We start from the raw sequence: 57,671 nt of genomic DNA, 5'->3' as shown, positions 1-57,671 counted from the left end.
GGCAATGACGCCGGTACCTTCGGAAGCCGGCTGCATGAACACGCGCGCTGCGCCGTGACCATCCTTGATGGTGTGCCACAGGGTGCCGTTGTTCAGATCGACGGTGACCTGGTTCTTGCGAGCCTGCTCCATCGACTTCTGGATGGCGACCGGCACTTCGCGGGCCTTGCCATAACCGAAACCGACCTTGCCTTCGCCGTCGCCGACAACAGTCAGGGCGGTGAAGGTGAACTGACGGCCACCCTTGACGGTCTTGCTGACGCGGTTGACCGCGACCAGCTTTTCGATCATGCCGTCGTCGACTTTCTCTTCGCGGTTACGGTCGCGATCGCGACCCCGCTGCTGACGTTCTTCTGCCATGTTTATTCCTTGGTTGTTGGGTTATGTACGGCTCGAGGCCGCTTATGGTTGTGGAGTGGTGCGTTGTTGCGGTGGGCCGCTGCAGAAGAGCGGCGCCGCCCAGCCTCACTCAGGCTGGCGAGCAGGCGGACATGGGGGCCGAAGCCCCCTGCCCTGATCCCTTAGAACTGCAGGCCGGCTTCGCGGGCAGCGTCAGCCAGGGCCTTGATGCGGCCGTGGTAACGGTAACCCGAACGATCGAAGGCAACCTTCTCGACGCCGGCGGCCTTGGCGCGCTCAGCGACGATGCGGCCAACCTTGGCGGCGGCATCAGCGTTCTTGCCGTTCTTCAGGCCTTCCTTGACGTCGGCCTGGGTGGTGTTGGCAGCAGCCAGCACCTTCGAGCCGTCAGCGGTGAAGACCTGTGCGTACAGGTGCTGGCCGGTGCGCAGCACCGACAGGCGGGCAACACCGAGCACACGGATGTGGGCACGGGTCGACTTGGCGCGACGCAGGCGGGCGATGTTCTTGTTCATGATGTGTTTTCCTTGAAAGCTGAAGGTTGGGCTTTTCCCTGGAAAGTCCGCACATGGATGTGCGGGCTCTTGCGAGGGACTCGCGCTTATGCCTTCTTGGCTTCCTTACGGATGATGACTTCGTCGGAGTACTTCACGCCCTTGCCCTTGTACGGCTCCGGCTTGCGGAACGCACGGATCTTGGCGGCAGCTTCACCGACGGCCTGCTTGTCAGCGCCCTGCACCAGGATTTCGGTCTGGGTCGGGGTGGTGATGGTGATGCCTTCCGGCGCCACGAACACGATCGGGTGCGAGTAGCCCAGCGACAGGCTGAGGTCCTTGCCCTGCATCGCAGCACGGTAACCCACGCCGACCAGCTCAAGCTTGCGCTCGAAGCCTTCGGAAACACCCTTGACCATGTTGGACAGGATGGCGCGGACGGTACCGGTCAGCGGGATCAGGTCCACGTTGTCGGTGCTCAGGGTGGCAACGCCGTTTTCGACATTGATGTTGATACCAGCCGGCTTGGCCAGCGACAGGGTGCCCTTCGGGCCCTTGGCGATGACGTTGTCGTTCTGGATGTTCAGTTCAACCTTACCCAGGTCGATCGGCTTCTTGGCTACACGGGACATGGTCTACTCCTTTCGCCTTAGGCCACGAAGCACAGGACTTCGCCGCCGACGCCCAACTGGCGCGCCTGCGCATCAGTCATGATGCCCTTGGAAGTGGAAATGATGGAAATGCCCAGGCCGTTCATGACCTTCGGCAGTTCGCTCTTGCCGCGGTACTGGCGCAGGCCCGAACGCGAGAAGCGCTTCAGGGTCGCGATGACCGGCTTGCCTTCGAAATACTTCAGCACGATTTCCAGCTCGGACTTGTTGTTCTCGAGCGCGGTCACGCGCAGGTCGGCGATGTAACCCTCGTCCTTCAGGACCTGGGCGATCGCAACCTTGATCTTGGACGACGGGGCTTTCACCGTCTGCTTGCCAACCGCTGCCGCATTCTTGATGCGGACCAGCAGGTCGGCGATGGGATCAGTCATGCTCATATGAGTACCTTTGAGTGCACCGATATCCGCTTTCGCGAAAATCTGTTGTCTCCTGGAAACGGGCCAGGCCCCCTCCCCTACGCGTTGCGCAGAGCAAGACGCGGGAGTATACGCCAAAAGAGCCCGACTTGCGTCGGGCTCTTCGGTTTTTTGCAGAGGGAAAGCTGAACACTCCCCCTCCCCGGCGGCGAGGGCCCCCGAAGGCGCCCTCGCTGGCAGGACCGGCTGGTATTACCAGCTGGCCTTGCGCAGACCCGGAACGTCGCCACGCATGGTGGCTTCACGCAGCTTGTTGCGACCCAGGCCGAACTTGCTGTACACGCCACGCGGGCGGCCAGACAGTTCGCAACGGTTGCGGTGGCGGCTCGGCGACGAATCGCGCGGCAGCTTCGACAACTTGGTGGCGGCCTCGATCTTCTCTTCGTAGCTCGCGTCCGGGGAGGACACGATCTTCTTCAGAGCAGCACGCTTGACAGCGAACTTTTCAGCCAGCTTCTTCCGCTTGATGTCGCGGTTGACCATGGAGGTCTTTGCCATTTCGGTTTCCTCGACGAATCAGTTACGGAACGGGAACTTGAACGCTGCCAGCAGCGCCTTCGCTTCCGCGTCGGTCTTCGCAGTGGTGGTGATGGCGATATCCATACCGCGGATCGCGTCGACAGCGTCGAAGTCGATTTCCGGGAAGATGATCTGTTCCTTCACACCCATGTTGAAGTTGCCGCGACCGTCGAAGGAACGACCGGAAACACCACGGAAGTCGCGCACGCGCGGCAGCGAGATGTTGATCAGGCGGTCCAGGAACTCGTACATCTTGTGGCGACGCAGCGTGGTCTTGCAGCCGATCGGCCAACCATCACGGATCTTGAACGATGCCACCGAGATACGCGACTTGGTGACGATCGGCTTCTGGCCCGAGATCTTGGTCATGTCGCCAACGGCGTTTTCCAGGATCTTCTTGTTGGTGGCCGCTTCGCCGACACCCATGTTCAGGGTGACTTTGACCAGCTTCGGCACCTGCATGGAATTGGTGTAACCGAACTGCTTCATCAGCGCCGGCACCACTTCTTCCTTGTAAAACTTTTCGAGACGGGAAGTCATCTTCTCATTCCTCAGGCGTCGAGCGCCTCACCGCTGGAGCGGAACACACGCAGTTTGCGTCCATCCTCCAGCACCTTGAAGCCAACGCGCTCGCCCTTGCCCGAAGCCGGGTTCAGCACATTCACGTTGGAGATATGGATCGACGCTTCACGCTCGACCACGCCGCCGGCAACACCTGCCTGCGGGTTCGGCTTGGTGTGGCGCTTGACGATGTTCACGTTGGCGACGACCAGACGGTCGCCATCGACGCGGACGACTTCGCCCTGCTTACCCTTGTCCTTGCCGGCGTTGACGACAACCTGGTCGCCCTTCTTGATACGGTTAGCCATGATTATCTCCTGTCGCTCACAGCACTTCGGGAGCGAGCGAGACGATCTTCATGAACTTCTCCGAACGAAGTTCACGAGTCACCGGCCCGAAGATACGGGTCCCGATCGGCTCCTGCTTGTTGTTAAGCAGAACGGCAGCATTGCCGTCGAAGCGGATCAGCGAGCCGTCGGCGCGACGCACACCCTTGCGGGTACGCACCACGACAGCGTCATACACTTCACCCTTCTTGACCTTGCCGCGCGGAATCGCATCCTTCACGGTGACCTTGATGATGTCGCCGATGCCGGCGTAACGGCGCTTGGAACCACCCAGCACCTTGAAGCACATCACTCGCTTGGCACCAGAATTGTCGGCGACGTCAAGGTAGCTCTGCATCTGGATCATGATTCAGACTCCTTATTCAGCCGCACGCGTGATGACTTCCACCACGCGCCAGTTCTTGGTCTTGGACATCGGAGCAATCTCGGTCACGCGGACGACATCGCCTTCCTTGCAGGCGTTGTCGGCATCGTGGGCGTGCAGCTTCGTCGAGCGCTTGATGTACTTGCCGTACAGTGCGTGCTTGACCTGACGCTCGACCAGGACGGTAACCGTCTTGTCCATCTTGTTGCTGACGACACGGCCTTCGACCGTGCGCAGCGCTTTGTTTTCAGTATTGTCGCTCATAGCGGCCATCCTTACTTCGTGCTGCCGAGCAGGGTCTTGACGCGAGCAATTTCGCGACGCACCCGGCGGATGTCGTGTGTCTTCGGCAGCTGGCCGGTGACCTGCTGCATACGGACAGAGAACTGTTCCTTACGCAGGTCGATCAGGTGGGCCTTGAGGTCGTCAGCCGACTTTTCACGGAGAGTTTTGATATCCATCAGCGCACCGTCCGGGTCACGAAAGTGGTGGTGACCGAGAGCTTGGCAGCGGCCAGGCGGAACGCCTCGCGTGCCACTTCCTCGGTAACACCCTCGATTTCATAGATCATGCGGCCGGGCTGGATCTGGGCCACCCAGTATTCCACGTTGCCCTTACCCGAACCCATTCGAACTTCGATGGGCTTCTTGGTGATGGGCTTGTCGGGGAACACTCGGATCCACATCTTGCCGCCGCGCTTCACGTAGCGGCTGATCGAACGGCGAGCCGCTTCGATCTGACGCGCGGTCAGCTGACCGTGGGCGGTTGCCTTCAGGCCGTACTCGCCAAAGCTGACAGCGTTTGCGCTCCAGCTGAGGCCTTCGTTACGGCCCTTGTGCACCTTGCGGTACTTGGTTCGCTTGGGTTGCAACATTGTCGTTACCTCGCTTCACGAGCCGGGCGCTGACGGTCACCGCGGTCGCCGCGATCATGACGATCGTTGCGCGACGGGGTGTCGTCCTGCTTTTCCTGGCCAACCTGGGAGAAATCGAAGACCTCGCCCTTGTAGATCCAGACCTTGATGCCGATGATGCCGTAGGTCGTCTTGGCTTCAGCGAAGCCATAGTCGATGTCGGCACGCAGCGTGTGCAGCGGCACGCGGCCTTCGCGGTACCACTCCGAACGGGCGATTTCTGCACCGTTGAGGCGGCCACCGACGTTGACCTTGATGCCCAGGGCACCGAGGCGCATCGCGTTGCCGACCGAGCGCTTCATTGCACGGCGGAACATGATGCGACGCTCCAGCTGCTGCGCGATCGATTCGGCAACCAGCTGTGCGTCCAGCTCGGGCTTGCGCACTTCGGTGACGTTGATGTGCGCCGGGACGCCCATCATCTCGCTCACTTCCTTGCGCAGCTTCTCGATGTCCTCACCGCGCTTGCCGATCACCACGCCCGGACGGGCGGTGTGGATCGTCACGCGAGCGGTCTTGGCCGGACGCTCGATCAGGATCTTGCTGATGCCGGCCTGAGCCAGCTTCTTGCGCAGCATGTCGCGCACTTTCAGGTCGGCTGCCAGGTAACCAGCGAACTCGGCCTTGTTGGCGTACCACTTGGAGTTCCAGTCCTTGGAAATGCCGAGGCGGATACCAATCGGATGAACTTTATGACCCATGGTCTTTTCCTTATCCGCTTACTTGGCGGCGCCAACAACCACAGTGATGTGGCTGGTGCGCTTGAGGATGCGGGTACCGCGGCCTTTCGCCCGCGCCATGAAACGCTTCAGGGTCGGACCTTCATCTACCATGATGGTCTGAACCTTCAGCTCGTCGACGTCGGCGCCCTGGTTGTTCTCGGCATTTGCAATAGCCGACTCCACCACCTTCTTGATCAGGTGGGCAGCCTTCTTGTCCGAGAACTTCAGCAGGTTGACGGCACGCTCGGCCGGCAGACCGCGCACCTGGTCAGCGACCAGACGTGCCTTCTGCGGGGAGATGCGCGCGGTGCGCAGGATGGCTTTCGCTTCCATTGTCATCTCTCCTTACTTGCCCGACTTCTTGTCACCACCGTGACCCTTGAAGGTCCGGGTGATGGCAAATTCGCCGAGCTTGTGGCCGACCATGTTCTCGTTGACGAGAACCGGGATGTGGTTCTTGCCGTTATGCACGGCAATGGTGACGCCTACCATGTCAGGCAGGATCATCGAACGACGCGACCAGGTCTTGATCGGACGCTTGCTACCCGCAGCGGCAGCCACCTTAGCAACCAGGTGGTGATCGACAAACGGGCCCTTCTTGAGTGAACGTGCCATGGTCGATTAGCCCCTACGATCGCGGACGATGAACTGCTGAGTGCGCTTGTTATGGCGCGTCTTGTAACCCTTGGTCGGAACACCCCACGGGGTGACCGGATGCGGGTTACCCTGGCCGGCCTTCGCCTCACCACCACCGTGCGGGTGGTCAACCGGGTTCATGGCAGCACCACGAACGGTCGGGCGGACGCCGCGCCAGCGCTTGGCACCGGCCTTGCCCAGCTTTTCCAGGCTGTGCTCGTCGTTGCCGACTTCGCCGATGGTCGCGCAGCACTCGACCGGAACCTTGCGCATTTCACCCGAGCGCAGGCGCAGGGTGGCGTAGATGCCTTCACGAGCAACCAGCTGCACGGCAGCACCTGCAGCGCGGGCGATCTGAGCGCCCTTGCCCGGCTTCAGCTCGATGCAGTGGATGGTGGTACCGACCGGGATGTTGCGCAGCGGCAGGGTGTTGCCCGCCTTGATCGGAGCATCCGAACCAGCGATCACCTGATCACCAGCCTTCAGACCCTTCGGGGCGATGATGTAGCGGCGCTCGCCGTCGACGTAGCACAGCAGGGCGATGTGGGCGGTGCGGTTCGGATCGTATTCGATGCGTTCCACGCGCGCCGGGATGCCCAGCTTGTTGCGCTTGAAGTCAATCAGGCGGTAGTGCTGCTTGTGGCCACCACCGACGTGACGCACGGTGATGCGGCCGTGGTGGTTGCGACCACCCGAACGGCTCTGCGACTCGACCAGCGGGGCATGCGGAGCGCCCTTGTACAGGTCGGGAGTAACCACGCGCACGGCCGAACGGCGGCCGGGAGAAGTGGGCTTGAATTTCATCAATGGCATGGGATGTACCTCAGGCCTTGGCCGTTACATCGATCGACTGGCCGTCGGCCAGGCGAACGTACGCCTTGCGCCAATCGCCGCGGCGGCCAGCACGGTTACGGAAGGACTTGTTCTTGCCCTTGACGTTGACCACGTTGACTGCTTCGACCTTGACGTCGAACAGCTGCTCAACCGCGGCCTTTACATCGGCCTTGGTGGCTTCGTTCGAAATTTCGAAGACGTACTGATTGGAGAGTTCCTGCAGGCGCGCGGTCTTTTCGGAGACACGCGGGGCGAGCAGCACGCTGAAGATTTTTTCGTTGCTGTTCATGCCAGCCACTCCTCGACCTTCTTGACCGCGTCAGCGGTGATGACGACCGTGTCGGCACCGACCAGCGACACCGGATCCAGGCCCTGGACGTCACGCACTTCCACGTAGGGAATGTTGCGGGCCGACAGGTACAGGTGCTCGGAGGCTTCTTCAGTGACGATCAGCGGGCGCTTGCCCACTTCCAGGCCGGCCAGCTTGGCGATCAGACCCTTCGTGTTGGTCGCTTCGACATCGAAGGACTCCACGATGGTCAGACGGCCCTGACGGTTCAGCTCGGACAGGATCGCGCACATGGCGGCACGGTACTGCTTACGATTGACCTTCTGCTCGAAGCTGCGCGGCTTTGCCGCGAAGGTGACACCGCCGCCGACGAAGATCGGAGCCGTCAGTGCGCCATGACGCGCGCCGCCGCCCTTCTGCTTCTTCGACTTCTTGGTGGTACCTGCCACTTCGGAGCGAGTCTTCTGCGCCTTGGTGCCGGCGCGACCGGCGTTGCGGTAAGCAACGACAACCTGGTGAACCAGATCTTCGCTGAAATCGCGACCGAACACGGCGTCGGAGACCGAGACCTTGTTATTGCTACCCGTGATAACGAGTTCCATCGTCATCTCTCCTTATGCCTTGCTCGCCGGACGGACGATCACGTCGCCACCCGCCGCGCCCGGAACGGCGCCGCGAACTGCGATCAGACCGCGCTCGACGTCGACCTTGACAACTTCCAGGTTCTGGGTGCTCTGCTGCACCGAACCCATGTGACCGGACATCTTCTTGCCCGGGAACACGCGGCCGGGCGTCTGGCGCTGACCCAGCGAACCCGGCGCGCGATGCGACAGCGAGTTGCCGTGGGTAGCGTCACCCATGCGGAAGTTGTAGCGCTTGATGGTGCCCTGGAAGCCCTTACCCTTGGTGACACCCTGGACGTCGACGATCTGGCCGACTTCAAAGATGTCCGCCTTGACTTCGCCACCAACGGCGAAATCGCCGAGCTGGGCGTCTTCAACGCGGAATTCCCACAGGCCACGGCCCGCTTCCACCTTCGCCTTGGCGAAGTGGCCGGCTTCCGGCTTGTTGACCAGGGCAGCGCGACGCGCGCCGACGGTCACCTGCACGGCGCTGTAGCCGTCAGCTTCGACGGTCTTGATCTGCGCGATGCGGTTGGGGGTTGCTTCGATCAGGGTCACCGGGATGGAACGGCCATCTTCGGTGAACACGCGGCTCATGCCAGCCTTGCGGCCCACGAAGCCCAACGAATATTTCTTCGTCATGGTCGTAGTCCTCAGGTCAGCTTGATCTGAACGTCGACGCCGGCAGCCAGTTCGAGCTTCATCAGCGCGTCCACGGTCTTGTCATTCGGGTCAACGATATCGAGCACGCGCTTGTGCGTGCGGGTCTCGTACTGGTCACGCGCGTCCTTGTCGACGTGCGGGGAGACGAGGATGGTGTAACGCTCGATCTTGGTCGGCAGCGGGATCGGGCCACGCACTTGCGCGCCGGTCCGCTTCGCCGTCTCAACGATCTCGCTGGCCGAACGGTCGATCAGACGATGATCGAACGCTTTCAGCCGGATCCGGATCTTTTGGTCCGCCATGGCGGTAGGTTCCTTCGATAAAAGAGCGACAGACAAAGCCTCTGGGTTGCTTTGCCCCATGAAATCCCTGAATACAGACGGCCCGCATTCCCGCAGGCCGACAAGGTCAATCCGTAGACCCCAAAAGCATAGGCAGACCCGTGAAACCGGCCTGCCCAGACGGAGAAGCATAATGGCACGCAAGGCAGCTGTCAACAGTCTCCTGTTGACGCCGCCTGAATGGCATTGACCCTTCCTGGTCCGGGGAACACAAGGCACATCCTGTGCCTACTTTCCCGTTTGATACGCCCCGATGCCCTACCCAGGCAACATCGGGGCGCAGAGTCTAACAGATTACTCGAGGATGGTGGCAACCACGCCAGCACCGACGGTACGGCCACCTTCGCGGATCGCGAAGCGCAGGCCGGCGTCCATGGCGACCGGGTTGATCAGGGTGACAACCATCTTGATGTTGTCGCCCGGCATCACCATCTCGACGCCTTCCGGCAGCTCGACCGCACCGGTGATGTCGGTGGTACGGAAGTAGAACTGCGGACGGTAGCCCTTGAAGAACGGGGTGTGACGGCCGCCTTCGTCCTTCGACAGCACGTAGACTTCGGCGTCGAACTTGGTGTGCGGCTTGATCGAACCCGGCTTGGCCAGAACCTGGCCACGCTCGACGTCGTCACGCTTGGTGCCGCGCAGCAGCAGACCGGCGTTGTCGCCTGCCTGACCCTGGTCCAGCAGCTTGCGGAACATTTCCACGCCGGTCACGGTGGTCTTCTGCACCGGACGGATGCCGACGATTTCGATTTCTTCGCCGACCTTGATCACGCCGCGCTCGATACGACCGGTCACCACGGTGCCGCGGCCCGAGATCGAGAACACGTCTTCGACCGGCATCAGGAATGCCTTGTCGACGTCACGCTCCGGGGTCGGGATCCAGGTGTCCAGCGCCTCGACCAGCTTGATGACGGCCGGCACGCCGATGTCGCTCTGGTCGCCTTCCAGCGCCAGACGGGCCGAACCCGAGATGATCGGGGTGTCGTCGCCCGGGAAGTCGTACTTGCTCAGCAGCTCGCGGACTTCCATTTCGACCAGTTCCAGCAGCTCGGCATCGTCAACCATGTCGGCCTTGTTCAGGAACACGACGATGTACGGCACGCCGACCTGACGCGACAGCAGGATGTGCTCGCGGGTCTGCGGCATCGGGCCGTCAGCGGCCGAGCACACCAGGATCGCGCCGTCCATCTGGGCAGCACCGGTGATCATGTTCTTGACGTAGTCAGCATGGCCCGGGCAATCGACGTGGGCGTAGTGACGAACGGTGGATTCGTATTCGACGTGCGCGGTCGAGATCGTGATGCCACGTGCCTTTTCTTCCGGCGCGGCGTCGATCGCGGAGTAATCCTTGAACTCGCCACCGAAGCGCTCGGCACCGATCTTGGTCAGTGCGGCGGTCAGCGTGGTCTTGCCGTGATCGACGTGACCGATGGTGCCGACGTTGACGTGCGGCTTGGTGCGCTCGAACTTACCCTTTGCCATTTCTTTCTACCTTATTGGTTCGTAAGTGGTTTGGAGGACCTGAGCGTTACGCTCAGGCCTTCTTCATGACTTCGTCGGCGATGTTGTTCGGCGCCGGCTCGTAGTGGTCAAATTCCATCGTGAAGGTGGCGCGGCCCTGGGTCTGCGAACGCAGCGAGGTCGCGTAGCCAAACATTTCGCCCAGCGGAATCATCGCGTTGATGATGCTGGCCGAACCGTCACCGGTGGTATCAGAACCCTGCAGAACGCCGCGACGACGGCTGACGTCGCCCATCACGTCACCCTGGTAATCCTCCGGGGTCACGATCTCGACCTTCATGATCGGCTCCAGCAGGACCGGCTTGGCCTTGCGGAAACCTTCCTTGAAGGCCATCGAGGAAGCGAGCTTGAACGCCATTTCCGAGGAGTCGACGTCGTGGTACGAGCCGAACACCAGCTTCACCTTGACGTCCACGACCGGGAAGCCAGCCAGCGGACCGCTGGTGATGGTTTCGCGCAGGCCCTTTTCGATCGACGGGATGAATTCCTTCGGAATCACGCCACCGGTGATGTCGTTGATGAACAGGAAGTCGTCCTTGATGCCGGCAGCGATCTTCGGATCTGCACGATCGGCCTCGGTGATCGGCGACAGCTCGATCACGACGTGACCGTACTGACCCTTACCACCGGACTGCTTGGCGTGCTTGTAGTCCGACTTCACGTCCGACATGGTGATCGTTTCGCGGTAGGCCACCTGCGGCTTGCCGACGTTGGCTTCAACGTTGAACTCGCGCTTCATGCGGTCAACGATGATGTCCAGGTGCAGCTCGCCCATGCCCGAGATGATGGTCTGGCCGGATTCTTCGTCGGTCTTGACGCGGAACGACGGATCTTCCTGCGCCAGACGACCCAGTGCCAGACCCATCTTTTCCTGGTCGGACTTGGTCTTCGGCTCGACAGCCATCGAGATGACCGGCTCCGGGAACACCATGCGCTCGAGGATGATCGGCTGATCCATGGAGCACAGGGTGTCACCCGTGGTGGTGTCCTTCAGGCCCACGGCGGCGGCGATGTCGCCGGCCAGAACTTCCTTGATTTCTTCGCGGTTGTTGGAGTGCATCTGCAGGATACGGCCGATGCGCTCCTTCTTGCCCTTCACCGAGTTCAGCAGCTGGTCGCCTGCATTCAGCGTGCCCGAGTAGACACGGAAGAAGGTCAGCGCGCCGACGAACGGATCGGTGATGATCTTGAAGGCCAGGGCCGAGAACGGAGCCTTGTCGTCAGACTTGCGGCTCATTTCCTTGGTTTCATCGTCAACGTCGGTACCGGTCACGTCCGGCACGTCGATCGGCGACGGCAGCAGCTGGATCACGCCGTCCAGCATGGCCTGCACGCCCTTGTTCTTGAACGCCGAGCCGCAGTACATCGGCACGATGTCGGTGGCCAGGGTGCGCACGCGCAGGGCTTCGATGATCTCGGCCTCGGTCAGCTCATCGCCGCCCAGGTACTTGTCCATCAGCTCTTCGCTGGCTTCGGCAGCCGCTTCGATCATGAAGGTACGGGCTTCGGTCGCTTCAGCGAGCAGCTCGGCCGGCACATCGCTGTACTCGAACTTCATGCCCTGCGAAGCCTCATCCCAATGGATGGCCTTCATCTTCAGCAGATCGACGACGCCCTTGAAGCCTTCCTCAGCGCCGATCGGCAGCTGCATCGGAACGGCCTTGGCGCCCAGCTTCGCCTTCAGCTGGCCAACGACCTTGCTGAAGTTGGCGCCGGTGCGGTCCATCTTGTTGACGAACGCGATGCGCGGCACCTTGTAACGGTTGGCCTGGCGCCACACGGTTTCCGACTGCGGCTGCACGCCACCGACGGCGCACAGCACGAAGACGGCACCGTCGAGCACGCGCAGCGAGCGCTCCACTTCGATGGTGAAGTCGACGTGCCCGGGGGTGTCGATGATGTTGAAGCGGTGCTCCGGCAGGGACTTGTCCATGCCCTTCCAGAACGCGGTGGTCGCAGCGGACTGGATCGTGATGCCACGCTCCTGCTCCTGCTCCATCCAGTCCATGGTGGCGGCGCCGTCATGCACTTCACCGATCTTGTGGCTCTTGCCGGTGTAGAACAGGATGCGCTCGGACGTGGTGGTCTTGCCGGCATCGATGTGAGCCATGATGCCGAAATTGCGGTAACGCTCGATGGGAGTGGAACGGGCCACGGGGAGCCTCTCAGATTTCTTGGATTTCGGATGGCCGAACGCCGCCTTTCGGCGGCCTTCGGATTGGCGCAGCCCTTCTGGGGCCGCGAGGCAGCACCGAGATGGTGCTGCCCTGCCTGTTTTACAAGGCCGTCAAACTCACCAGCGGTAGTGGGCGAATGCCTTATTGGCTTCGGCCATGCGGTGGGTTTCTTCGCGCTTCTTGATGGCGCCGCCACGGTTTTCCGCAGCGTCGATCAGTTCAGCGGCCAGCTTCTTCGGCATGGTGTTCTCACCACGCTTGCGCGCGGAGTCGATCAGCCAACGCATGGCCAGGGCCATCTTGCGCGAGGCGCGCACTTCGACCGGCACCTGATAGGTGGCACCACCGACACGGCGGGACTTGACTTCGACCGACGGAGCCACGTTTTCCAGAGCCTTCTGAACCAGCTCGACGGAATTCGGGTTCTTCTCACCGATCACGTCCATGGCGCCATAGACGATCTTTTCAGCGACCGACTTCTTGCCGCTCAGCATCACCATGTTGATGAAACGGGCGATGGTTTCGCTTCCGTGCTTCGGATCCGGCAGGACTGCGCGCTGCGGCGTATTACCTTTACGAGACATGTGTGCTTTCCCTTAGCTCTTCGGACGCTTGGCGCCGTACTTGGAACGGCCCTGGCGACGCTTGGCAACGCCGGAGGCGTCGAGCGAACCACGAACGGTGTGGTAACGCACACCCGGCAGATCCTTGACGCGACCGCCGCGGATCAGGACCACGGAGTGCTCCTGCAGGTTGTGGCCTTCACCGCCGATGTAGGAAATCACTTCTTCCTGGTTGGTCAGGCGAACCTTGGCAACCTTGCGAAGCGCCGAGTTCGGCTTCTTCGGAGTAGTGGTGTAAACGCGCGTGCAGACGCCACGGCGCTGGGGGCACTTTTCGAGAGCCGGCGAGGCGCTCTTATAAGTGGTTGCCTGCCGCGGCTTGCGGACAAGCTGATTGATCGTCGCCATCAGTATGTTCTTCTGAGAGAGGCCGAAAGAAACCGGCCATGAATGCGGATATGTGCGAGCAGGCGAAAAACCGGCCTGCTGAGACAGACGATTGTAGCAACCTGGCGAAAACGCGGTCAAATGCGCACACGCCAAGCCAGCCCTGATCCCGGGCCGTTACAGGGGAGCCTTCTCCATGCCCCCCGTTCAGGTTGTCGTCCGACCCATCGCTGGGCCGGGCGGCATCCTACCTCATCGAAAGCCAACAGACCAGCGGCCTGGGCCCTCGAGTGCAGATCCGGCCGGAACCGGTGCTACGTGATGCTTGTCCGGCACCAGGCCGGACCGTACGGCAGGGACCGACCGATGGCCGTCCCCTGCCCGATCGAGGTCCGGCCGGAGCCGGACCCGCCGATCAATCCTCGGCCTGCTCGGCGTCGGTCGATTCCACCACCACTTCCGGTGCTGCCACGGCCACCGGGGCTGCAGCTGCCGGGGTACCGGCGAGGGTCTGCATTTCCGAGTCGGTCAGCCCGCTCGCGTTGCGGCGGCGGTTGGCGTGGTAGGACAGACCGGTACCGGCCGGAATCAGACGGCCGACAATCACGTTCTCCTTCAGGCCGCGCAGGTTGTCCTTGGTGCCGCGGACGGCAGCCTCGGTCAGCACGCGGGTGGTCTCCTGGAAGGAGGCCGCCGAGATGAACGATTCGGTTGCCAGCGAGGCCTTGGTGATGCCCAGCAGGACCGGATCGAAACGTGCGATCAGCTCATTGCGGGTGGTCAGGCGTGCATTTTCCTCGATGACACGCTGACGCTCGACCTGTTCACCGTTCAGGAACTTGCTGCTGCCCTGATCGGTGATCTCGACCTTGCGCAGCATCTGGCGGGTGATCACCTCGATGTGCTTGTCGTTGATCTTCACGCCCTGCAGGCGGTACACGTCCTGGATTTCCTTGACCAGGTAGGCGGCCAGCGGCTCGACACCCAGCAGACGCAGGATGTCCTGCGGGCTCGGCTCGCCGTCGACGATGGTTTCGCCCTTGGTCACGTGCTCACCTTCGAACACGATGACCTGACGGTACTTCGGAATCAGCTCTTCGTGCTCCGAACCATCGGTGTCCTTGATGATCAGGCGCTGCTTGCCCTTGGTGTCCTTGCCGAAGCTGATGATGCCCGAACGCTCGGCCAGCACCGCCGGATCCTTCGGCTTGCGCGCTTCGAACAGATCGGCCACGCGCGGCAGACCACCGGTGATGTCGCGGGTCTTGGACGCTTCCTGCGGGATCTTGGCAACCACGTCACCCACGCCGACGGCAGCGCCGTCCTGCAGGTTGACGATCGAGCGCGGCGGCAGCAGGTACTGCGCCGGCAGGTCGGTGCCCGGAATCGACAGGTCGTTGCCCTTGCCATCGACGATGCGGACGATCGGGCGCAGATCCTTCGCCTGGGCGCCGCGGCGCTTCGGGTCGGTGATTTCGCGCGATGCCAGGCCGGTCAGCTCATCGGTCTTCTCGATGACGGTGATGCCGTCGACGAAGTCGATGAAGCGGATGAAACCAGCCACTTCCGAAACGATCGGGTGGTTATGCGGATCCCAGTTGGCCACGGTCTGGCCAGCCTTGACCGCATCACCGTCCTTGGAGGTGATGGTTGCGCCGTACGGCAGCTTGTAACGCTCACGCTCACGGCCGTGCGCATCGAGCACCGACATTTCGCCCGAGCGCGACACGGCGACCAGCGAGCCATTGGCATGGGCCACCGACTTGAGGTTGCTGAACTTGACCGAGCCGGTGGTCTTGACGGTGATGTTGTCGACCGCAGCAGCTCGCGATGCCGCACCACCGATGTGGAACGTACGCATCGTCAGCTGGGTACCCGGCTCACCGATGGACTGGGCGGCGATGACGCCGACCGCTTCACCGATGTTGACCAGGTGGCCACGGGCCAGATCGCGGCCGTAGCAGCGGCTGCAGACACCGAAGGCCGATTCGCAGGAGATCGTCGAGCGGACCTTGATGGTCTGCACGCTGGCCTCTTCAAGCTTGGCGACCCAGGCTTCGTCGAGCAGGGTGTTGCGGGTGACGATCGGATCTTCGTCGTTGCCCGGCAGGAACACGTCCTCGGCAACCACGCGACCCAGCACGCGATCCTTCAACGGTTCGACCACGTCGCCGCCTTCAACGATCGGGGTCATGATCAGGCCTTCGGTGGTACCGCAATCCACCTCGGTGATCACCACGTCCTGCGCCACGTCGACCAGACGACGGGTCAGGTAACCCGAGTTCGCGGTCTTCAGCGCGGTATCGGCCAGACCCTTACGGGCACCGTGGGTGGAGTTGAAGTACTCCTGCACGTTCAGGCCTTCGCGGAAGTTCGCCTTGATGGGCGTCTCGATGATCGAGCCATCGGGACGGGCCATCAGGCCACGCATGCCGGCCAGCTGACGGATCTGCGCCTGGCTGCCTCGCGCACCGGAGTCGGCCATGATGTACAGGGAGTTCATCGACTTCTGGTCGATGGTCTCGCCCTTGGCATTGATGACCTTCTCGGTACCGATGGTGTCCATCATCGCCTTGGCGATGCGCTCATTGGTGCGCGACCAGATGTCGACCACCTTGTTGTAGCGCTCGCCGGCGGTGACCAGGCCCGACTGGTACTGCTCCTGGATTTCCAGCACTTCGGCTTCAGCCTCGGTGAGGATGCCCTTCTTCTCGTCGGGGATCAGCATGTCGTCGATGCCGATCGAGACGCCGGCACGGGTCGCGTAGGCGAAGCCGGTGTACATCAGCTTGTCGGCGAACACGACCGTGTCCTTCAGGCCCAGCTGGCGGTAGCTGGAGTTGATCAGGCGGCTGATGTTCTTCTTGGTCAGCTCGGTGTTGGCCAGCGCGAACGGCAGGCCTTCCGGCAGGATTTCAGCCAGCAGGGCGCGACCGATCGTGGTCTCCACGATCGACGACTTGCTCTGCTTGTTGCCTTCCTCGTCGGTCACCACCTCGGTGATGCGGACCTTGACGCGCGCGTGCAGTTCCACCACGCGGTTGTCGTAGGCGCGCTTGACTTCGGCGATGTTGGCGAAGGCCATGCCCTCGCCCTTCTTGTTTTCCAGCGAGCGGGTCATGTAGTACAGACCCAGCACGACGTCCTGCGACGGCACGATGATCGGCTCGCCGTTGGCCGGCGACAGGATGTTGTTGGTGGACATCATCAGCGCACGCGCTTCCAGCTGGGCTTCCAGCGAGAGCGGCACGTGGACGGCCATCTGGTCACCGTCGAAGTCGGCGTTGAACGCGGTGCAGACCAGCGGGTGCAGCTGGATGGCCTTGCCTTCGATCAGGACCGGCTCGAAGGCCTGGATGCCCAGACGGTGCAGGGTCGGCGCACGGTTCAGCATCACCGGATGCTCGCGGATGACCTCTTCCAGGATGTCCCAGACTTCGGCTTCTTCGCGCTCGACCAGCTTCTTGGCGGCCTTGATGGTGGTGGCCAGGCCACGACGCTGCAGCTTGGCGAACACGAACGGCTTGAACAGTTCGAGTGCCATCTTCTTCGGCAGGCCGCACTGGTGCAGGCGCAGGTACGGACCGACCACGATGACCGAACGGCCCGAGTAGTCGACGCGCTTGCCGAGCAGGTTCTGACGGAAGCGACCCTGCTTGCCCTTGATCATGTCGGCCAGCGACTTCAGCGGGCGCTTGTTGGTGCCGGTGATGGCACGGCCGCGACGGCCGTTGTCCAGCAGCGCATCGACCGATTCCTGCAGCATGCGCTTTTCATTGCGCACGATGATGTCCGGCGCGCTCAGCTCGAGCAGGCGACGCAGGCGGTTGTTGCGGTTGATGACGCGGCGGTACAGGTCGTTCAGGTCGGAGGTCGCGAAGCGGCCACCGTCCAGCGGAACCAGCGGACGCAGGTCCGGCGGCAGCACCGGCAGGACGGTCATGACCATCCACTCCGGACGGTTGCCCGATTCCAGGAAGGCTTCGATCAGCTTGATGCGCTTGGTGAGGCGCTTCAGCTTGGTTTCCGAACCGGTGCTGGCGATTTCTTCGCGCAGGCGGGTCATTTCCGACTGCAGGTCGATGGTGCGCAGCAGTTCGTACACGGCCTCGGCGCCCATGGCGGCGTCGAAGTCGTCACCGTGCTCCTGGCGTGCCTGCAGGTACTGTTCTTCGGTCAGCAGCTGGCGGCGCTCCAGGGCGGTCAGGCCCGGCTCGGTCACCACGTAGGCTTCGAAGTACAGCACGCGCTCGATATCGCGCAGGGTCATGTCCAGCATCAGGCCGATGCGCGACGGCAGCGACTTCAGGAACCAGATGTGCGCGACCGGCGAAGCCAGGTCGATGTGGCCCATGCGCTCACGACGCACCTTGGCCAGGGTCACTTCGGTGCCGCACTTCTCGCAGACCACGCCGCGGTGCTTCATGCGCTTGTACTTGCCGCACAGGCACTCGTAGTCCTTGACCGGTCCGAAGATGGCGGCGCAGAACAGGCCGTCACGTTCCGGCTTGAAGGTACGGTAGTTGATGGTTTCCGGCTTCTTCACTTCGCCGAAGGACCACGAACGGATCAGGTCCGGCGAAGCCAGCGCGATCTTGATCGCGTCGAAGTCCAGCGTCTGGCGCTGCTGGTTGAAGAGGTTGAGCAGGTCTTTCATGGTGTTCTCCAGAAGGAGGAATGCTGTGTCGATGGGCTTTCAGTTGACTGCCAGCGGCGCGGCGGCGTTGACCGCCGCGCCGGCATGTATCAGTTGTCTTCCAGTTCCATGTTGATGGCCAGCGAGCGGATTTCCTTCACCAGGACGTTGAAGGATTCCGGCATGCCCGCGACCATCTCGTGCTCACCGTCGACGATGTTCTTGTACATCTGGTTGCGGCCCTGCACGTCATCGGACTTCACCGTCAGCATTTCCTGCAGGGTGTAGGCCGCGCCGTAGGCTTCCAGCGCCCAGACTTCCATTTCACCGAAGCGCTGGCCGCCGAACTGCGCCTTGCCGCCCAGCGGCTGCTGGGTGACGAGCGAGTACGGACCGGTCGAACGGGCGTGCATCTTGTCGTCGACCAGGTGGTTCAGCTTCAGGTAGTGCATGTAGCCCACGGTGGTGTGGCGATCGAAGGCTTCACCGGTGCGGCCGTCATACAGCTGGGTCTGGCCACTGCTCGGCAAATCGGCCAGTTCCAGCATGCGCTTGATTTCCGCTTCGGTGGCGCCGTCGAACACCGGCGTTGCCATCGGCACGCCGTCGAACAGGTTGCGGGCCAGACGCAGCAGTTCCTCGTCGCTGAACTGCGACAGGTCGACACGGTTGGCCACGTTGGTGTCATCGTGGTTGTAGATGTCGTCCAGGAACTTGCGCAGGTCGGCGACCGCCGCCTGGGCTTCCAGCATCGCCTGGATCTTGCGACCCAGCCCCTTGGCGGCCCAGCCCAGGTGCACTTCCAGGATCTGCCCGATGTTCATACGCGACGGCACGCCCAGCGGGTTCAGCACGATGTCCACGGTTTCGCCCGAGGCCATGTACGGCATGTCCTCGACCGGCACCACGTTGGACACCACACCCTTGTTGCCGTGGCGGCCTGCCATCTTGTCGCCTGGCTGGATGCGGCGCTTCACGGCCAGGAACACCTTGACCATCTTCAGCACGCCCGGGGCGAGGTCGTCGCCCGCGGTGATCTTGCCGCGCTTGTCGGCGAAGCGACGCTCGAATTCCTTCTCGTGCGCCTGGATCTGCTTCTGGGCGCGTTCGATGGCTTCGGCAGCGTCCTCGTCCTTCATGCGCAGCACGAACCAGTCGGCCTTCTTCAGGCCATCCAGGTAGGCGTCGGAGATGACGTCGCCCTTCTTCAGGCCGGCGCCGCCGTTGACCACCTTGCCGACGATCTGCGAACGCAGACGGGCGTAGATGGCCGCTTCCAGGATGCGGAACTGGTCGTCGAAGTCCTTCTTGACGCGCTTGATTTCAGATTCTTCGATCTGACGGGCGCGCTTGTCCTTCTCGATGCCATCGCGGGTGAAGACCTGCACGTCGATGACGGTGCCGTCCATGCCCGGCGGCACGCGCAGCGAGCTGTCCTTCACGTCCGAAGCCTTCTCACCGAAGATCGCGCGCAGCAGCTTCTCTTCCGGGGTCAGCTGGCTTTCGCCCTTCGGGGTGACCTTGCCGACCATGATGTCGCCGGCGCGGACTTCGGCACCGATGTACACCACGCCGCTCTCGTCCAGGCGGTTCAGCGCCTGCTCGGAAACGTTCGGGATGTCGGCGGAGATTTCCTCCGGCCCCAGCTTGGTATCACGCGCAACGCAGGTCAGCTCTTCGATGTGGATCGTGGTGTAGCGATCCTCTTCCACCACGCGCTCGGAGAGCAGGATGGAGTCTTCGAAGTTGTAGCCGTTCCACGGCATGAAGGCGATCAGCATGTTCTGGCCCAGGGCCAGTTCACCGATGTCGGTGGACGGACCATCGGCCAGCACGTCGCCACGCGCCACCACGTTGCCCACTTCCACCAGCGGACGCTGGTTGATGCAGGTGTTCTGGTTGGAGCGGGTGTACTTGATCAGGTTGTAGATGTCGACGCCGGCATCGGACGCATCGGTGATCTCGGCTTCGTTGACCTTGACCACGATGCGGGCGGCGTCGATCTGCACGATCTCACCACCACGACGGGCGTTCACGGTCACACCCGAGTCACGCGCCACGGCGCGCTCGATGCCGGTACCGACCAGCGGCTTCTGCGCACGCAGGGTCGGCACGGCCTGACGCTGCATGTTGGCGCCCATCAGTGCGCGGTTGGCGTCATCGTGCTCCAGGAACGGAACCAGCGCGGCCGCGATCGACACGGTCTGCATCGGCGAGACGTCCATGAAGTGGACTTCCGCCGGCGGCTTCAGCAGCGATTCGCCCTGGTAACGGCAGGGAACGAACTGCTCGGTCAGCACGCTGTTGGCGTCGGTCAGGGCGTTGGCCTGGGCGATGACGTACTCGTTTTCTTCGATGGCCGACAGGAACTCGACTTCGTCGAAGACCTTGCCGTCCACGACCTTGCGGTACGGGGTCTCGAGGAAACCGTACTGGTTGGTGCGGGCGTACACGGCCAGCGAGTTGATCAGGCCGATGTTCGGGCCTTCCGGGGTTTCGATGGTGCAGACGCGGCCGTAATGGGTCGGGTGCACGTCGCGCACTTCGAAGCCGGCGCGCTCACGGGTCAGGCCGCCCGGGCCCAGGGCCGAGACGCGACGCTTGTGCGTGACTTCCGACAGCGGGTTGTTCTGATCCATGAACTGCGACAGCTGCGAGGAGCCGAAGAATTCCTTGATCGCCGCAGCCACCGGCTTGGCGTTGATCAGCTCCTGCGGGGTCAGGCCTTCCGACTCTGCCATCGACAGGCGTTCCTTGACCGCGCGCTCGACGCGGACCAGGCCCACGCGGAACACGTTCTCGGCCATTTCACCGACCGAACGCACGCGACGGTTGCCCAGGTGATCGATGTCATCGACCACGCCACGACCATTGCGGATCTCGGTCAGGACCTTGATCACGTCCAGGATGTCCGAGCTGTCGCCGTGGGCGGCAACCAGGCGCTTGGACTCTTCGTCGTTGCGCTCGCCGTAGTACTTGCGGTCGTACAGCACGGCTTCGCCGGTGGTTTCCTTGCGGCCCACGCGACGGTTGAACTTCATGCGGCCGACGGCGGACAGGTCGTAGCGCTCGAAGGTGAAGAACAGGTTGTGGAACAGGTTCTGCGCGGCATCCTTGGTCGGCGGCTCGCCCGGACGCATCATGCGGTAGATCTCGACCAGGGCTTCCAGCTGGGTCTTGGTCGGATCGATGCGCAGGGTGTTGGACAGGTACGGGCCACGATCCAGGTCGTTCACCCACAGGGTGCCCACGGCATCGACGCCGGCCTTGCGGAAGTTCTGCAGCTGCTCGTCGGTGATTTCGTCGTTGGCCTGGGCCAGCAGTTCACCGGTCGAGGCATCGACCACGTCGTGCGACAGGATGCGGCCGACGATGTAGTCGTCCGGCACGGCCAGGGCGGCGATGCCCGAGGCTTCCAGCTGCTTGATGTGACGCGCGGTGATGCGCTTGCCGGCTTCCACGATGACCTTGTCGCCATCGGCGAGGTCGAAGCCCAGGGTTTCGCCGCGCAGGCGCTCCGGCACCAGCTCCAGCTGGACGCCTTCATCCGGGTTGATGTGGAAGGTGTTGATCTCGAAGAACTCGGCCAGCATCTCTTCGTTGCTGTAGCCAAGCGCACGCAGCAGGATCGACACCGGCAGCTTGCGGCGACGGTCGATACGGGTGAACAGCGCGTCCTTCGGGTCGAACTCGAAGTCCAGCCAGGAGCCGCGGTAAGGAATGATGCGGGCGCTGTACAGCAGCTTGCCCGAGCTGTGGGTCTTGCCACGGTCGTGGTCGAAGAACACGCCCGGCGAGCGGTGCAGCTGCGAGACGATGACGTGCTCGGTGCCGTTGACGATGAAGGTGCCGTTGTCGGTCATCAACGGGATTTCGCCGAGGTAGACCTCCTGCTCCTTCACGTACTTGATGGCCTTGGTCGACGACTCGCGGTCGTAGATCACCAGGCGCACGGTCACGCGCAGCGGCGCACCGTAGCTCATGCCACGCTGACGGCACTCACGCTCGTCGAAGACCGGATCGCCCAGCTTGTAGCCGACGTATTCCAGGGCAGCATTGCCGCTGTAGCTGGCGATCGGGAAGACCGACTTCAGTGCAGCGTGCAGGCCGTGGTCCGTGCGCTTGGCCGGATCGACGTTTTCCTGCAGGAATTCACGGTAGGAATCCACCTGGATGGCGAGCAGGAACGGCACTTCGAGAATCGAACGCTGCTTGCCGAAATCCTTGCGGATACGCTTTTTTTCGGTGAACGAATAGGACGTCATGAGGTCTTCCACCTTGTTGTGCGAGTCGTGCGCCCACGACCCGAAGGGAACTTGAAATTGTCAGTTGGAAGTCGCTGGTATTGCCGGCACCAGCACGCCTTCTCCCGCTACTTCCAACTGCCAACTCGTCTGCATCCACTCCCCTGCCGTCGCGCGTTGCGCTGGCCGACCAGGGTTTGACCGCAGCCCGTGTTGGGCTTTTTGCCGCTTTTCACATCCACGCATGGCGCGGATCTACAACACCGCAACAACGACCAAAGGCCGGGGGCTTACGCCCCCAGCCTTGGCTGCATCGCCGGATTTCGATGGCGACGCAAAGGAAGTGCTTACTTGACTTCGACAGTCGCGCCAGCAGCTTCCAGGTCCTTCTTCATCTTCTCGGCTTCGTCCTTCGAAGCGTTGTCCTTCAGGACGCCGCCGGCTTCGGCCAGGTCCTTCGCTTCCTTCAGGCCCAGGCCGGTGATGGCGCGGACGGCCTTGATGACTTCGACCTTCTTGTCGCCAGCGGTCTTCAGGGTGACGACGAATTCGGTCTGCTCTTCAACGACGGCAGCCGGGCCAGCCACAGCAGCGGCGACCGGAGCAGCAGCGGAGACGCCGAACTTCTCTTCGATGGCCTTGACCAGCTCCATCACTTCCATCAGGGACTTCTCGGCGATGGCGTCGACGATCTGTTCGTTGGTAAGGGACATGATAATTACCTTTGGATGTTTTTCTGGATTGAGGTTCCGTCAGGAACCACGATTAGTCGAAACTCAGGCGGTCTCGGCGGCCGGTTCAGCAGCGTCGGCGGCGACGTCGCCACCATTCTGCTTGTCGCCGATTGCCTTGATGGCGCGGGCGAACATCGTGACCGGCTCGGTCAGGACGCGTGCCAGCATTGCCAGGGCCTGGTCGCGGGTCGGCAGCGAGGCCAACACGTCGACGTGGCTTGCCGGGAACACTTCACCACCGATTGCGACGACCTTGGCCTTCAGCTTGTCGTTGCCCTTGGCGGCTTCCTTGATCAGGCGACCGGCAGCACCGGGCTCCTCGAGCGAGAACGCGTACAGCAGCGGACCAACCATCTGGTCCTGTGCGACTGCGAACTCGGTGCCTTCAACAGCACGCGACGCCAGGGTGTTCTTGACAACTTTCAAGAAAACGCCGGTTTCACGAGCCTGCTTGCGCATCGCGGTCATCTGGGCGACCGTGGTGCCAGCGTATTCGGCTGCGATCAAGGAGTGGGCCTTGGCGGCGATGTCTGCCAGCTCCGCGACTACTTCTTGCTTCTGGGACAGATTGAGAGCCATTGCACTCCTCCGATTGAACTCCGCTTACGGCTCCTGCCGTGTGCGGTCCTGTGCGGCATCCGTCCTGGACGCCGGGAACATCGGAATGATGTTCCGGGGGGTGGGCCGTTCTAGACCTGGAGTGGGCCAACCTGGGTAACCCCAGACGTGCGTGAACCAGAAAAACTCCAGAAGGGCACCATCTACGCAGGGTGATTCCGAGGAATCGATTAAGCGTTCGTGGCTGCTCCGGCGGCGACTCCCTGCCAAATCGAGCTTCCTTGCCCGTCGCCGGCATACCACGACCGCACCTGCGGTCTTTGACGGCTACCACCGGCGATGGGTTGCCGGCGATGCCTTCAAATGTCACGGCCGCGGGACCCGAGGGACCCGCGATCGCTTGAAACGATTACTTCAGGCTCAGCGACGACTGGTCGACGGTGACGCCCGGGCCCATCGTCGAGCTGACCGACACCTTCTGCAGGTACAGGCCCTTCGAGGTGGCCGGCTTGGCCTTGATCAGGTCCAGCAGCAGCGCGGTCAGGTTCGACTTCAGCGCGTCTTCGGCGAAGTCGGCCTTGCCGATGGTGCAGTGGATGATGCCGGCCTTGTCGGTGCGGTAACGCACCTGACCCGACTTGGCATTCTTCACAGCCTCACCCGGGTTCGGGGAGACGGTGCCGACCTTCGGGTTCGGCATCAGGCCGCGCGGGCCCAGCACGGTACCCAGCTTGCCGACGACGCGCATTGCGTCCGGGGTCGCGATCACGACGTCGTAGTTCAGATCGCCGGCCTGCATCTTCTCGGCCAGGTCGTCCATACCGACGGCTTCGGCACCAGCGGCCAGGGCTTCATCAGCCTTGGCACCGGCCGGAGCGAAGACAGCGACGCGGACCGACTTGCCGGTACCTGCCGGCAGCACGGTGGAGCCACGGACCTGCTGGTCGGACTTCTTCGCGTCGACGCCCAGGCGCACAGCAACGTCGATCGACTCGACGAACTTGGCCTTGGTGGCGGTCTTCAGGATGTTGATTGCGTCCTCGAAGGCATACGCCTTACCCGGGACAACGGCGGCCTTGATGGCCTTTTCGCGCTTGTTCTGTGCCATCTGATTAACCCTCCACCACGAGGCCCATGGAACGGGCAGAGCCAGCGATGGTACGCACGGCGGCGTCCAGGTCGGCGGCAGTCAGATCCGGTTCCTTCGCCTTGGCGATCTCTTCCAGCTGCTTACGGGTGACCTTGCCGACCTTCTCGGTGTTCGGGCGCTTGGAGCCCGACGAGATGCCAGCGGCCTTCTTCAGCAGGGTGGTGGCCGGGGTGCTCTTGGTGATGAAGGTGAACGTACGGTCCGAATAGGCCGTGATGATCACCGGAACCGGCAGACCCGGCTCGAGCTTCTGCGTGGCGGCATTGAAGGCCTTGCAGAATTCCATGATGTTCAGGCCGCGCTGACCCAGCGCAGGACCGACCGGCGGCGAGGGGTTGGCCTGACCGGCCTTCACCTGCAGCTTGATATAACCGACAACTTTCTTTGCCATGTGAGTACTCTCCGGGTGCTAGCGCCTTGCGACAACAGGCTCCCCATCGGACCGGGAATCACGCGTCCCGGCATCGCGTTTTGAAATCATGCCGAAGGCCACCTTTCGGTGGCCTCGTCCCGCCAGCTTCCCAACGGGAGCCGCGCAGCATATCAGGTTTTTTCTTCACATGCCTGAAGCGGCAGGTGAATTCAGATCAGACGGCCTTTTCGACCTGGCCGAACTCGAGCTCGACCGGGGTAGCGCGACCGAAGATCAACACGGAGACGCGCAGACGGCTCTTCTCGTAGTTGACCTCTTCGACGACACCATTGAAGTCGTTGAACGGACCTTCGGTGACGCGGACCATCTGGCCCGGCTCGAACAGCACCTTCGGACGCGGCTTCTCGACGCCTTCCTGGACACGGTTCAGGATCGCCTCGGCCTCGGAATCAGCGATCGGCAACGGACGATCAGCGGTTCCACCGATGAAGCCCATGACGCGCGGGGTTTCCTTGACCAGATGCCAGCTTTCGTTGTCGATGCGCGGAATGCCTGCTTCTTCGTGGGTCTCGATCTGGACCAGCACGTAACCCGGGAAGAACTTGCGCTCGGAACGGCGCTTCTGGCCGGCGCGCATTTCGATCACTTCCTCGGTCGGAACCAGGACGTCGCCGAAGCGCTCTTCCATGCCGTCACGGACGATGCGATCGCGCAGAGCCTGCGCCACCGACTTCTCGAAGCCCGAATAGGCGTGAACGACGTACCAACGCTTCATGCATTTCTCCTTAGCGGCTCAGGAACCACTGAGTCAGTTTCTGGATGAAGAAGTCGAACCCGCCCAGCAGCAAGCTGAGGATCAGGACGACGACAATCACCACCCAGGTCATGCGAATGGCTTCCTGGCGGGTCGGCCAAACCACTTTACGCAGTTCGAAACGCGACTCGGAGAGGAATTCGCGGGTGTCGCGCCCCTTGCCGGTCAGCATGAACACGCCGATACCGCCAACCAGGCCGACCACGACCGCCAACGCACGCAGCTGACCCGCCCACGAGCCCAGCTGGGCAGCGCGACCGGAATCGGCGGAGAACCAGAACCAGACGAACAGACCTGCCAGCACCAGCAACGATGCGAGGACGTACTTGACGATATCCCCGCCTTGCGCGGAGGTGTCCTTGGAATGTTCGATCTTGCTATTCATCAGGCTGTGTCTGCTTTAGCGGCAGGGCCGCTCGGTAAGGTGGGCAGATGGCACGCCAGGAGGGACTCGAACCCCCAACCTGCGGTTTTGGAGACCGCTGCTCTGCCAATTGAGCTACTGGCGTACGTAGAAAACTTGCCTTCCCTTAGACGGCGAAGGCGGACCGAGGTTCCCGGCCCGCCACTCGCCAGACCGGCAGCGCTATGCGACCGCCGGCATGCAGGCTTACTCGAGGATGGTGGCAACCACGCCAGCACCGACGGTACGGCCACCTTCGCGGATTGCGAAGCGCAGGCCGGCGTCCATGGCGACCGGGTTGATCAGGGTGACAACCATCTTGATGTTGTCGCCCGGCATCACCATCTCGACGCCTTCCGGCAGCTCGACCGCACCGGTGATGTCGGTGGTACGGAAGTAGAACTGCGGACGGTAGCCCTTGAAGAACGGGGTGTGACGGCCGCCTTCGTCCTTCGACAGCACGTAGACTTCGGCGTCGAACTTGGTGTGCGGCTTGATCGAACCCGGCTTTGCCAGAACCTGGCCACGCTCGACGTCGTCACGCTTGGTGCCGCGCAGCAGCAGACCGGCATTGTCGCCTGCCTGACCCTGGTCCAGCAGCTTGCGGAACATTTCCACGCCGGTCACGGTGGTCTTCTGCACCGGACGGATGCCGACGATTTCGATTTCTTCGCCGACCTTGATCACGCCGCGCTCGATACGACCGGTGACCACGGTGCCGCGGCCCGAGATCGAGAACACGTCTTCGACCGGCATCAGGAATGCCTTGTCGACGTCACGCTCCGGGGTCGGGATCCAGGTGTCCAGCGCCTCGACCAGCTTGATGACGGCCGGCACGCCGATGTCGCTCTGGTCGCCTTCCAGCGCCAGACGGGCCGAACCCGAGATGATCGGGGTGTCGTCGCCCGGGAAGTCGTACTTGCTCAGCAGCTCGCGGACTTCCATTTCGACCAGTTCCAGCAGCTCGGCATCGTCAACCATGTCGGCCTTGTTCAGGAACACGACGATGTACGGCACGCCGACCTGACGCGACAGCAGGATGTGCTCGCGGGTCTGCGGCATCGGCCCGTCAGCGGCCGAGCACACCAGGATCGCGCCGTCCATCTGGGCAGCACCGGTGATCATGTTCTTGACGTAGTCAGCATGGCCCGGGCAATCGACGTGGGCGTAGTGACGAACGGTGGATTCGTATTCGACGTGCGCGGTCGAGATCGTGATGCCACGTGCCTTTTCTTCCGGCGCGGCGTCGATCGCGGAGTAATCCTTGAACTCGCCACCAAAGCGCTCGGCACCGATCTTGGTCAGTGCGGCGGTCAGCGTGGTCTTGCCGTGGTCGACGTGACCGATGGTGCCGACGTTGACGTGCGGCTTGGTGCGCTCGAACTTACCCTTGGCCATGGCTGCTTATCTCGAATTCGTCTGGTGTGGTGCTGAAGATGGTGCTCACAAAAGGAATCGAACCTTCGACCTCTTCCTTACCAAGGAAGTGCTCTACCGACTGAGCTATGTGAGCGAGTTTTGCATTATGGCATGAACTCGATAATATTCAAAGTTCACTCAATGGAGCGGGAGACGGGGATCGAACCCGCACCATCAGCTTGGAAGGCTGAGGTTCTACCATTGAACTACTCCCGCACCGGGAATGTGCCACAACGTGAAGCTGGTGGAGGGAGGTGGATTCGAACCACCGAAGGCGTAAGCCAGCAGATTTACAGTCTGCCCCCGTTGGCCGCTTGGGTATCCCTCCTTTTACCACCCCGTCCCGTGCCGCCGAAGCGTTGCGGTGTGTGGTGGTGAGCCCGCAATTCTGGAGATGAAGCGGGGGTCTGTCAACGCTTTTTTTCACTTTTTTTCACACGCGTCGCAAACCCCTTGATACGCAAGGGTCTGCTCAGGGCAGTGCGATTGTCTCGTCGGCAAAGATGGCCACGTGGGCAACGCCATCGGCCCCGATCCAGCCCCGATACATGCCCTGGGTGTTGAACGGCGCTGCGGCTTTTCCGTCTGCGGAGAGCACGATTGCGCCGCCGTCGCCGCCCATCTGCGGAATCGCGTCGTTGATCACGCCCTTGCCCGCCTGTTCCGGCGATTGACCGAGGTAACGCATGCGCGCGCAGATCTCATGGGCGGCGGCGGTGCGGATGTAGTACTCGCCCCAACCGGTACCCGATACCGCACAACGCGCATCGGCCCAGGTGCCGGCACCGATGATCGGCGAGTCGCCGACACGGCCATAGCGCTTGTTGGTCATGCCGCCGGTGGAAGTGCCCGCAGCAAGATGGCCCTGCGCATCCAGGGCGACCGCACCGACCGTGCCGAAGTGCTTTGCGGTTTCCAGGTCGGCATGCGCCTGCCCGCTCGCTTCTTCCTTCAATGCACGCTGCAGCTGCTGCCAGCGCTTGTCGGTGCGGAAGTAGGAGGGGTCGACCAGGGTCACGCCCTGCTCGGTGGCGAAGGCTTCGGCGCCCTGCCCCACCATCATCACGTGCCTGGACTTCTGCATCACCGTCTGCGCGAGCAGGATCGGGTTGCGCACGCGCTGCACGCCGGCCACTGCGCCGGCTGCCTGGGTGGCCCCGTCCATCACCGCCGCGTCCAGTTCATTGCGGCCTTCGTGGGTGAACACCGCGCCCTTGCCCGCGTTGAAGGTCGGATCATCCTCGAGCACGGTGATGGCCGCGGTGACCGCCGCCAATGCCGGACGCCCGGCTGCCAGTTCGGCATGGCCCTTCAGCAATGCCGCCTTCAGCGCAGCGCGCGCGGCCTGTTCTTCCGCCGCGGAGAGATCCTTGCGCTCCACGCCGGCACCGCCGTGGATGACCAGCAGCGGTGATGCGGAGGGTGCGGCCTGGGCCAGCAGTGGCAGGGACAACAGCGCGGACAGCGCCAGGCGCAGTTTCATGGAAGCAGATCTCCAGCAGGAAAGGGATTGGATTGCACGGTAGCGCCGGGCCATGCGCGGTGGAAGGCACCGCGCGGCGGCATCCGCCGGGCATGGCCCGGCGCTACCGGATCATTGGCGGACGACTTCAATCTCGCCGTCGCTGATGTCAGCCAAGGCCTGGTAGGCCGCGTCGGCCTGCAGGTCGTCCAGGCGCATGCGACTGCCGCTGGCAACCACGGTGACCGGCACCGCGTGGAAGCGCAGGGGTTCACCTTCCACCAGCCGGTCGGCATCGCGTCCGGGGCTGACCACCCAGACCTTGCCTTCGCCGTCGGCGCTGTAGACCTGGGCCTGGCCGTCAGGCTCCACGCACAGGGCCGTATCTTCGTCGACGCCGATGCCGACCATGTCCGGGTCACCACTGTCATGCGCGGCGCGGGCCACGAACACGATCAGGCGGCCGAGACGGTCGCGCTTGTCGAAGTGGGTGTCGGTGACCACCCGCTGCAGATAGGGCAGCTGCAGGAAGCCGCGATCCAGAGTGACGGCCTCGCCCATCGGGTCGGCCATGGCGCTGGCCGAATCGATGCTGCCGCCATCCAGCGCGCCATAGGCGTAGCCGCCGAGGATGGCCAGGCCGGCGCTGGTACCGGCAATCGGCTTGCCGGCGCGTACGTGGGCATTCAGTGCGCGGTTGAGCGCAGTGCCCTTCCAGAAGCGGATGTAGCGGGACTGATCGCCGCCGGCGATGAAGATCGCATCGGCCGCAGCCACGACCCGCAGCACGGCCGGGTCGTCGGCGCCGCGGCGGCTGTCGAACACCAGGGTCTGCACGGCGGTGGTGCCGCCGATCTCGCGGTACAGGCGGTCCTGCAGCTCATCGGTGCCGGAGGCGCGCAGGATCAGCACGCGACCATTGCCGGCCTGGCGCAGCCACCACTGGAAGGCCTCGGGGACCCATTCGCCGCCGCCCATCAGCATCATCGCGGGGGCGCGCGGACCGGGCCGCGGCGCATCCAGATCACCCACTTCGTAGTAGGCGAAGCCCGGCTCCATCAGCTCCTGTGCAGCTGCTGGCGAGGACCAGCAGAGCACCGACAGCAGCAAGGCGATGAGCGGGCCACGCAGCCCGTAGCGAAGGCGTCGCATCTTGATCTCCCTGAACAAAAACGACCTGCAACCGTTTTCACTCTTTGCCAGACATATCCCCAGTAGTCAAGGACATAAAAAAGGCGTTAAATGCGCGCGCCCATTCCTGAAATGTGAATGGGGGACAGGGCCCCTCCTCTGTGGGCCGGCATTACTTCCGAGAATTTCTCATGCGTAGACAGGCGATGGCGTGGTCGATCCAGCTGGCGTTGATGGGCGTTGCTGCTTCGGCGGCAGCACAGACTCCCGCTTCCTCTTCGGTACAACAGCTGGATGCGGTGCAGGTGACCGGCTCGCGCATCCCGCGCGCCCAGGTGGAAGGACCGGCGCCGATCACTGTCATCAACGCAGAGCAGATCCGCTCCAGCGGCTTCACCACCGTACCGGACGTGCTGCGCGCGATGACCCAGAACGGCGGTGAGACGCAGAGCCAGCAGTCCTCCGGCGGCGCCGACTTCTCGCCGGGCGCGCAGCAGGTCGACCTGCGTGGGCTGGGGCCGAACCACACCCTGGTGCTGGTCAACGGCCGCCGCATCGCCGACTTCCCGATGCCGTTCAAGGGCCGCAGCAACTTCACCGATGTGTCCAACATTCCGCTGGGCATGATCGACCGCATTGAAGTGCTGACCGGCAGCGCGTCGGCGATCTACGGCTCGGATGCGATCGCCGGCGTGGTCAATTTCATCCTGAAGAAGAAGGCCGATGGCACCACCATCGACATGCGCATGGGCACCACCACCGAAGGCGGTGGTGAGTCGTTCGACATGAGCCTGGCCAGCGGCTTCAGCAGTGGCAACTTCAACGCGGTATACAGCGTCGAACTGCAGTCGCAGACGCCGCTGTGGGCCTACGACCGCGACATCCAGGACTCGACCCAGGACGGCCCGACCGAAGGCGCGCGCATCGCCCGTCGCTCCTATCTGCGCACCGATTACAACGATGACTACCTGGACCCGGGCGCGGCGACCTGCGAGGCGCTGGCCGGGCAGAACCAGGGCAGCACCTACCGCGCCTTCCGCCCCCGCTACGGCTACTACTGCGGCAGCGACAGCGCGATCGGTTACGGCACGATCCTCAGCAAGCGCCGCGGCGCCAACGGCTATGCCTCGCTCAGCTACGACTTCGACAACGGCCAGCAGTGGTTCGCCGACGTGCAGCTGGGCTACCACACGATGTCGCTGATGCGCGATGTCACCAAGTGGGGCCGCATGGCCGCCGACGGCGACGAGTCGGGCTACTTCAACAATGAAGCGACCGGCGAGATCGAGTTCTGGCAGCGCCAGTTCTCGCCCGAGGAAATGGGCGGGCTGGACAATGCGATGGTACGCAGCACGCAGAAGACCTTCAGCGTGACCACCGGCTTCAAGGGCAACCTGACCGGCAGCTGGGACTACGAAGCGGCATTGAGCCATTCGCAGTACCAGTCGCGGATCAGCTGGGCGCAGATCATCGCGTCCAAGGCCAACGACCTGTTCCTGGGCCCGCAGCTGGGCGAGGACGATGACGGCTTCCCGATCTACAACGCCGATCCGTCGCGCCTGTACCGGCCGCTGACCCGTGCCGAGTACGATTCGATCGCCGCACGCACCACCTATACGCCGAAGTCGCGCACCGAGACAGCGGCGTTGACGCTGACCAATGGTTCGCTGTTCACCCTGCCCGGTGGCGATGCCGGCTTTGCCGCGACGGTGGAGGTGGGCCAGCAGGCCTATGCACTCAACCCGGACCCGCTGGCGACCGGCTATTACTACTACAGCTGGAAGGATTCGGACGGCAAGGGCTCGCGCAACCGCTGGGCGACTGCTGCCGAGCTGCGCATGCCGCTGCATGAAACGGTCAACCTGAGCGTTGCCGGCCGTTACGACCAGTACCGCTATTCGGGCCACACCATCGGCAAGGCCACCTGGAGCGGTGGCCTGGAATGGCGTCCGATCGACACGCTGCTGGTGCGCGGTTCGTACGGCACCGCGTTCCGCGCGCCGGACCTGCATTATGTCTTCGCCGGCCCGGGCAACGACGAGACCAGCGCGGAAGATCTGTACAACTGCCGCGCCGATGCCGCCGATGACTGCGCTGATTACGAGCGCAACGTGATCCGCAGCCGCAGTGGCAACCGCGAGCTGGAGCCGGAAACCAGCACCTCCTGGAGCGCTGGCTTCGTGTGGTCGCCGGCTATCGGCCTGGACCTGTCGGCCGACTGGTTCAACATCGACATGCGCGACCAGGTGCAGGACATGGACGTACGCACGATCCTGGCCAACGAGGCGAACTGCCGGCTGGGCAGCGCCGACCCCGCCTCGCCGACCTGCGTGGACGCCCTGGCCCGCATCACCCGCACTGCCGATGGCCGTCTGTACGGCGTGCATGTGAACCCGATCAACGTTGCGCGCGAGTCCACCTCCGGCATCGACGTCGGCCTGCGTTACCGCCTGCAGACCGGCATCGGCGACTTCATCTTCAATGGCACCCACACCTGGGTGAAGAAGCATGACTTCCAGCGTTATGCCGGTGATGTGACCCAGGACCAGTTCGCGATCAACAGCGGTTTCGATATTCCCCGCACCAAGACCAGTGTCAGCGTGACCTGGGAGAAGGATGCCTGGTCTGCCACCGTGTACGGCTCGCGCCTGGGCAAGCTGCCGACCTCGGACAGCTACGACCAGGTGTTCGATGAGGAAAGCGGCGACAGCCCGTGGATCAAGGCGACCTACCGCTACAACGCTTCGCTGCAGTACCGCTTCGACGATCACTCGCGGTTGTCGCTGTCGGTGGTCAATGTGTTCAACAAGATGCCGCCGAAGGACAGGACCTACACCGCGTACCCGTACTACGACGTGTCCTGGTTCGACAGCGTCGGCCGCACCATCAACCTGCAGTACACGCACAGGTTCGGCGGCAGCGCGCTGTAAAGGCGCCCCTGCTGGCTGCACGCCTCGGACCCCCGCTTCGGCGGGGGTCTTTTTTTGAGCGCCGGCCCAGCGCCAGCCTGAACGGTTCCCCGCCGGTGGTCTCCTGCACGGGATGCAGGCCGCTTTTTAGGACATGGCTGATTCCGGGCGGGTGACCGTCCTCCCTAGGATCGGTGCATGTTCCGATTCCCTCGCCCTTCCCTGCCCCTGGTCGCACCGCCGACCACCGCTTCGGTGCTGCTGCGCTGGCTGACGGTGTGCGTGTTCCTGTGCCTGGCGGCCGCCACCGGCTTCTACCTGCTGACCGCGTTGACCGAAGACATCTCCAGCCACCGCCGCGACATGAATGCTGCCGCGTACAAGGCGCAGATCTATTTCGACCAGCGCGAAGCCCTGCTGCGCTACCTGGGCGATTCGGTAGTGGTGGGTGATCCGTCGGTGCCGTCCAGCGAGGGCGTACGCCAGCTGCCATTGGACGGACCGGGTGGCAAGCCGGGCCAGCGCCTGCTGCTGTCGCCGCGCGCGGAGCACACGCTGCAGACCCTGCAGACCCATCTGCTGCTGGTCGATGCGCAGGGAACGCATTGGCTGGCTGGCGGCCAGGCCGACGTTGACATCGCCGGCCTGCCCACGTTGCAGGTGCTGCGGCAGCGCAGCGGCACGCTTGCCGGTACCGATCCGGTGTACTGGCTGCGCGCGGGCGATGCCGGGGTCGCCCTGGCACAGCCGGTGCAGGCCGGACCGCAGCCGAGCCAGTGGCTGATGCTGCTGCTGGACAGTGCGGCCGCCGCGGACATGATCGATGGCCAGGGCATCGGCGGCTACGCCCTGCTGGACCGCGACGGGCAGCCCGCGCTGTCGAGCCTGGCACCGCGGCTGGACAGCGCAGGCTGGAAAGCACTGCAGCAGCGCCAGGACGACAGTTTCGGCGTGCTCTGGAGCACGGGTCTGCCGCGCGGCGTGGCCCTGGTGAAGGGCGTGGGCAATGACGGCTGGCGGCTGGTCTATCACCTGCCTCCGCGCCTGCTGCTCGGCGACATGGCGACTTCGCTGCTGATCGGCAGTGCCTTGCTGCTGCTGGCTGGCATTGCCCTGCGCCTGCTGCGGCACCGCGTCGACCGCCAGTTGATCCAGCCAGCCCTGCTGCAGCATCGGCGCTTGCTGGAAAGCCTGGACTTCAGTTCCACGGTGATCGACCTGGCGCCGGTCGGCATCTGCGTCCTGCGTCGCAGCGACCGCCAGTTGCTGCTGTCCAACCAGCTGCTGCGCGACTGGCTGGGCGAGGACGGCACCGACAGCGATTGGCAGGCACCGTGGCGCGGGCATGCCGGCGAACGCGGCCGCGGGCTGGAGTTCACCGCACGCGACGGTCGCCAGCTGCAGGTGCTGCATGCGGCCTGCCGTTACCAGGATGATGACGTGCTGCTGTGCGTGTTCCATGACATCTCACGCCATCGGCAGGCGCAGGCGGCACTGTCCTCGGCGCGGCAGGCGGCCGACGCCGCCAACCAGGCCAAGAGTGCGTTCCTGGCGACCATGAGCCATGAAATCCGCACGCCGCTGTACGGGGTGCTTGGCACGCTGGAGCTGCTCGGCCGCACGCCGCTGGATGCGCGCCAGTCGCAGTACCTGCGCACCATCGAAAGTTCCTCGTCGGTGCTGCTGCAGCTGATCAGCGACGTGCTGGATGTGTCCAAGATCGAGTCGGGCCAGCTGAGCCTGGAACCGGCATCGTTCTCGCCGCGCGAGCTGACCGAAAGCGTGCTGCGCAGCTTCGCTGCTGCGGCCACGCGCAAGGGCCTGCAGGTACTGGTCTGCACCGATCCACGGTTGCCGACACGGGTGCTCGGCGATGCCGACCGGATCCGCCAGGTGCTGGGCAACCTGCTCAGCAACGCCATCAAGTTCACCGAGCATGGCCGGGTAGTGCTGCGCGTGCGCCTGGTGCAGCGCGAAGGCGAGTCGAGCGTGCTGGCCTGGCAGGTCACCGATACCGGCGTGGGCATCGCCACCGAGGAACAGGCGCGCCTGTTCGAGCCCTTCCGCCAGGTCCGTGGCGCCGCCAGCGCTCAGGGTACTGGGCTGGGCCTGTCGATCAGCGACCGCCTGGTGCGGTTGATGAGTGGCGAACTGCGCGTGGTCAGCGAACCGGGACTGGGCAGCAGTTTCACCGTGCGCCTGCCCTTGCCGGTGCTGGCCGCGACCGAGGACGGCCCGGCGTTGCTGGCCGAACCGCCGGTCTACGTGCGCGGCCGCGATCGCGAGCTGGTCGACAGTGCCTGTGGCTGGCTGCGCCGCTGGGGTGCCAATGCGCAGCCGCTGCAGGGCGATCCTGCCCTGCTCGACCACGCCGGTGCGATCCTGATGGATGGCGAGGCGGAACAGCCGCTGGCCTGGCAGGGACCGCGGGTGCTGGCCTCGATCGATGGTGGCGACCAACCCGCACCCGCTGCCGATGGCGCGCTGCTGGTCACCCTGCACGGCATGTCTTCGATCGCCCTGGCGGTTGCACGCCAGCAGCGGCAGTGCGCAACGCTGCCGACCGCAGCGCGCGATGTGCAACCGGGCCCGCTGGGACTGCGGGTGCTGGCCGTGGAAGACAATCCCATCAACCGGGTGATCCTGGCCGAACAGCTGCAGGCCCTGGGCTGCGAGGTGGAGCTTGCCCAGGATGGCGTCGAGGCGTTGCAGCTGTGCCAGACCCATGACTTCGACCTGGTGGTCACCGACATCAACATGCCGCGCATGGACGGCCACACCCTGGCGCGCCGGCTGCGGGCGGAGGGCACTCTGCTGCCCGTGATCGGCGCCACTGCCAACGCCACCGCCGAGGAGCGCGAGCGCTGCCTGGCCAGCGGCATGCAGGGCTATCTGAGCAAACCCATCGACATCGCACGCCTGCGTCAGGCGCTTTCCGCCGTTCGCCAAGGAGATCCCGCATGACCCGCCGTGTCCTGATCCTGGAAGACCAGCCGTTCCAACGTGGTTACCTCGTCAATCTGTTCAGCGCGCGTGCCGGCGTGCAGGTCGACGCCTGCGAAGACGTGGAGGCGGCGATCGCCCTGTGTGCCTGCCAGGCCTATGACCTGGTGGTGAGCGATCTGTTGATGCCGGGCCAGGATGGCATCCAGTTCATCCAGGCACTGGCCGCGCAGCCGCGCCCGCCGCGGCTTGCCGTGGTCAGCGCAGCCTCGCGGCGGATGATGAGTTCGGCACGGTTGATGGCCGAATCACTGGGCCTGGACGTGGTCGGCCTGTTGGCCAAGCCGGTCGCCGCCAGCGATGTCGATGCGCTGCTCGATGCACTGGCGCAGGCGCGGCCAGCGGTGCGCACCAGCCCGGCGGCGCTGACGCCCGAGCCGGATGCGGCGCAGCTGCGACAGGCGCTGGCCGACGGCAGCCTGACCGCCTGGTTCCAGCCGAAGAAGTCGTTGCAGTCCGGGCACGTGGTTGCCGCCGAGGCACTGGTGCGCTGGCGCCACCCGCAGCTGGGGACGCTGGCACCCGGCAGTTTCCTGCCGGCGCTGTGCCGTCATGGCCTGGAGGGCGAACTGCTGCGGGCGATGCTCACCGCCAGCATCCGGGCACAGGCGCGCTGGCGCGCGCAGGGATTCCGCGTGCCGGTATCGATCAACCTGCCACCGCACCTGCTGGAGCAGTCCGATCTTCCGGATGAACTGCTGGCGCTGACCCTGGCCGCGGGCGGCACTCCGGCGGATCTGTGCTTTGAACTGATGGAGAACAGCACCACCCGCCACGTCAGCGACTTCTATGCTGGCGCGTGCCGGTTGCGGATGAAGGGCTTCGGCCTGGCCCAGGACGATTTCGGCCAAGGGCTGAGCTCGGTGCACAACCTGGTCAACACCCCCTTCACCGAGGTCAAGATCGATCGTGCGCTGGTCAGCGGTTGCGCGCGCGATCCCGCCCTGCACCTGACCCTGACCACAGTAATCGCGCTGGCCAACCAGCTCGGCCTGACCATCGTTGCCGAAGGCGTGGAGAGCGATGCCGATCTGGCCGCGCTGCGCCAGCTCGGCTGCAACCAGGTACAGGGTTTCCTGATTTCGCAGGCGCTGCCCTCCGACGACTTCACCCGTCTGCTGGACGAAGATGCTCCTGATGAGGGCGCGCGCGGCAGCCGTGCAGCGTCGCGCTGACAGGCGTGGCTGAAAGGCTTCACAATCCCATCAAGAGTCTTTGACGATCCTCTCTGCGCGGCGGTACCGGCCGTGCCCTGGGCCCTTCGGGCCGCCATCGACCGCCTACTGCTCCGAGACCTGTCCATGCCGGCCGAGGCCGCTCCCGTACGCCGACTCGCCCGCCGCTCCCTGCGTGTACATGCCCTGTTGATTGGCGTGGTGGTGCTGGCCACCCTGCAGGCCGGCCTGCTGCTGTCCACAGGCAGCCAGCTGTTCAACGAAGAAGAGGGCAAGATCCGCTATCACTTCCGTCGCCTGGACGGCACGCTGCAGGAACAGGAACGCTTCCTGCGGCAATGGCGCCTGCATGACGTGGGCAATCGCGGGCAGCCTGTGGACGAGGCCGCCTCAGGTACACAGCCCAGCCCGCTGTTCGCCAGTTTCGCGCGGATCGGTGCCGACGGCGGCGCTTCGACACAGGCAACGGCCGAACTGGGCGACCGCTTCCTGCGCTTCTACGGTGCTTTCTGGGCGGCCTCGCGGTTTCCACCGCCGCAGTGCCTGCTGGTCGATGGCCAGGGCCGCCGTGGCCTGCTTGCACCGATCCAGACAGTGCGTGGTGACCCGGGCCAGAGCAGTCCGCATCACCTGCAACCGGCGCTGACCGCCATCCACCAGGTCCTGCGCGAACGGCCGGCGCTGCGTCGCGGCAACGTGGTGTGGACGCCGGTGGCCTGGCGCGAGGGACAGACCCGGCTGCTTGCCATCGCGCACGCGCCGCAGGATGCCCGCCTGTGGGGCGAGAGCGAGGACGAGTCGCTGGCCGCAGTGGCCTGCCTGCTGGATCCCGGCCGCGTTGATGACTACCGCCAGGTGATGGGGACACCGGTGTTCGAACGGATGTCGCTGTTCGATGGCAACGGCCGCCTGCTGCTCGGTGATGCCAACGATGCCAGCCGCGCCGGCACTTCATGGCGCGCGGGCCTGGACGGCCTGCTGTTCCGCATGCGCAGCGAACACGGCTGGCTGGCGGTGTATCACGTGGGCTGGCAACAGGTGTTCCAGCACCCGCGCGGGCCACTGCTGGGCAGCATGGTGGTGGCGTTGCTGCTGGCCACCGGTGGCGTGCTGATCCTGCGTGCCTACCGGCGCTCGGTGATCGAACCACTGCGCCGCAACCATGCGCGGTTGCTGGAAAGCGAGGCCTTCAGCCGCACCATCCTCGACAACGCGCCGATCGGGTTGTGCCTGCTGCGCCGTACCGATGGCCGCGTGTTGCTGGACAACGCGCTGGCACGTCAGTGGCTGGGGGAAGACCACGACGACGGTGGCTGGCACGGGCCCTGGCGACGCAGCGTGTTGGCCGCTGGCGGCACCACGGCAGGCGATGGCCTGGCCTACACCACGCCGGACAACCGCCACCTGCTGATCACCGCGACGCCCGCGCGCTATCGCGGCGCACCCGCTGTGCTGTGCCTGTTCATCGACCTCAGCAGCCAGCACGAGGCCGAACAGGTGCTGCAGCAGGCACGCCGTGCAGCCGACCAGGCCAACCGCGCCAAGAGCCAGTTCCTGGCCACCATGAGCCATGAGATACGCACCCCGCTGTACGGCGTGCTCGGCACGCTGGAGCTGCTGGGCTTGACCCCGCTGGATGCGCGCCAGCAGGACTACCTGGACACGATCCAGCGCTCCTCATCGACATTGATGCAGCTGATCAGCGACATCCTGGATGTCAGCAAGGCCGAGGCCGACCAGCTGAGCCTGGAGCCCGGCGCGTTCGATCCAGTGCGGTTGACCGAGGACGCGCTGGACTCCTACGCCGCTGCCGCCGCCCACAAGGGCCTGCAGTTCTATGCCTGCATCGATCCGGACGTGCCGGCTGCGGTCAACGGTGATGCCGCGCGCATACGCCAGATCCTCAACAATCTGATCAGCAATGCGCTGAAGTTCACCGACAGCGGCCGGGTCGTGGTGCGCCTGGGTGCACAGCGTATTGATGACCGCTGCTGGCTGCGCTGGCAGGTGGCCGATACCGGCATCGGCATTGCCAGCGAGCACCAGGCACATCTGTTCGAACCTTTCTTCCAGGCCAACCCCGGCACCGATGCGATGCGCGGCACCGGATTGGGCCTGGCGATCTGTGCGCACCTGACCACGATGATGGACGGCCAGCTGCGGGTGGTCAGCGAAAGCGGCCTGGGCAGCAGTTTCTCGGTCGAGCTGCCGCTGCCCGAGGCAACACCCGATCCGCTGCAGGCGGCTTCACCGCGATTGCCGCCAGCGTTGCCGGTGCACGTGCGCGGCAGCGTCCGCGAGTTCGCACAATCGATATGCGAGCGGTTGCAGCAGCGCGGCGCACAGGCCAGCGTGCATCGCGACGATGCGCCGGAGCTTGCCGATCCCGGCGCGGTGATGCTCGACCTGGTGCTGGACGAGGGCACGCCCACGTGGAGTGGACCGCAGGTGGTGGCGTGCCGCGAAGGCGGAATGCAGCCACAGCAGGTGCGGGGACATTGGCAGGTCGGCGTGCATCGTCTGGATGCGATCGTGCTCGCGCTGGCGGCTGCGGCCGGGCGAGCAGTGCCCGCCGAGGTCAACGGACGTCTGCCGGCGCCACGCAGGTTCGGGCTGCAGGTTCTTGTCGCCGAAGACAACCCGATCAACCAGGCGATCCTGCGTGGCCAGCTGGAGCAGCTCGGCTGCCACGCCGTGGTCGCCAGTGACGGCAATGAAGCCCTGCACTATTGGCCGCAGCGTCCCTTCACCCTGGTGTTGACCGACCTCAACATGCCTGGACTGGATGGTTACGGACTGGCCCGTGCACTGCGCGCGCGTGGGGTTGACGTACCGATCCACGGCGCCACCGCCAACGCCGACCCCGCCGAACGGCAACGCTGCCACGAGGCGGGAATGCAGGGCGTACTGGTCAAGCCGATCACCCTGGCAGCACTGCAGCGCCTGCTGACCCAGGTTGCGGCCCAGCCGCACAGCGGCCCCATCGACGCCCAAGCCGATGCTCCCCTGCAGGTTCCGGAAACCATGCAGGCGCTGTTCGTGCAGACCATGCAGGCCGACCTGGACAGCCTGCAGCGGGCGATCGACGATGCCGCGCCGGAACGCGTGGCACAGGTGCTGCACCGCATCCGCGGCGCACTGGTGATCGTTGGCGCACCGGCACTGGTGGCGCACGGCCAGCAGATCGAACAGCAGATCGGCGACGGCGACGCGTTGCCTGCCCTCGCCTCGGCGCTCGCGCATTTCCAACGGCGCCTGCGGCGGCTGCTGCAACCCCTGGTGCACGTCGCCGCCCCCTCATCCCCCAGCAAGCCGACACCACCATGACCACCCGCATCCTCATCGCTGACGACCACCCGATCGTGCTTGCCGGCATCCGCGATGTCCTGGCCGGCGAACTGGACCTGGACGTGGTCGGCGAGGCCGCCGATCCGGCGACCTTGGTCGAGCTGATGACGAGCACCCTGCCCCATGCGGTGATCACCGACTACAGCATGCCCGGGGGGGACAGCTTCGGCGATGGCATCAAGCTGATCTCGTTCCTGCGCCGCAGCTTCCCCGATGTGCGTCTGCTGGTGTTGACGATGGTCTCCAACCCCTCGCTGGTGGCGGCCATGTATGCAGCCGGTGCCAGCGGCGTGGTGCTCAAGAGCCACGGCCTGGGCAGCCTGGTGCAGGCGCTGCGCACGGTGCTGGCCGACCGCGTCTACCGCCCTCCCGGTCTGCTGCCGGTCGCCGCCGCGGAACCGGCCGATGCCGAGGTGGTGCTGGCGCGCCTCTCGCCGCGTGAACTCGAAGTCATCCGTCTGTTCACCGGCGGCATGAGCGTGGGCGACATCGCCCGCCAGCTGCAGCGCAGTGCGAAGACGGTCAGCACGCAGAAAATCAACGCGATGCGCAAACTGGGCGTGGACAGCGACCAGGCACTGATCGAGTACTGCCTGCAGTCGTCGATGTTCGGCTGAGGCCTCCACATCGCTGAACCGAACCCCGCCGCGCGCGGGACTCGAAGGGCTTTAGGAAACGCCTGATTCCATCGGACTCGGCTGATTTCTAGTCTGTACGCATCCCGCCACGGTGACGACTCCCCCTCGTCATCGCCTTGCCGGCGGGAGGGAAACCGGATGGCGCCTGCAGTGGCCATCGCACCCGGTTTCCACAGCGACGCGGCCCTGCCGCGCCAGATCGCGCAGCCGCGCTGCGCCCTGCCACAGGAATCCACCAGCATGAACGCCTCTCCCCCACGGCGCCGCCGTGCGTCCGCCTGCGCGCGCGCTTCGCGCCTCCCCTTGATTCCCAGCCTGCTGGCCAGCGCACTGTGGGCCGCCCTGCCCGTGCACGCGGCCGAACTGCAGGGGCCGCTGAAGGTTACCGATGGCGGCAGCCTGCAGTTGGGCGCCGACGACATGCTGTCGCACAGTGCCGGCGGCTACGCCCTGGAGGCCAATGGTGTCGGCAGCACCATTACCGTCAATGGCAGCTGGATCTCCAGCACCGGTGGCGGCAGCGGCATCCTTGCCAGCGCCGGCGGCAGCGTCCTGATCGAGGGCGGCATCCTGCAGGTCGGCGGCGACAGCACCCCCGTCGGCTATGCGCTGAACGCCAGCGGTGCGGGCAGCGTGATCCGGGCCAACAACCTGGTCATCAATGCCTATCGCAATGGCTCCGGCTACGGCACGGTCAATGCCACCGGCGGTGGCAAGGTCTGGTTGAATGGCGGCAGTGTGAGCAGCGCCGGCCACGCCCTGTACTCCACTGGCGTCGGCAGCGAGCTGCATGTATCGGGGACCACGGTCAACAACGGTGCCAACAGCGCGGTGTACGCCGATGGCGGCGCTCTGCTGTCACTGGAATCGCTGACGATGACCTTCGCCGACGCCAGCAGTGGCTACAGCGGGCGCGTGTCCTCCAACGGCAGCGGCAGCGTGCTGTCGCTGCGCGATGTGGACGTGGTCAACGGCTACTTCGACATCAACAACGGTGGCACGCTGCGGATCGTGGGGGGCAGCGCCAGCACCAAAGGCGGCAGCATCCATCTGCTCGGCAACAGTGGCAACCGGGTGTACTCCACCGCCGATGTCAGCGGCGGCCGCTTCGAGACCGTCGGCGGCTACGGGGTCAACGTCAACAGCTGGGCGAAGCTGACCACCAACGGCGCCCACTTCACCGTGCGTGATGGCTACTCCGGCATCTGGCTGTCCGGCGCGGACTCGCTGGCCGACCTCACCGATACCACGATCAGCACCCATGGCGACAACGGCTACGGCCACGGCGTGGACGTCTGGGGTGGCACTGCCACGATCACCGGCGGCAGCATCGATACCCACGGCGATGGGGTCTATGGCCTGCGCGCCTCGGGCAGCAATCCACCGACGCCCTATTCGCGCATCCGTGCCAAGGATCTGGATATCACCACCTACGGCACCGGTGGCGGCGGCGTCTTCCTCGGTGGCAGCACGGCCGATGCGCAGCTGGACGGCGGCTCGATCACCACGCGGGGTGCCTCCTCGTTCGGCATCGTGCAGATGAATACCGCCAAGCTCACCGCCGACAACCTGAGCATCCAGGCACAGGGGACGAATTCGGGTGCCTATCGTTCCTACATCACGGTGTTCGGGCCGTACTGGGACCGTCTGGTATTCAACAACAGCAGCCTGCAGACCCAGGACGGTCCTGCGCTGTGGCTGCAGGGCAGCAACCATGAGCTGACGCTCAACAACACCGACGTCGTCGCGCGCCAGCAGGGCAACGTCGACGGTGGCCGCCTGCTGCGGGTGAGCGATACGGTGTTCACCGATGGAAGCTCGGTCGCCACCGCGGACATTCTTTTCACCGCCGACAACAGCCGCCTGACCGGCGACGTCGTGGTCGACAGCGCCACCGCCAACGTGCAGATGACGCTGCGCAACGGCACCGTGTTCAACGGCGCGCTGCGCAACGACTCCGGCTACCAGGTCGCGCAGCTGGCGATGGACGGCAGCAGCCAGTGGAACGTGCGTGGCAGTTCCAGCGTCGGCTCGCTGGACCATGCCGGCACCATCGCCTTCGTCGCGCCCACCACCGACGACTTCAAGACCCTGACCGTCACCGGCGACTATGTCGGCAACGATGGCCATTGGCTGTTCAACCGCGCGCTGGGCGACGATGCCTCGCTGGGTGACCAGCTGGTGATCCAGGGCAACAGCAGTGGCACGGCCTCTGTCAGCGTGCGCAACGCGGGGGGCGCCGGCGCCCTGACCAGCGAAGGCATCCGCCTGATCAGCGTGGCTGGCCAGTCCGATGCGCAGTTCTCGCTGCAGGGACGCGCGGTGGCCGGCGCTTACGACTACTTCCTGTACAAGGGTGGCGTCGCCACCCCGGACGACGGCAACTGGTACCTGCGCTCGGAATACGTACCACCGGTCGATCCGCCGGAACCGCCCGATCCGCCGGAACCGCCGATTGATCCGCCGACTCCGCCGATTGATCCCCCTGCTCCGCCGATTGATCCGCCGATCGATCCGCCGCTGCCGCCAGCGCCGCCGCGCGTGGAGCGCCCGGAGCCAGCCGTGTACATGGCCAACCAGAGCAGCGCGCTGCGCATGTTCCGGCACAGCCTGTACGACCGCAGTGGCGATCCTGCCGATGCAGCCGACGGCGGCAGCGACGCCATTGCCTGGGCACAGGTGCGCAGCAGCCAGCCCGGCAGCCGCGGCAGCCAGGTCGATGTGGACAGCGAACTCAACAGCGTGCTGCTGGGTGTCGGTCGTCGCTTCGAAGCCAATGCCGGTGGCCAGCTGCAGGCAGGTGTGATGGCCGGCCAGGGCCGGGCGCGCAACGACAGCCGTTCGCAGGTGACCGGTTACACCGCGCGCGGTGTGGTCAACGGCACCAGCCTGGGCGTGTATGCCACCTGGTTGCAGGACGCACGGATGGACAGCGGTGCGTATGTTGACGGCTGGTTGCAGTACGGGCGGTTCCGCAACAGCGTGCAGGGTGAAGGGCTGCAGAAGGAGCACTACCGCTCGCACAGCTGGACCGGTTCGGCCGAGGCAGGCTATGTGCTGCCCGTGCAGCGCACGGCGCAGCGCGGTGTCTACCTGGAGCCACAGCTGCAGGTGATCCACAGCCGCTACGATGCCGATCGCGTGGTCGAGGCCAACGGCACGGTGGTTGAGGGTTACGACAAGGACAGCACCACCACCCGTGTGGGCCTGCGTCTGTACACCCGTTCGCTGACGCAGCGCCAGGGGCAGGTACAGCCGTTCGTCGCGGTGAACTGGTGGTCCGGTGGCAACGACGCGGCCATCGCCGTGGACGGCGAACGCCTGCGCCGGCAGTTGCCGCGTGACATCTACGAAGCCAAGGCCGGCGTGCAGGTGAATCTGTCGGGCGGCTGGCGCGGCTGGGGCGAGATCAGCCGGCAGACCGGCGGCATGGGCTTCCGCGATACCAGCGGTCAGCTGGGCGTCTCTTACCGCTGGTAAGCGCTGCCACGGGTGAGCCCAGAGAGGGGTCCGGCGATGCGTCGTCGGACCCCTTGTTGTTTTCCACACCACGCGTGGAAATCGATGGGGGTTGGATGTGGACAAGTGGCCGTAAGCCGCGCACGGCAAGGGTTTTCGAGGCTGGTGATTTTTTGTCCAGCCCATCGGCGGTGCAAACAGCTGCGTGTTTTCCACACAGCAGGTGGAAAGCAATGCGGACTTGATGTGGACAACCCGCCTTGAACGTTGTGCCGCAAGCGTTTCAAGGCATGGCGATATTTTGTCCAGGCGCCTCATCGGTTTTCCACACGCGACGTGGAGAGCCGTGGGGGTTTGATGTGGACAAGTCGCCGCGAGCCATGCAGGCCAAGCGTTTCAACGCGTGGTGAATTTATGTCCACTGCCACCCGCAACACCGGGCTGGCGCTTCCGCAGCGCAAATGCGCAATGACACCGCCAGCGTGTGCGCCTTCCGACAGGCGCCCGATACAACAAGACCCCGCATTGCGGGGTCCTGTTGGCAATCACTGCGCTGCGTCGTCGATCAGACGTTGAAGCGGAAATGCAGGATGTCGCCTTCCTGCACGCGGTATTCCTTGCCTTCCAGGCGCAGGCGACCCGCTTCCTTCGCGCCGGCTTCGCCCTTGTACTTGATGAAGTCGTCATACGCGATGGTTTCGGCGCGGATGAAGCCCTTCTCGAAGTCGGTGTGGATGACCGCGGCAGCCTGCGGCGCGGTGGCGCCCTTGCGCACGGTCCACGCACGGACTTCCTTCACGCCTGCGGTGAAGTAGGTCTGCAGGCCGAGCAGGCTGTAGGCTGCGTTGATCACGCGGTTCAGGCCCGGCTCGGTCAGGCCGAGGTCGGCCAGGAACGTATCGCGGTCTTCGTCGTCCAGCTGCGACAGCTCTTCTTCGATCGCTGCCGACACCGGTACCACCTGTGCGCCTTCTTCGGCGGCACGGGCGCGCACCGCATCCAGGTGCGGGTTGTTCTCGAAACCGTCTTCCAGCACGTTGGCGATGTACATCACCGGCTTCAGGGTCAGCAGGAACAGATCGCGCACCAGCGCCTTCTCTTCCTCGTCCAGGCCCGCCGAACGGCCGGCCTTGCCGTCGGCCAGCGCGGCCTGCAGCTTGGCCAGCACCGGCTTGCGTGCCGCTGCGTCCTTGTCGCCGCCCTTGGCCGCACGCTCGGCGCGGTTCAGTGCCTTCTCGACGCTGTCCAGGTCGGCCAGGGCCAGTTCGGTATCGATGGTGTCGATGTCCGAGATCGGGTCGACCTTGTTGTTGACGTGGATGACGTCAGCGTTCTCGAAGCAGCGCACCACGTGGGTGATCGCATCCACTTCGCGGATGTGGGCGAGGAACTTGTTGCCCAGCCCTTCGCCGCTGGCGGCACCGGCCACCAGGCCGGCGATGTCGACGAACTCGACCGCAGTCGGGATGACCTTCTGCGGGTTGATGATCGCTGCCAGTTCGTTCAGACGCGGATCCGGCACCGGCACGATGCCGACGTTCGGTTCGATGGTGCAGAACGGGAAGTTCGCCGCGGCGATGCCCGCCTTGGTCAGCGCGTTGAACAGGGTCGACTTGCCGACGTTGGGCAGGCCGACGATGCCGCATTTGATACCCATGGGTGACAGCTCTCTGGGGTGAAAGTGATTGGGGAAACAGCGGCGTGGGCGCTGCTTTTCCAATCATTCTCCGTACCGACCAACGGTCGGTACCTACCGGTACAATTATTTCGGGGTGTGCAGCCGCTTCATCGCTTCGCTGAAATCGCCCTGCACCGCCAACGGCAGCACGTCGATCGCATCGTCGATGGCGCGCGAGATCAGTACTTCATCGTCCTTGGAGGGGCGTCCCAGCACCCAGCCCACCACGCGGTCCTTGTGGCCGGGATGGCCGATGCCCACGCGCAGGCGATGGAACTTGCCGTGGCCGAGCAACCGGATGGTGTCGCGCAGGCCGTTCTGGCCACCGTGGCCACCGTCGAACTTCAGCCGCGCCACACCGGGCGCCAGGTCCAGTTCGTCGTGGGCCAGCAGGGTTTCCTCCGGCTCGATCTTCCAGAACCGCTGCGCGGCGGTGACCGACTTGCCGCTGAGGTTCATGAAGGTGGCGGGCTTGAGCAGCCACACCGTCTGTCCGGCGATGTCGACCTTGGCGGTCTCGCCAAACAACTTGCTGTCCACGTTCCAGCGTGCACCGGCCTTTTCGGCCAGGGCCTCAACGAAATGAAACCCGGCATTGTGCCGGGTCCGGGCGTGCTCCGATCCGGGGTTGCCCAGACCGACGATCAGTCGCAATCCTGCCATCGTTCCATCCAGATACGGCGCCTGCCCCGAAGGACAGGCGCCGCGGGGTATTACTCGGCCGCTGCTTCTTCAGCGTCGGCAGCGTCCTGCTTGCCGTGCTTGGCAGTGACGATCGCGTCGTCGTGGTCCTTGCCCAGCGCCAGCGCCGGGATTTCCACGCCCTTCGGCAGCTTGATGTCCGACAGGTACACAACGTCGCCAGCCTTCAGCTCGCCCAGGTCGACTTCGATCGACTCCGGCAGGTCCTTCGGCAGGCAGCTGATGGCCACTTCCTTCAGTTCGTGGGCGACCACGACGTCGGCAGCCTTGCCAGCCGGCGAGGTGTCTTCGTTGATGAAGTGCAGCGGAACCGAAGCGGTCAGCTTCTCGTTCTCGTTCACGCGCAGGAAGTCCAGGTGCATGATCAGCTGCTTGAACGGATGGCGCTGCATGTCACGCAGCAGCACCTTCTGCACCTGGCCGTCCAGGTTCAGGTCCAGGATCGAGGCATAGAACCACTCGTTCTGCTGGGCCAGCCAGATTTCGTTGTGGTCCAGGCTGATGGCGACCGGTTCGGCGTTGCCGCCGTACACGATCGCCGGGATCACACCAGCGGTACGCAGGCGGCGGCTCGCACCCTTACGCTGCAGTTCACGCTTGGTGACCTTGATTTCATGGGTCTTCGACATTTTCGACTACTCGGTTGTTGCCTTGCCTTGCGGCTTGGCGGTTGAAGGCACTTCCGCGACCAGAAGTGCCCAGCGTGTCCCTGCCGTTGCCGGCGGGGACGAAAAAATCAATCGACGTACAGCGAGCTGACCGACTCGCCGAAGGCGATGCGGCGCATCGTTTCGGCCAGCATTTCCGCCACGCTCAGCTGGCGGATCTTGCTGCACACCCGCGCGGCGTCCTTCAGCGGGATGGTGTCGGTCACCACCAGCTCGTCGAGCTGGGAGTTGGTGATGTTGTCCACCGCCGGGCCCGACAGCACCGCGTGGGTGCAGTAGGCGGCGACCTTGAGCGCACCGCGCGCCTTCAGGGCAGCGGCAGCGGCGCACAGGGTGCCGGCGGTATCGACGATGTCATCGACCATCACGCAGGTCTTGCCTTCGACGTCACCGATGATGTTCATCACGGTGGAGACGTTGGCGCGCGGACGGCGCTTGTCGATGATCGCCAGGTCGGCGTCATCCAGGCGCTTGGCCACCGCACGGGCGCGGACCACGCCGCCCACGTCCGGCGACACCACGATCAGGTTCTCGGTGCCGTAGGCGCGCCAGATGTCGGCCAGCAGCAGCGGAGAGGCATACACGTTGTCGACCGGAATATCGAAGAAACCCTGGATCTGGTCGGCGTGCAGGTCGACCGTCAGCACGCGATCGGCGCCGGCGGTGCTGAACATCTTCGCCGCCAGCTTGGCGGTGATCGGCACGCGCGAGGAACGCATGCGGCGATCCTGGCGCGAATAGCCGAAGTACGGCACCACGGCGGTCACGCTGGCCACCGATGCGCGCTTGAGCGCGTCGATCAGCACCAGCAGTTCCATCAGGTTTTCCGCGCTCGGCGCCGAGGTCGGCTGGATCACGAACACGTCCTGCTTGCGGACGTTCTCTTCGATCTCCACCTGCACTTCGCCATCGGAGAAGTGCGAGACCAGCGCCTTGCCGGGGCGCACTCCCAGTTCCTTGCAGATGTTCTGCGCCAGACGTTTGTTGGCGTTGCCGGAAAAGACCAGCAGGTTCGGGGACTCTTGCATCATGATTGTCTCGGGCGGGGACGAGTGGCGGGGATCCGGTAGCGGCAAGGACCACGTCGGCCCCTGCTGCTGACAACACCGCGGCTGTTCCCACGTCCCGCGCAGATGATGCGCTGGAAGGCGCGGACGCAGCCGCATTGGCAGGGGCGGGAGGATTCGAACCTCCGAATGCCAGGATCAAAACCTGGTGCCTTGGGCCTCTTGGCGACGCCCCTGCATTGATGAATCAGTGTTGCTCGAGTGCATCCAGCAGTGGCGAACGTGCAACGCCCGCAGCCACCCTTGCCCGCAACTCCTTCGACAACTTCGCTCGTCCCTGCTCGGCGGCAGCCTGCGAATCGAACTCGACGAAACAACCACTTCCCGAACCGGTCAGACGTGCCGTGCCGATGTCGCTCAACGCAGCAAGCACCGCCTCGACGGCAGGCTCACGGCGGCGCAGCACCGGTTCGAACACGTTCCCGACCAGCGAGCCGGAAGCGAAGTCCTCTATTTTCGCCTGTGGACTGTCGCGCGTCAAATCCGGATCAGCGAACAGGAGGGGCGTGGGCACATGAACGCCCGGTTCGACCACCACATACCAGGCCTGCGGCAGGGTGATCGGCCGCAGCCGCTCGCCCACCCCTTCGGCCCAGGCGTTGTGACCACGCACGAACACCGGCACGTCGGCGCCGAGGCGCAACCCCAGCGCGGCCAGCGCATCTTCGTCCAGCCCTGCACCCCAGAGGCGGTTCAACACCACTAGCACGGTGGCCGCGTCGGACGAACCGCCGCCGAAACCGCCGCCCGCAGGAACGTGCTTTTCGACGATGATGTCGACACCTTTATCGACATTCGCCGCTTCTTTGAGCATCCGCGCTGCACGAACGGCCAGATCATCGGCCTCGGCGACGCCGGCCAGGCCCTCGCCCTGCCGTCGCACCTGGCCGTCTTCACGCAGGCGCAGGCCGATCCGGTCGCCCCAGTCGAGCAGGCGGAACACCGTCTGCAGCTCGTGGTAGCCGTCGGCACGGCGGCCGGTGATATGCAGGAACAGGTTCAGCTTGGCCGGGGCCGGCCACCAGGACCAGCCCGCGTCATCCCCCCGCGCGTTCATGGTGCGCCCTGGCCCCATTGGTCAACCAGCAGGCGCACCTTGGCGTCGCCATTGACCGCTTCGACCCTGCGCGGCAGGGCCGGCCGACCGGCTTCGGCCGGGTACCAGTCCAGATACTGGATCACCCAGCCCATCTGCTGCATGCGCCGCGGACGGCCATCCGCATCACGATCGATCTTTCCCGGCCCCGCGCTGTCGCCGGCGACCAGCCCGCGTACCCAGTCCGGCAGCTGATTGACCGGAATATCCCAGCCGGTCGCCTCCAGCAGCAGTGCCTGTGCGTCTTCACCCTCGCGCGGACCACCGGCCAGTCCTTCCAGGCGCCCGGCTTCATGGTGGGTATCACCGCTCAACTTCCAGCTCTGGCGGGTCACCGGGGCGCTCAGTTCGACGACATAGCGCTGGCCTTCCTGTTTCCAGTCAATGCGGCCGCTGCCACCGTCCTTGCCCTTGCTGACCGCCACCCGGCCCTGGAAATTCCAGTCCGCTGCCGAACGCACGGCATCCACGCGCGCCGCCTCGGCGGCGGCCGCTTCGGCGGAAACGGTGGTGACCACGGCCGGCGCCGGCGTTTTCTGCCGGCCAACGGTGGTGCAGGCACTCAGGGCCAGGGTCACGGCCACCAGCAACAACGGCCGGATCGTGGAAACACTCATGGATTGAATTTCTCGCGGGCGCGCAGCAGCGCGCGGTTTTCAGGGTCGAGCCTGGCCGCTTCCTCGAAGAAGTGACGGGCTTCATCGTGCTTGCCCAGCACCCACAGCACCTCGCCCACGTGGGCGGCGATTTCCGGGTCCTTGGCCAGCGTCCAGGCGCGGCGCAGCTGCACCAGCGCGTCGGCGTTGCGTCCCAGCCGATACAGCACCCAGCCATAGCTGTCGACGATGGCCGCGTTGTCCGGTTCGGCCACGCGCGCGCGGTCGATCAGTTCGAGCGCTTCCTGGTAGCGGCCAGTACGGTCGGCCAGGGTGTAACCCAGTGCGTTCAGTGCTGGCACGTTCTCCGGCTCGGTCACCAGGATCTTGCGCAGATCGGCCTCGGCGCGGGCGATGTCATCGCGGCGCTCCCAGGCCAGCGCACGGGCATACAACAGGCCGTTCTCGTCCGGATACGCAGCCAAGCCACGGGCCAGTGCATCGATCTCGCCGGGAAGGTCGTCGGCGCGCTGGCGCAGCTCGGCTTCCAGCAGATACGCGTCGCGCCGCACATCGTCATCGACGCCGGCATCGGACTGGATCGCATGCACTTCATCCAGCGCCAGCGACTGCCGGCCTGCCAGCCCCTGCGCATTGGCCGCACGCAGGCGCGCTTCATTCAGCTCATCGCCGCCGGGCACGCTGTGATACCAGTTGACCGCCTCCGGGTAGCGCTTGAGGTACTCGGCGATCTTGCCCAGCAGCAGGCGCTGCGCCGGGTCCGGCTTGGCCGCCTGCCGCGACAGTTCGTTGTACAGGTTGGACAGCGCGGCCTTGTCGCCCTGCTTGGCCAGCAGCGAAGCGCGCATGCCCCAGGTCTGCACATTCTGCGGACCGACCGCCAGCACGCGCTCGGCCGCCGCCGGCTGGCCGAGGCTGTCGTAGGCGATGGCCACCGCATTGCGCAGTTCCGGATCCTGACGGGTCTTCGGTTCCACCCCACGCAGCAGCGACAGCGCCTGCTCGGTCTGTCCGGCCTGCTGCAGCTGGCTGGCCCTCAGCAAAGCGACGCGCGGCTCCTCGGGGAAGCGCTTGACCACCTCGTCGATCATGCGCCGCGCCAGCTCGGGCTTTTCCATGCGCAACGCCAGGCGTCCAAACTCCTGCCAGGCCTCGATCTTCTGGGGAATGGCGTTCGCATCGACCAGCTCGCCCAGCACCTGGGCCGGCACGGCCGGATCGCGGCCGCCGCCGATCAGGGCGCCCAGGGCGAACTTCCAGCCCTCGTCGCCCGGATCCTGCAACAAGGCCTGAAGCTCGCTGCGCGCAGTCTTCACATCGCCCTGGCGCATCGCCAGCGCACCGGCGGCGCTGCGCATCGCCAATGAGCGCGGCGCACGCTGCTGCCACAGGGCCAGGCCCTTGGCCGCGGCATCATCTTCGTTGGCCAGCATGGCGATGCGGGTCGCCCGCTCAGCCAGGCCGGCGTCGCCGTCGGTCTGCTGGGCGGCCTGCAGATACCAGCGCGCGGCCTCGGCCAGCTTGCCCGCCTGCAGGGCGAACTCACCAGCCAGGACCGGCTCCAGCGCCAGTTCCTCAGTCACCGCGGGCCGTGCGGGCGCCTTGGCGGGCACCGCCGCAAGGGCCTGGGCACAGGCCAGAGACAGCAGCAGAACACTGGGGATGCGAATCAATGCGGGCATCGTCGGCATCGGGGCCTTAAAATGTCGTCCAATGGCCAGCAGCTTATCGCAAGCAACTGAACAATGACCCTGTGGGTGCTCGGACTGAATCACCAGACCGCACCGGTGGAACTGCGCGAACGCGCAGCCTTCGCCGGTGACGCGTTGCCGCGCGCGCTCGGTTCGCTGCGCGATACCCCGCAGATCGCCGAGGCGGTGCTGCTGTCCACCTGCAACCGCACCGAGCTGTATGCCGTGGCCGAATCCGCGCAGGCACTGGACCAGTGGCTGCACGCCCAGGCCGGCGACCTGCAGGGCTATCTGTACCAGCACGCCGACGCCGATGCCGTGCGCCACCTGTTCCGGGTGGCGACGGGGCTGGATTCGATGGTGCTGGGCGAGCCGCAGATCCTCGGCCAGGTGAAGGACGCGTGGTCGACCGCGCGCGACCACGGCCTGCTCGGCCAGCGCCTGGACCGGCTGTTCCAGCAGACGTTCTCGGTGGCCAAGCGCGCGCGTACCGATACCCAGGTCGGCGCCAACCCGGTATCGGTGGCCTCGGCGGCGGTGCGCCTGGCGCAGAACGCCTTTGCCCGCCTGGATGATTCCACCGTGCTGCTGGTCGGCGCTGGCGAGACCATCGAACTGGCCGCGCGCCACCTCAGCGAAGGCAAGGTGCGGCGTCTGCTGATCGCCAACCGCACCCTCGCCCACGCGCAGGAACTGGCCAGCCGCCATGGCGGCGTGGCGCTGCCGCTGACCGAACTGGAGCGCCACCTGGCCGAGGCCGACGTGGTGTTCTCGGCCACCGCCGCCCGCGAACCGGTGATCCACCGTGCCGCGGTGGCCAACGCCCTGCGCGCGCGCCGGCACAAGCCCATGCTGCTGTTCGACCTGGCCGTGCCGCGCGACATCGAGGCCGACGTTGCCAGTCTCAACGATGCGTTCCTGTACACCGTGGACGATCTCGAGCGCGCGGTGGAAGACAACCGCCGCAGCCGCCGCGAGGCCGCCGCCGAAGCGGAGACGATCATCGACCTGCAGGTCTCGCGCTTCGTCGAAACCCTGCAGGCCAGTGCCCACCAGGCACCGCTGCGACAGCTGCGTGCCTTCGGCGAGGCCACCCGTGCCGAACTGCTGGAACGCGCGCGCCAGCAGCTGGCCAACGGCAAGCCGGCCGACGAAGTGCTGGAACTGCTTGCCCACGGCTTGACCAACCGCCTGCTGCACCCGCCGACCGCCGCCCTGCGCGCGGCCGCGCTCAGCGGCGATGCCGACCTGACCCGCGCCGCCGAGCGCCTGTTCCCGGCGACGCCGGGTTACCGCCACCCACCTGTGAGAACCGATGACGCCGACCCTGCGCCGTAAGTTGGAAGCGCTGGCCGAGCGCCGCGAAGAACTGGAACGTCTGCTCGCCGAACCGGAGGTGGTCGCCAACAACGCGCGCTTCCGCGATCTGTCGCGCGAATTTTCCCAGCTCGAACCGATCGCCACCGCACTGGCCGATGAAGCACGCGCCAAGGCCGACCTGGCTGCGGCCGAAAGCATGCGTGCGGACCCGGACCTGCGCGAGCTGGCCGACGAGGAAATCGCCGCCGCGCAAGCCCGCCTGCAGGAACTGGAGCAGGAGTTGGCACTGCTGCTGGTGCCGCGCGACCCGCGCGATGAAGGCAACCTGTTCCTGGAAGTGCGCGCCGGCACCGGCGGCGACGAGGCGGCGATCTTCGCTGGCGACCTGTTCCGCATGTACGCCCGCTACGCCGAGCGACAGGGCTGGAAGGTCGAGATCGAATCGGACAATCCCGGCGAACATGGCGGCTACAAGGAAGTGGTGGCACGCGTGGTTGGCCGTGGCGCGTTCTCGCGCCTGAAATTCGAATCGGGCACGCACCGCGTGCAGCGCGTGCCGGCCACCGAATCGCAGGGCCGCATCCACACCTCGGCGGCCACCGTGGCGATCATTCCGGAAGCCGACGAAGTCGATGAGATCGTCATCAACCCGGCTGACCTGAGAGTCGACACCTACCGTTCTTCCGGCGCCGGCGGCCAGCACGTCAACAAGACCGAATCGGCGATCCGCATCACCCACGTGCCCAGCGGCGTGGTGGTCGAATGCCAGACCGAGCGCAGCCAGCACGCCAACCGGGACAAGGCGATGAAACGCCTGAAGGCGCAGCTGCTCGATGCCGAGCGCCAGCGCCATGACGCGGCGCAGGCCGAATCACGGCGCCTGCAGGTCGGCAGCGGCGACCGCAGCCAGCGCATCCGCACCTACAACTTCCCGCAGGGCCGCATCACCGACCACCGCGTGGAAGGGCTGACCCTGTACGACCTGCCCAACGTGTTGGCCGGCGACCTGGACCCGCTGCTGCAGCGATTGAGCCACGAGCACCAGGTCGACGCCCTGGCCCAGCTTTCGGCCGGCTGACCCGCATGTCGGCCTGGCAGCAGCGGCAGCAACTGCAGCAGGCGATCACGCGCCAGCCCGGCGACTTCGTTGCCTGGGTGATGCTCGCCGACCTGGAACTGGAAGCCGGCGACATTGCGGCCGGCGAGCAGGCCGCGCGACGCGCGCTGCAGCTGCGACCCAATCATCCTGAAGCACTGGCCCGGCTGGGCCGGGTAGCGTGGATGGCAGGAGCGCATGCTGATGCCGCCACGCTGCTGGGCCAGGCCTCCGCGCTGGCGCCGGAGCACCCGGGCATCGCGTTGTGGCTGGGGCACGCGCTGGAAGATGCCAACGATGCAGAAGGTGCATCGGCAGCCTATCGCCGTGCGCATGCACTGATGCCCGAAGAGCCGTACATCGCCGCACAGCGCCTCGCCTGGCAGCGTCGCCTGTGCGATTGGCAGGACGTGGATGCGCTGGCCAGCCAGGTGCGTGGCGCGCTTGCATCGGGCCAGGGCGTGGTTGAGCCCTTCGCGTTCCTCAGCGAAGACGCCAGCGCGGCCGAACAGCTGGCTTGTGCGCGTGCGCGCGCGGCCGCTGTCGCTGCTGCGGTGCGGCCACTGCCGCTGGTGAAGCTGCGCGAACGGGGTCCACTGCGCGTGGGCTTCCTGTCCAACGGGTTCGGCGCTCATCCCACCGGATTGCTGACGGTGGCGCTGCTGGAGCACATGGGCCAGGACCCGTCCCTGCAGCTGCATCTGTTCGCGCTCAACGCCGACGATGGCAGCCGCATCCGCCAACGCCTGCAGAGCGCCACCCGGCTGCATGACGTGGCGGGATTGCGCCATGCCGATACCGCCGCGCGCATCCGTGCACAGGGCATCGACCTGCTGTTCGACCTGCGCGGCTGGGGCGGCGGCGGCACACCGGAAGTACTGGCGATGCGCCCTGCCCCGCTGCAGCTCAACTGGCTGGCCTACCCCGGCACCTCCGGTGCGCCGTGGCTGGAGGCAGTGATCGGTGACAGCTTCGCGCTGCCGCCCTCGCTGGAAGCGCACTACAGCGAACGTGTGCTGCGCCTGCCGCGTGCGTTCCAGCCGTCGGACAACACCCGCGTGCTGGAGCCGGCACCGGACCGCGCGGCGTGCGGGCTGCCTGCGCAGGGCACGGTATTCTGCTGCTTCAACAACAGTTACAAGCTCAACCCGCGCAGCATCGGCCGCGCGTTCGCGGTGCTGCAGGCCGTACCCGGCAGCGTGCTGTGGCTGTTGTCCGGCCCCGGCCAGGCCGATGCGCGGCTGCGTGCCGCCGCGCAGGCAGCAGGACTCGATCCGGCGCGTCTGGTGTTCATGGCCAAGCTGCCGCATCCGCAGTATCTGGCCCGCTATCAGTTGGCCGACCTGTTCCTGGATACGAACCCGTACAACGCGCACACCACCGCGTCGGATGCACTGTGGGCGGGCTGCCCGGTACTGACCTGCCCCGGCGCCACCTTCGCCGCGCGCGTGGCCGGCAGCCTGAACCATCAGCTGGGTCTAGAGCACATGAACGTCGCCGACGACGCGGCGTTCGTCGCCACCGCAAGCGCACTCGGCAACGATCCGACCGCCTTGGCCGCAGTGCGCGCCGAACTGGCGCAGGCACGCGAGCGCAGTGGCCTGTTCGACATGGCAGCTTTCGCGCGTGATCTGTCCGCACTGCTGCAGCAGCTGGCCCGCGAACAGGGCTGGCAGGGCCTCGACACGCCCTGACCTCGCCCTGCGCTACGCTCGGGCTTCCTTCCCGCGTGGTATGACGATGGCCAAGCTCAAGCGCAAGGAATACGACGAACTGCTGCAGCCGCTGCAGCTGGAACTGGCGGCGATGGCACGCTGGGTGCAGCACAGCGGACAACGCCTGCTGGTGCTGTTTGAAGGACGCGATACCGCCGGCAAGGGTGGCGCGATCCAGACCATCAGCGAGCACCTCAACCCACGCCAATGCAGGGTAGTGGCGCTACCCAAACCCACCGACCGCGAAGCCACGCAGTGGTACTTCCAGCGCTACGCCTCGCATCTTCCGGCTGCCGGCGAGATCGTGCTGATGGACCGCAGCTGGTACAACCGCGCCGGCGTTGAACGGGTGATGGGCTACTGCAGCGAGACCGAGTACCAGCAGTTCCTGCGCCAGGCGCCGGTGTTCGAACAGCTGCTGGTGGATGACGGCATCCTGCTGTTCAAGTACTGGTTGTGCGTGGACCAGGAGCAGCAGGAAAAGCGCTTTGCCGAACGCCATGTCGATCCGCTGAAGGGCTGGAAGCTGTCACCGGTGGACCTGAAGTCACGCAGCAAGTACAGCGCGTACACCGAAGCGCGCGAGGCGATGTTGCGCGCCACCCATCGCGACGGTGCGCCGTGGACGCTGGTGGATTTCAACGACCAGCGGCTGGGCCGCCTGACCCTTGCCCGCAACCTGCTGGACCGGCTGCCGGACACGCGGGTCGATGCACCGTTGCCGGAGCTGCCGAAGCTGAAGGGCAAGCTGCATCGCGAGCACTACGATGTACTGAAGCCGATAGAGGACTTCCCGGTCAAGGACTGAGGTAGGTTCGGCAGGGCTGCGCCCTGCACCTGCTACCGGCAAAGGCAACTGCCGAAGCAATGGCCGAAGCGGTATTCCGGGGGATGGCGAGGCGGTGTCGGAGTGCGGGGACGCCGCAAGTACGTCCTTGTAGCAACTGTGTTTGCAGGAGGAGCTTCGGCCCTTCCTGCAGACGGGCACGGTAGTGCCGGCCGCTGGCCGGCAGCCTCTGGATGTACGCACGCACTGACGTCAGGCGGGGATCGGTCCGCTCTGGGCGTCACGCATGCGGGCGTTGAGGATCACCAGCATCTTCCGCATCACCGCCACGATGGCTACTTTGGCCTCCTTGCCGCGCGCCCGCAGGGAGCGGT

51 protein-coding genes, 5 tRNA genes and 1 pseudogene (1 of these 57 running past the window's edge) are annotated in these 57,671 nt (G+C 65.0%); 10 read left to right on the top strand and 47 right to left on the bottom strand.

The window, feature by feature from the left end; all coding sequences use genetic code 11:
• The 38 genes from rpsE to CR919_RS05050 form a co-directional block, all read right to left on the bottom strand.
• Positions 1-360 carry the 5' portion of a 30S ribosomal protein S5 gene (rpsE, locus tag CR919_RS05240; RefSeq protein ID WP_025879314.1) on the bottom strand. It extends 183 nt beyond the left edge of the window, so 360 of the gene's 543 nt are visible here — the first part of the coding sequence; the start codon lies at positions 358-360; its stop codon lies off the left edge, out of view.
• 161 nt (positions 361-521) lie between these two features.
• Entirely contained in the window at positions 522-875 is a 354-nt protein-coding gene (gene rplR / locus CR919_RS05235; protein ID WP_099819141.1) for a 50S ribosomal protein L18, read from the bottom strand.
• Between the two features lie 86 nt (positions 876-961).
• Positions 962-1,486 (bottom strand): 50S ribosomal protein L6, encoded by a 525-nt coding sequence (gene rplF, locus CR919_RS05230; protein WP_099819140.1) that lies wholly within the window; start codon positions 1,484-1,486, stop codon positions 962-964.
• A gap of 17 nt (positions 1,487-1,503) precedes the next feature.
• Positions 1,504-1,902, bottom strand: coding sequence for a 30S ribosomal protein S8 (gene rpsH, locus CR919_RS05225; protein WP_025879311.1), 399 nt, complete (start codon positions 1,900-1,902; stop codon positions 1,504-1,506).
• A 231-nt stretch (positions 1,903-2,133) separates the two neighbouring features.
• Entirely contained in the window at positions 2,134-2,439 is a 306-nt protein-coding gene (rpsN, locus tag CR919_RS05220) for a 30S ribosomal protein S14 (RefSeq protein ID WP_032977438.1), read from the bottom strand.
• 18 nt (positions 2,440-2,457) lie between these two features.
• Positions 2,458-3,000, bottom strand: a complete 543-nt coding sequence (rplE, locus tag CR919_RS05215; protein WP_025879309.1) for a 50S ribosomal protein L5 — start codon at positions 2,998-3,000, stop codon at positions 2,458-2,460.
• Between the two features lie 11 nt (positions 3,001-3,011).
• Positions 3,012-3,329, bottom strand: coding sequence for a 50S ribosomal protein L24 (gene rplX, locus CR919_RS05210; protein WP_025879308.1), 318 nt, complete (start codon positions 3,327-3,329; stop codon positions 3,012-3,014).
• Between the two features lie 16 nt (positions 3,330-3,345).
• Entirely contained in the window at positions 3,346-3,714 is a 369-nt protein-coding gene (rplN, locus tag CR919_RS05205; RefSeq protein WP_025879307.1) for a 50S ribosomal protein L14, read from the bottom strand.
• 12 nt (positions 3,715-3,726) lie between these two features.
• Positions 3,727-3,996 (bottom strand): 30S ribosomal protein S17, encoded by a 270-nt coding sequence (gene rpsQ, locus CR919_RS05200; RefSeq protein WP_004145355.1) that lies wholly within the window; start codon positions 3,994-3,996, stop codon positions 3,727-3,729.
• An 11-nt stretch (positions 3,997-4,007) separates the two neighbouring features.
• A complete protein-coding gene (gene rpmC / locus CR919_RS05195; protein ID WP_025879306.1) occupies positions 4,008-4,193 on the bottom strand; it encodes a 50S ribosomal protein L29 in 186 nt (61 codons plus the stop codon).
• Complete coding sequence (gene rplP / locus CR919_RS05190; RefSeq protein WP_025879305.1) at positions 4,193-4,606, bottom strand: 50S ribosomal protein L16; 414 nt, start codon at positions 4,604-4,606, stop codon at positions 4,193-4,195. The genes rpmC and rplP overlap by 1 nt, the downstream gene beginning before the upstream one ends.
• A gap of 5 nt (positions 4,607-4,611) precedes the next feature.
• Positions 4,612-5,346 carry a 30S ribosomal protein S3 gene (gene rpsC, locus CR919_RS05185; RefSeq protein ID WP_005415414.1) on the bottom strand — a complete coding sequence of 245 codons (735 nt, stop codon included), beginning with the start codon at positions 5,344-5,346 and terminating at the stop codon, positions 4,612-4,614.
• A gap of 18 nt (positions 5,347-5,364) precedes the next feature.
• Positions 5,365-5,700 carry a 50S ribosomal protein L22 gene (gene rplV / locus CR919_RS05180; protein WP_004145348.1) on the bottom strand — a complete coding sequence of 112 codons (336 nt, stop codon included), beginning with the start codon at positions 5,698-5,700 and terminating at the stop codon, positions 5,365-5,367.
• A gap of 12 nt (positions 5,701-5,712) precedes the next feature.
• Positions 5,713-5,982, bottom strand: coding sequence for a 30S ribosomal protein S19 (gene rpsS / locus CR919_RS05175; RefSeq protein WP_004145340.1), 270 nt, complete (start codon positions 5,980-5,982; stop codon positions 5,713-5,715).
• Between the two features lie 6 nt (positions 5,983-5,988).
• On the bottom strand, positions 5,989-6,816 hold the full coding sequence (rplB, locus tag CR919_RS05170) for a 50S ribosomal protein L2 (protein ID WP_099819139.1): 828 nt from the start codon (positions 6,814-6,816) through the stop codon (positions 5,989-5,991).
• 10 nt (positions 6,817-6,826) lie between these two features.
• Positions 6,827-7,126, bottom strand: coding sequence for a 50S ribosomal protein L23 (rplW, locus tag CR919_RS05165; protein ID WP_025879303.1), 300 nt, complete (start codon positions 7,124-7,126; stop codon positions 6,827-6,829).
• A complete protein-coding gene (rplD, locus tag CR919_RS05160; RefSeq protein WP_099819138.1) occupies positions 7,123-7,728 on the bottom strand; it encodes a 50S ribosomal protein L4 in 606 nt (201 codons plus the stop codon). The genes rplW and rplD overlap by 4 nt, the downstream gene beginning before the upstream one ends.
• 12 nt (positions 7,729-7,740) lie before the next feature.
• Complete coding sequence (rplC, locus tag CR919_RS05155; protein ID WP_049470484.1) at positions 7,741-8,391, bottom strand: 50S ribosomal protein L3; 651 nt, start codon at positions 8,389-8,391, stop codon at positions 7,741-7,743.
• Positions 8,392-8,402: 11 nt separating this feature from the next.
• Positions 8,403-8,714 (bottom strand): 30S ribosomal protein S10, encoded by a 312-nt coding sequence (gene rpsJ, locus CR919_RS05150; protein WP_010341589.1) that lies wholly within the window; start codon positions 8,712-8,714, stop codon positions 8,403-8,405.
• Between the two features lie 333 nt (positions 8,715-9,047).
• Entirely contained in the window at positions 9,048-10,238 is a 1,191-nt protein-coding gene (tuf, locus tag CR919_RS05145; RefSeq protein ID WP_089238985.1) for an elongation factor Tu, read from the bottom strand.
• Positions 10,239-10,290: 52 nt separating this feature from the next.
• Positions 10,291-12,432, bottom strand: coding sequence for an elongation factor G (fusA, locus tag CR919_RS05140; RefSeq protein WP_099819137.1), 2,142 nt, complete (start codon positions 12,430-12,432; stop codon positions 10,291-10,293).
• A gap of 138 nt (positions 12,433-12,570) precedes the next feature.
• On the bottom strand, positions 12,571-13,038 hold the full coding sequence (rpsG, locus tag CR919_RS05135; RefSeq protein ID WP_089238997.1) for a 30S ribosomal protein S7: 468 nt from the start codon (positions 13,036-13,038) through the stop codon (positions 12,571-12,573).
• Positions 13,039-13,050: 12 nt separating this feature from the next.
• Positions 13,051-13,425, bottom strand: coding sequence for a 30S ribosomal protein S12 (gene rpsL, locus CR919_RS05130; RefSeq protein ID WP_025879344.1), 375 nt, complete (start codon positions 13,423-13,425; stop codon positions 13,051-13,053).
• A gap of 394 nt (positions 13,426-13,819) precedes the next feature.
• Positions 13,820-18,061, bottom strand: a complete 4,242-nt coding sequence (rpoC, locus tag CR919_RS05125) for a DNA-directed RNA polymerase subunit beta' (RefSeq protein ID WP_099819136.1) — start codon at positions 18,059-18,061, stop codon at positions 13,820-13,822.
• 89 nt (positions 18,062-18,150) lie between these two features.
• Positions 18,151-22,305 (bottom strand): DNA-directed RNA polymerase subunit beta, encoded by a 4,155-nt coding sequence (gene rpoB, locus CR919_RS05120; RefSeq protein ID WP_099819135.1) that lies wholly within the window; start codon positions 22,303-22,305, stop codon positions 18,151-18,153.
• A 326-nt stretch (positions 22,306-22,631) separates the two neighbouring features.
• Positions 22,632-22,997: a 50S ribosomal protein L7/L12 gene (rplL, locus tag CR919_RS05115; protein WP_025879347.1), complete on the bottom strand. Its 366-nt coding sequence runs from the start codon at positions 22,995-22,997 to the stop codon at positions 22,632-22,634.
• Between the two features lie 63 nt (positions 22,998-23,060).
• On the bottom strand, positions 23,061-23,597 hold the full coding sequence (gene rplJ / locus CR919_RS05110) for a 50S ribosomal protein L10 (protein ID WP_004145252.1): 537 nt from the start codon (positions 23,595-23,597) through the stop codon (positions 23,061-23,063).
• 388 nt (positions 23,598-23,985) lie between these two features.
• Positions 23,986-24,684 (bottom strand): 50S ribosomal protein L1, encoded by a 699-nt coding sequence (gene rplA / locus CR919_RS05100; RefSeq protein ID WP_089238989.1) that lies wholly within the window; start codon positions 24,682-24,684, stop codon positions 23,986-23,988.
• A 4-nt stretch (positions 24,685-24,688) separates the two neighbouring features.
• Entirely contained in the window at positions 24,689-25,117 is a 429-nt protein-coding gene (gene rplK, locus CR919_RS05095; RefSeq protein WP_004145248.1) for a 50S ribosomal protein L11, read from the bottom strand.
• 196 nt (positions 25,118-25,313) lie between these two features.
• Entirely contained in the window at positions 25,314-25,874 is a 561-nt protein-coding gene (nusG, locus tag CR919_RS05090; RefSeq protein WP_025879350.1) for a transcription termination/antitermination protein NusG, read from the bottom strand.
• Positions 25,875-25,884: 10 nt separating this feature from the next.
• Positions 25,885-26,298, bottom strand: a complete 414-nt coding sequence (gene secE / locus CR919_RS05085) for a preprotein translocase subunit SecE (protein WP_099819134.1) — start codon at positions 26,296-26,298, stop codon at positions 25,885-25,887.
• 48 nt (positions 26,299-26,346) lie between these two features.
• Positions 26,347-26,422, bottom strand: a tRNA-Trp gene (locus tag CR919_RS05080).
• A gap of 101 nt (positions 26,423-26,523) precedes the next feature.
• Positions 26,524-27,714 (bottom strand): elongation factor Tu, encoded by a 1,191-nt coding sequence (gene tuf / locus CR919_RS05075; RefSeq protein ID WP_089238985.1) that lies wholly within the window; start codon positions 27,712-27,714, stop codon positions 26,524-26,526.
• A gap of 39 nt (positions 27,715-27,753) precedes the next feature.
• Positions 27,754-27,829: transfer RNA gene (locus CR919_RS05070), tRNA-Thr, on the bottom strand.
• A gap of 48 nt (positions 27,830-27,877) precedes the next feature.
• A tRNA-Gly gene (locus tag CR919_RS05065) sits at positions 27,878-27,951 on the bottom strand.
• Between the two features lie 26 nt (positions 27,952-27,977).
• Positions 27,978-28,063: transfer RNA gene (locus CR919_RS05060), tRNA-Tyr, on the bottom strand.
• Between the two features lie 144 nt (positions 28,064-28,207).
• On the bottom strand, positions 28,208-29,218 hold the full coding sequence (locus tag CR919_RS05055; RefSeq protein ID WP_099819133.1) for an isoaspartyl peptidase/L-asparaginase: 1,011 nt from the start codon (positions 29,216-29,218) through the stop codon (positions 28,208-28,210).
• A 111-nt stretch (positions 29,219-29,329) separates the two neighbouring features.
• Positions 29,330-30,349, bottom strand: a complete 1,020-nt coding sequence (locus CR919_RS05050) for a cyanophycinase (RefSeq protein WP_099819383.1) — start codon at positions 30,347-30,349, stop codon at positions 29,330-29,332.
• Positions 30,350-30,519: 170 nt separating this feature from the next.
• Here CR919_RS05050 and CR919_RS05045 point away from each other — a divergent pair, with 170 nt between their 5' ends.
• From CR919_RS05045 to CR919_RS05020, 6 genes are all read left to right on the top strand, one after another.
• Positions 30,520-33,258: a TonB-dependent receptor gene (locus CR919_RS05045; RefSeq protein ID WP_099819132.1), complete on the top strand. Its 2,739-nt coding sequence runs from the start codon at positions 30,520-30,522 to the stop codon at positions 33,256-33,258.
• A 177-nt stretch (positions 33,259-33,435) separates the two neighbouring features.
• A complete protein-coding gene (locus tag CR919_RS05040) occupies positions 33,436-36,201 on the top strand; it encodes a response regulator (protein WP_099819131.1) in 2,766 nt (921 codons plus the stop codon).
• Complete coding sequence (locus CR919_RS05035) at positions 36,198-37,415, top strand: EAL domain-containing response regulator (protein WP_099819130.1); 1,218 nt, start codon at positions 36,198-36,200, stop codon at positions 37,413-37,415. The genes CR919_RS05040 and CR919_RS05035 overlap by 4 nt, the downstream gene beginning before the upstream one ends.
• A gap of 126 nt (positions 37,416-37,541) precedes the next feature.
• On the top strand, positions 37,542-40,742 hold the full coding sequence (locus CR919_RS05030) for a hybrid sensor histidine kinase/response regulator (protein ID WP_099819129.1): 3,201 nt from the start codon (positions 37,542-37,544) through the stop codon (positions 40,740-40,742).
• A complete protein-coding gene (locus CR919_RS05025) occupies positions 40,739-41,380 on the top strand; it encodes a response regulator transcription factor (RefSeq protein ID WP_099819128.1) in 642 nt (213 codons plus the stop codon). Before CR919_RS05030 ends, CR919_RS05025 begins: the two co-directional genes overlap by 4 nt.
• A gap of 261 nt (positions 41,381-41,641) precedes the next feature.
• Entirely contained in the window at positions 41,642-44,881 is a 3,240-nt protein-coding gene (locus CR919_RS05020; RefSeq protein ID WP_099819382.1) for an autotransporter outer membrane beta-barrel domain-containing protein, read from the top strand.
• A 544-nt stretch (positions 44,882-45,425) separates the two neighbouring features.
• Here the strand turns inward: CR919_RS05020 and ychF are convergent.
• From ychF to CR919_RS04980, 8 genes are all read right to left on the bottom strand, one after another.
• The gene (gene ychF, locus CR919_RS05015) at positions 45,426-46,517 is read right to left on the bottom strand and encodes a redox-regulated ATPase YchF (protein WP_025879150.1); all 1,092 of its coding nucleotides are present in this window, start codon (positions 46,515-46,517) and stop codon (positions 45,426-45,428) included.
• A 105-nt stretch (positions 46,518-46,622) separates the two neighbouring features.
• Positions 46,623-47,201 carry an aminoacyl-tRNA hydrolase gene (pth, locus tag CR919_RS05010; RefSeq protein WP_089238967.1) on the bottom strand — a complete coding sequence of 193 codons (579 nt, stop codon included), beginning with the start codon at positions 47,199-47,201 and terminating at the stop codon, positions 46,623-46,625.
• Positions 47,202-47,251: 50 nt separating this feature from the next.
• Positions 47,252-47,869, bottom strand: a complete 618-nt coding sequence (locus CR919_RS05005; protein ID WP_089238965.1) for a 50S ribosomal protein L25/general stress protein Ctc — start codon at positions 47,867-47,869, stop codon at positions 47,252-47,254.
• Between the two features lie 107 nt (positions 47,870-47,976).
• Entirely contained in the window at positions 47,977-48,936 is a 960-nt protein-coding gene (locus CR919_RS05000; RefSeq protein ID WP_025879147.1) for a ribose-phosphate diphosphokinase, read from the bottom strand.
• Positions 48,937-49,074: 138 nt separating this feature from the next.
• A tRNA-Gln gene (locus CR919_RS04995) sits at positions 49,075-49,151 on the bottom strand.
• Positions 49,152-49,162: 11 nt separating this feature from the next.
• Positions 49,163-50,032, bottom strand: a complete 870-nt coding sequence (ispE, locus tag CR919_RS04990) for a 4-(cytidine 5'-diphospho)-2-C-methyl-D-erythritol kinase (protein ID WP_099819127.1) — start codon at positions 50,030-50,032, stop codon at positions 49,163-49,165.
• Entirely contained in the window at positions 50,029-50,688 is a 660-nt protein-coding gene (lolB, locus tag CR919_RS04985; RefSeq protein ID WP_099819126.1) for a lipoprotein insertase outer membrane protein LolB, read from the bottom strand. The genes ispE and lolB overlap by 4 nt, the downstream gene beginning before the upstream one ends.
• Positions 50,685-52,370, bottom strand: coding sequence for a tetratricopeptide repeat protein (locus tag CR919_RS04980; protein ID WP_191078580.1), 1,686 nt, complete (start codon positions 52,368-52,370; stop codon positions 50,685-50,687). The genes lolB and CR919_RS04980 overlap by 4 nt, the downstream gene beginning before the upstream one ends.
• 63 nt (positions 52,371-52,433) lie before the next feature.
• Here CR919_RS04980 and hemA point away from each other — a divergent pair, with 63 nt between their 5' ends.
• From hemA to ppk2, 4 genes are read left to right on the top strand one after another with little or no spacing between them, the layout of a single operon-like run.
• Positions 52,434-53,717 (top strand): glutamyl-tRNA reductase, encoded by a 1,284-nt coding sequence (hemA, locus tag CR919_RS04975; protein WP_089238957.1) that lies wholly within the window; start codon positions 52,434-52,436, stop codon positions 53,715-53,717.
• Positions 53,695-54,777, top strand: coding sequence for a peptide chain release factor 1 (prfA, locus tag CR919_RS04970; RefSeq protein ID WP_089238955.1), 1,083 nt, complete (start codon positions 53,695-53,697; stop codon positions 54,775-54,777). Before hemA ends, prfA begins: the two co-directional genes overlap by 23 nt.
• A gap of 5 nt (positions 54,778-54,782) precedes the next feature.
• Entirely contained in the window at positions 54,783-56,489 is a 1,707-nt protein-coding gene (locus CR919_RS04965) for a tetratricopeptide repeat protein (protein WP_099819124.1), read from the top strand.
• Between the two features lie 46 nt (positions 56,490-56,535).
• Entirely contained in the window at positions 56,536-57,318 is a 783-nt protein-coding gene (gene ppk2, locus CR919_RS04960) for a polyphosphate kinase 2 (RefSeq protein WP_099819381.1), read from the top strand.
• Positions 57,319-57,549: 231 nt separating this feature from the next.
• On the opposite strand, the pseudogene CR919_RS04955 reads toward ppk2, so the two are convergent.
• Positions 57,550-57,671 (bottom strand): annotated as a pseudogene (locus CR919_RS04955) (IS110 family transposase); the annotation flags it as partial.

Source organism: Stenotrophomonas sp. LMG 10879 (assembly GCF_002750935.1).
GTDB lineage: Bacteria > Pseudomonadota > Gammaproteobacteria > Xanthomonadales > Xanthomonadaceae > Stenotrophomonas > Stenotrophomonas lactitubi_B.
Note: the sequence above shows the minus strand (reverse complement) of the source record. Positions and strands in the feature narration are given on the sequence as shown.

Bases quoted from the DNA above. Each gene is read 5' to 3' on its own strand.
- rpsQ (WP_004145355.1), bottom strand. From the start codon at position 3,996: ATGAGCGACAATACTGAAAACAAAGCGCTGCGCACGGTCGAAGGCCGT.
- ppk2 (WP_099819381.1), top strand. From the start codon at position 56,536: ATGGCCAAGCTCAAGCGCAAGGAATACGACGAACTGCTGCAGCCGCTG.
- tuf (WP_089238985.1), bottom strand. From the start codon at position 27,714: ATGGCCAAGGGTAAGTTCGAGCGCACCAAGCCGCACGTCAACGTCGGC.
- CR919_RS04980 (WP_191078580.1), bottom strand. From the start codon at position 52,370: ATGCCCGCATTGATTCGCATCCCCAGTGTTCTGCTGCTGTCTCTGGCC.
- rpsJ (WP_010341589.1), bottom strand. From the start codon at position 8,714: ATGGCGGACCAAAAGATCCGGATCCGGCTGAAAGCGTTCGATCATCGT.
- pth (WP_089238967.1), bottom strand. From the start codon at position 47,201: ATGGCAGGATTGCGACTGATCGTCGGTCTGGGCAACCCCGGATCGGAG.
- rpsG (WP_089238997.1), bottom strand. From the start codon at position 13,038: ATGTCTCGTAAAGGTAATACGCCGCAGCGCGCAGTCCTGCCGGATCCG.
- ychF (WP_025879150.1), bottom strand. From the start codon at position 46,517: ATGGGTATCAAATGCGGCATCGTCGGCCTGCCCAACGTCGGCAAGTCG.
- nusG (WP_025879350.1), bottom strand. From the start codon at position 25,874: ATGAAGCGTTGGTACGTCGTTCACGCCTATTCGGGCTTCGAGAAGTCG.
- rpsL (WP_025879344.1), bottom strand. From the start codon at position 13,425: ATGGCGACGATCAATCAGCTTGTCCGCAAGCCGCGGCAGGCAACCACT.
- rpmC (WP_025879306.1), bottom strand. From the start codon at position 4,193: ATGGATATCAAAACTCTCCGTGAAAAGTCGGCTGACGACCTCAAGGCC.
- rpoC (WP_099819136.1), bottom strand. From the start codon at position 18,061: ATGAAAGACCTGCTCAACCTCTTCAACCAGCAGCGCCAGACGCTGGAC.
- rplF (WP_099819140.1), bottom strand. From the start codon at position 1,486: ATGTCCCGTGTAGCCAAGAAGCCGATCGACCTGGGTAAGGTTGAACTG.
- CR919_RS04965 (WP_099819124.1), top strand. From the start codon at position 54,783: ATGTCGGCCTGGCAGCAGCGGCAGCAACTGCAGCAGGCGATCACGCGC.
- rplA (WP_089238989.1), bottom strand. From the start codon at position 24,684: ATGGCACAGAACAAGCGCGAAAAGGCCATCAAGGCCGCCGTTGTCCCG.
- rplC (WP_049470484.1), bottom strand. From the start codon at position 8,391: ATGACGAAGAAATATTCGTTGGGCTTCGTGGGCCGCAAGGCTGGCATG.
- CR919_RS05050 (WP_099819383.1), bottom strand. From the start codon at position 30,349: ATGCGACGCCTTCGCTACGGGCTGCGTGGCCCGCTCATCGCCTTGCTG.
- rplD (WP_099819138.1), bottom strand. From the start codon at position 7,728: ATGGAACTCGTTATCACGGGTAGCAATAACAAGGTCTCGGTCTCCGAC.
- CR919_RS05030 (WP_099819129.1), top strand. From the start codon at position 37,542: ATGCCGGCCGAGGCCGCTCCCGTACGCCGACTCGCCCGCCGCTCCCTG.
- rpsH (WP_025879311.1), bottom strand. From the start codon at position 1,902: ATGAGCATGACTGATCCCATCGCCGACCTGCTGGTCCGCATCAAGAAT.
- tuf (WP_089238985.1), bottom strand. From the start codon at position 10,238: ATGGCAAAGGGTAAGTTCGAGCGCACCAAGCCGCACGTCAACGTCGGC.
- rplW (WP_025879303.1), bottom strand. From the start codon at position 7,126: ATGAACAGCAACGAAAAAATCTTCAGCGTGCTGCTCGCCCCGCGTGTC.
- secE (WP_099819134.1), bottom strand. From the start codon at position 26,298: ATGAATAGCAAGATCGAACATTCCAAGGACACCTCCGCGCAAGGCGGG.
- rplL (WP_025879347.1), bottom strand. From the start codon at position 22,997: ATGTCCCTTACCAACGAACAGATCGTCGACGCCATCGCCGAGAAGTCC.
- rplR (WP_099819141.1), bottom strand. From the start codon at position 875: ATGAACAAGAACATCGCCCGCCTGCGTCGCGCCAAGTCGACCCGTGCC.
- rplX (WP_025879308.1), bottom strand. From the start codon at position 3,329: ATGGCTAACCGTATCAAGAAGGGCGACCAGGTTGTCGTCAACGCCGGC.
- CR919_RS05020 (WP_099819382.1), top strand. From the start codon at position 41,642: ATGAACGCCTCTCCCCCACGGCGCCGCCGTGCGTCCGCCTGCGCGCGC.
- CR919_RS05045 (WP_099819132.1), top strand. From the start codon at position 30,520: ATGCGTAGACAGGCGATGGCGTGGTCGATCCAGCTGGCGTTGATGGGC.
- rplN (WP_025879307.1), bottom strand. From the start codon at position 3,714: ATGATCCAGATGCAGAGCTACCTTGACGTCGCCGACAATTCTGGTGCC.
- ispE (WP_099819127.1), bottom strand. From the start codon at position 50,032: ATGAACGCGCGGGGGGATGACGCGGGCTGGTCCTGGTGGCCGGCCCCG.
- CR919_RS05025 (WP_099819128.1), top strand. From the start codon at position 40,739: ATGACCACCCGCATCCTCATCGCTGACGACCACCCGATCGTGCTTGCC.
- hemA (WP_089238957.1), top strand. From the start codon at position 52,434: ATGACCCTGTGGGTGCTCGGACTGAATCACCAGACCGCACCGGTGGAA.
- CR919_RS05000 (WP_025879147.1), bottom strand. From the start codon at position 48,936: ATGCAAGAGTCCCCGAACCTGCTGGTCTTTTCCGGCAACGCCAACAAA.
- lolB (WP_099819126.1), bottom strand. From the start codon at position 50,688: ATGAGTGTTTCCACGATCCGGCCGTTGTTGCTGGTGGCCGTGACCCTG.
- rplJ (WP_004145252.1), bottom strand. From the start codon at position 23,597: ATGGCTCTCAATCTGTCCCAGAAGCAAGAAGTAGTCGCGGAGCTGGCA.
- rpsS (WP_004145340.1), bottom strand. From the start codon at position 5,982: ATGGCACGTTCACTCAAGAAGGGCCCGTTTGTCGATCACCACCTGGTT.
- rplV (WP_004145348.1), bottom strand. From the start codon at position 5,700: ATGGAAGCGAAAGCCATCCTGCGCACCGCGCGCATCTCCCCGCAGAAG.
- CR919_RS05035 (WP_099819130.1), top strand. From the start codon at position 36,198: ATGACCCGCCGTGTCCTGATCCTGGAAGACCAGCCGTTCCAACGTGGT.
- rplK (WP_004145248.1), bottom strand. From the start codon at position 25,117: ATGGCAAAGAAAGTTGTCGGTTATATCAAGCTGCAGGTGAAGGCCGGT.
- rpsN (WP_032977438.1), bottom strand. From the start codon at position 2,439: ATGGCAAAGACCTCCATGGTCAACCGCGACATCAAGCGGAAGAAGCTG.
- CR919_RS05055 (WP_099819133.1), bottom strand. From the start codon at position 29,218: ATGAAACTGCGCCTGGCGCTGTCCGCGCTGTTGTCCCTGCCACTGCTG.
- rplE (WP_025879309.1), bottom strand. From the start codon at position 3,000: ATGACTTCCCGTCTCGAAAAGTTTTACAAGGAAGAAGTGGTGCCGGCG.
- rpsC (WP_005415414.1), bottom strand. From the start codon at position 5,346: ATGGGTCATAAAGTTCATCCGATTGGTATCCGCCTCGGCATTTCCAAG.
- prfA (WP_089238955.1), top strand. From the start codon at position 53,695: ATGACGCCGACCCTGCGCCGTAAGTTGGAAGCGCTGGCCGAGCGCCGC.
- CR919_RS05005 (WP_089238965.1), bottom strand. From the start codon at position 47,869: ATGTCGAAGACCCATGAAATCAAGGTCACCAAGCGTGAACTGCAGCGT.
- rplB (WP_099819139.1), bottom strand. From the start codon at position 6,816: ATGCCATTGATGAAATTCAAGCCCACTTCTCCCGGCCGCCGTTCGGCC.
- rpoB (WP_099819135.1), bottom strand. From the start codon at position 22,305: ATGACGTCCTATTCGTTCACCGAAAAAAAGCGTATCCGCAAGGATTTC.
- CR919_RS05040 (WP_099819131.1), top strand. From the start codon at position 33,436: ATGTTCCGATTCCCTCGCCCTTCCCTGCCCCTGGTCGCACCGCCGACC.
- rplP (WP_025879305.1), bottom strand. From the start codon at position 4,606: ATGTTGCAACCCAAGCGAACCAAGTACCGCAAGGTGCACAAGGGCCGT.